Annotated in this window: 53 protein-coding genes, 1 tRNA gene and 1 pseudogene (2 of these 55 cut by a window edge); 36 read left to right on the forward strand and 19 right to left on the reverse strand. The window is 73.8% G+C overall.

Annotation, left to right across the window (positions count from 1 at the left end; genetic code table 11):
• From AC0VYN_RS06065 to AC0VYN_RS06075, 3 genes are all read right to left on the reverse strand, one after another.
• Positions 1–417 carry the beginning of a beta-ketoacyl-[acyl-carrier-protein] synthase family protein gene (locus AC0VYN_RS06065; RefSeq protein WP_475535091.1) on the reverse strand. The gene continues 873 nt to the left of window position 1, outside the view, so the window shows 417 of its 1290 coding nt (coding positions 1–417); its start codon is at positions 415–417; its stop codon lies off the left edge, out of view.
• Positions 414–881, reverse strand: coding sequence for a cupin domain-containing protein (locus AC0VYN_RS06070; RefSeq protein ID WP_475535092.1), 468 nt, complete (start codon positions 879–881; stop codon positions 414–416). Before AC0VYN_RS06070 ends, AC0VYN_RS06065 begins: the two co-directional genes overlap by 4 nt.
• An 83-nt stretch (positions 882–964) precedes the next feature.
• Complete coding sequence (locus AC0VYN_RS06075) at positions 965–2188, reverse strand: SchA/CurD-like domain-containing protein (RefSeq protein WP_475535093.1); 1224 nt, start codon at positions 2186–2188, stop codon at positions 965–967.
• A gap of 267 nt (positions 2189–2455) precedes the next feature.
• Between AC0VYN_RS06075 and AC0VYN_RS06080 the strand changes: the two genes are divergently transcribed.
• Complete coding sequence (locus tag AC0VYN_RS06080; protein ID WP_475535094.1) at positions 2456–4120, forward strand: FAD-dependent oxidoreductase; 1665 nt, start codon at positions 2456–2458, stop codon at positions 4118–4120.
• 107 nt (positions 4121–4227) lie between these two features.
• Here AC0VYN_RS06080 and AC0VYN_RS06085 read toward each other — a convergent pair whose 3' ends face one another.
• The 3 genes from AC0VYN_RS06085 to AC0VYN_RS06095 are packed head-to-tail and all read right to left on the reverse strand — an operon-like array spanning position 4228 to position 6990.
• Positions 4228–4812, reverse strand: coding sequence for a rhodanese-like domain-containing protein (locus tag AC0VYN_RS06085; protein WP_385459569.1), 585 nt, complete (start codon positions 4810–4812; stop codon positions 4228–4230).
• A 58-nt stretch (positions 4813–4870) separates the two neighbouring features.
• A complete protein-coding gene (locus AC0VYN_RS06090) occupies positions 4871–5620 on the reverse strand; it encodes a sulfite exporter TauE/SafE family protein (RefSeq protein ID WP_475535095.1) in 750 nt (249 codons plus the stop codon).
• Complete coding sequence (locus AC0VYN_RS06095; protein ID WP_475535096.1) at positions 5617–6990, reverse strand: rhodanese-like domain-containing protein; 1374 nt, start codon at positions 6988–6990, stop codon at positions 5617–5619. Before AC0VYN_RS06095 ends, AC0VYN_RS06090 begins: the two co-directional genes overlap by 4 nt.
• A gap of 207 nt (positions 6991–7197) precedes the next feature.
• Between AC0VYN_RS06095 and AC0VYN_RS06100 the strand changes: the two genes are divergently transcribed.
• The 3 genes from AC0VYN_RS06100 to AC0VYN_RS06110 are packed head-to-tail and all read left to right on the forward strand — an operon-like array spanning position 7198 to position 10564.
• The gene (locus AC0VYN_RS06100; protein WP_475535097.1) at positions 7198–7737 is read left to right on the forward strand and encodes a hypothetical protein; all 540 of its coding nucleotides are present in this window, start codon (positions 7198–7200) and stop codon (positions 7735–7737) included.
• 56 nt (positions 7738–7793) lie between these two features.
• A complete protein-coding gene (locus AC0VYN_RS06105) occupies positions 7794–10172 on the forward strand; it encodes a DUF4132 domain-containing protein (RefSeq protein WP_475535098.1) in 2379 nt (792 codons plus the stop codon).
• Positions 10172–10564: a hypothetical protein gene (locus AC0VYN_RS06110; RefSeq protein WP_475535099.1), complete on the forward strand. Its 393-nt coding sequence runs from the start codon at positions 10172–10174 to the stop codon at positions 10562–10564. The genes AC0VYN_RS06105 and AC0VYN_RS06110 overlap by 1 nt, the downstream gene beginning before the upstream one ends.
• Here AC0VYN_RS06110 and AC0VYN_RS06115 read toward each other — a convergent pair.
• Positions 10536–11009: a hypothetical protein gene (locus tag AC0VYN_RS06115; protein ID WP_475535100.1), complete on the reverse strand. Its 474-nt coding sequence runs from the start codon at positions 11007–11009 to the stop codon at positions 10536–10538. The two genes, AC0VYN_RS06110 and AC0VYN_RS06115, sit on opposite strands and share 29 nt — an antisense overlap.
• Positions 11010–11011: 2 nt before the next feature.
• Positions 11012–11359, reverse strand: coding sequence for a class F sortase (locus tag AC0VYN_RS06120; protein ID WP_475535101.1), 348 nt, complete (start codon positions 11357–11359; stop codon positions 11012–11014).
• Positions 11360–11408: 49 nt separating this feature from the next.
• On the opposite strand from AC0VYN_RS06120, the pseudogene AC0VYN_RS06125 reads away from it, so the two are divergent.
• From AC0VYN_RS06125 to AC0VYN_RS06140, 4 genes and pseudogenes are all read left to right on the forward strand, one after another.
• A pseudogene (locus AC0VYN_RS06125) lies at positions 11409–12080 on the forward strand (B12-binding domain-containing protein); the annotation flags it as partial.
• A 398-nt stretch (positions 12081–12478) separates the two neighbouring features.
• Positions 12479–13705 carry a lycopene cyclase family protein gene (locus tag AC0VYN_RS06130; RefSeq protein ID WP_475535102.1) on the forward strand — a complete coding sequence of 409 codons (1227 nt, stop codon included), beginning with the start codon at positions 12479–12481 and terminating at the stop codon, positions 13703–13705.
• Positions 13702–14445 (forward strand): methyltransferase domain-containing protein, encoded by a 744-nt coding sequence (locus AC0VYN_RS06135; RefSeq protein ID WP_475535103.1) that lies wholly within the window; start codon positions 13702–13704, stop codon positions 14443–14445. Before AC0VYN_RS06130 ends, AC0VYN_RS06135 begins: the two co-directional genes overlap by 4 nt.
• Complete coding sequence (locus AC0VYN_RS06140; protein ID WP_475535104.1) at positions 14442–15980, forward strand: FAD-dependent oxidoreductase; 1539 nt, start codon at positions 14442–14444, stop codon at positions 15978–15980. The genes AC0VYN_RS06135 and AC0VYN_RS06140 overlap by 4 nt, the downstream gene beginning before the upstream one ends.
• 16 nt (positions 15981–15996) lie before the next feature.
• On the opposite strand, the gene AC0VYN_RS06145 is transcribed toward AC0VYN_RS06140, so the two are convergent.
• The 8 genes from AC0VYN_RS06145 to AC0VYN_RS06180 form a co-directional block, all read right to left on the reverse strand.
• Entirely contained in the window at positions 15997–17001 is a 1005-nt protein-coding gene (locus tag AC0VYN_RS06145) for a Rieske (2Fe-2S) protein (protein ID WP_475535105.1), read from the reverse strand.
• Complete coding sequence (locus tag AC0VYN_RS06150) at positions 16998–17996, reverse strand: phytoene/squalene synthase family protein (RefSeq protein ID WP_475535106.1); 999 nt, start codon at positions 17994–17996, stop codon at positions 16998–17000. Before AC0VYN_RS06150 ends, AC0VYN_RS06145 begins: the two co-directional genes overlap by 4 nt.
• Positions 17983–19554, reverse strand: a complete 1572-nt coding sequence (locus tag AC0VYN_RS06155; protein ID WP_475535107.1) for a phytoene desaturase — start codon at positions 19552–19554, stop codon at positions 17983–17985. Before AC0VYN_RS06155 ends, AC0VYN_RS06150 begins: the two co-directional genes overlap by 14 nt.
• Complete coding sequence (locus AC0VYN_RS06160) at positions 19551–20693, reverse strand: polyprenyl synthetase family protein (RefSeq protein ID WP_475536819.1); 1143 nt, start codon at positions 20691–20693, stop codon at positions 19551–19553. The genes AC0VYN_RS06155 and AC0VYN_RS06160 overlap by 4 nt, the downstream gene beginning before the upstream one ends.
• 135 nt (positions 20694–20828) lie before the next feature.
• Positions 20829–22325 carry a cryptochrome/photolyase family protein gene (locus tag AC0VYN_RS06165; protein WP_475536820.1) on the reverse strand — a complete coding sequence of 499 codons (1497 nt, stop codon included), beginning with the start codon at positions 22323–22325 and terminating at the stop codon, positions 20829–20831.
• A 16-nt stretch (positions 22326–22341) separates the two neighbouring features.
• Positions 22342–23715 carry a cryptochrome/photolyase family protein gene (locus tag AC0VYN_RS06170; RefSeq protein WP_475535108.1) on the reverse strand — a complete coding sequence of 458 codons (1374 nt, stop codon included), beginning with the start codon at positions 23713–23715 and terminating at the stop codon, positions 22342–22344.
• Positions 23716–23755: 40 nt separating this feature from the next.
• Complete coding sequence (locus tag AC0VYN_RS06175; RefSeq protein ID WP_475535109.1) at positions 23756–25321, reverse strand: SDR family oxidoreductase; 1566 nt, start codon at positions 25319–25321, stop codon at positions 23756–23758.
• A 478-nt stretch (positions 25322–25799) separates the two neighbouring features.
• Positions 25800–26690, reverse strand: coding sequence for an SDR family oxidoreductase (locus tag AC0VYN_RS06180; protein WP_475535110.1), 891 nt, complete (start codon positions 26688–26690; stop codon positions 25800–25802).
• Between the two features lie 158 nt (positions 26691–26848).
• On the opposite strand from AC0VYN_RS06180, the gene AC0VYN_RS06185 reads away from it, so the two are divergent.
• The 7 genes from AC0VYN_RS06185 (at position 26849) to AC0VYN_RS06215 (ending at position 32826) form a co-directional block, all read left to right on the forward strand.
• Positions 26849–27415, forward strand: coding sequence for a DUF4383 domain-containing protein (locus AC0VYN_RS06185; protein ID WP_475535111.1), 567 nt, complete (start codon positions 26849–26851; stop codon positions 27413–27415).
• Between the two features lie 150 nt (positions 27416–27565).
• Positions 27566–28072 carry a hydrogenase maturation protease gene (locus AC0VYN_RS06190; RefSeq protein ID WP_475535112.1) on the forward strand — a complete coding sequence of 169 codons (507 nt, stop codon included), beginning with the start codon at positions 27566–27568 and terminating at the stop codon, positions 28070–28072.
• A 52-nt stretch (positions 28073–28124) separates the two neighbouring features.
• Positions 28125–29300: a 4Fe-4S dicluster domain-containing protein gene (locus AC0VYN_RS06195; RefSeq protein ID WP_475535113.1), complete on the forward strand. Its 1176-nt coding sequence runs from the start codon at positions 28125–28127 to the stop codon at positions 29298–29300.
• Positions 29297–29752 (forward strand): cyclic nucleotide-binding domain-containing protein, encoded by a 456-nt coding sequence (locus AC0VYN_RS06200; protein WP_475535114.1) that lies wholly within the window; start codon positions 29297–29299, stop codon positions 29750–29752. Before AC0VYN_RS06195 ends, AC0VYN_RS06200 begins: the two co-directional genes overlap by 4 nt.
• On the forward strand, positions 29749–30561 hold the full coding sequence (locus AC0VYN_RS06205) for an FAD/NAD(P)-binding protein (RefSeq protein WP_475535115.1): 813 nt from the start codon (positions 29749–29751) through the stop codon (positions 30559–30561). Before AC0VYN_RS06200 ends, AC0VYN_RS06205 begins: the two co-directional genes overlap by 4 nt.
• A gap of 4 nt (positions 30562–30565) precedes the next feature.
• Entirely contained in the window at positions 30566–31423 is an 858-nt protein-coding gene (locus tag AC0VYN_RS06210) for an NADH-quinone oxidoreductase subunit B family protein (protein WP_475535116.1), read from the forward strand.
• A complete protein-coding gene (locus AC0VYN_RS06215) occupies positions 31420–32826 on the forward strand; it encodes a Ni/Fe hydrogenase subunit alpha (protein WP_475535117.1) in 1407 nt (468 codons plus the stop codon). The genes AC0VYN_RS06210 and AC0VYN_RS06215 overlap by 4 nt, the downstream gene beginning before the upstream one ends.
• A gap of 177 nt (positions 32827–33003) precedes the next feature.
• Here the strand turns inward: AC0VYN_RS06215 and AC0VYN_RS06220 are convergent, their stop codons facing one another.
• The 3 genes from AC0VYN_RS06220 to AC0VYN_RS06230 form a co-directional block, all read right to left on the reverse strand.
• A complete protein-coding gene (locus AC0VYN_RS06220) occupies positions 33004–33417 on the reverse strand; it encodes a PIN domain-containing protein (protein ID WP_475535118.1) in 414 nt (137 codons plus the stop codon).
• A complete protein-coding gene (locus AC0VYN_RS06225; protein ID WP_385467278.1) occupies positions 33414–33677 on the reverse strand; it encodes a CopG family transcriptional regulator in 264 nt (87 codons plus the stop codon). The genes AC0VYN_RS06220 and AC0VYN_RS06225 overlap by 4 nt, the downstream gene beginning before the upstream one ends.
• 445 nt (positions 33678–34122) lie before the next feature.
• Positions 34123–34194: transfer RNA gene (locus tag AC0VYN_RS06230), tRNA-Arg, on the reverse strand.
• Positions 34195–34359: 165 nt separating this feature from the next.
• On the opposite strand from AC0VYN_RS06230, the gene AC0VYN_RS06235 reads away from it, so the two are divergent.
• From AC0VYN_RS06235 to atpA, 21 genes are all read left to right on the forward strand, one after another.
• Positions 34360–34851: a response regulator gene (locus AC0VYN_RS06235; protein WP_386922722.1), complete on the forward strand. Its 492-nt coding sequence runs from the start codon at positions 34360–34362 to the stop codon at positions 34849–34851.
• 98 nt (positions 34852–34949) lie between these two features.
• Positions 34950–36116 carry an ArgS-related anticodon-binding protein NrtL gene (gene nrtL, locus AC0VYN_RS06240; protein WP_475535119.1) on the forward strand — a complete coding sequence of 389 codons (1167 nt, stop codon included), beginning with the start codon at positions 34950–34952 and terminating at the stop codon, positions 36114–36116.
• An 18-nt stretch (positions 36117–36134) separates the two neighbouring features.
• On the forward strand, positions 36135–37526 hold the full coding sequence (lysA, locus tag AC0VYN_RS06245) for a diaminopimelate decarboxylase (protein ID WP_475535120.1): 1392 nt from the start codon (positions 36135–36137) through the stop codon (positions 37524–37526).
• Between the two features lie 153 nt (positions 37527–37679).
• Positions 37680–38972, forward strand: a complete 1293-nt coding sequence (locus AC0VYN_RS06250) for a homoserine dehydrogenase (RefSeq protein ID WP_385467313.1) — start codon at positions 37680–37682, stop codon at positions 38970–38972.
• A 6-nt stretch (positions 38973–38978) separates the two neighbouring features.
• Positions 38979–40037 (forward strand): threonine synthase, encoded by a 1059-nt coding sequence (thrC, locus tag AC0VYN_RS06255; RefSeq protein WP_475535121.1) that lies wholly within the window; start codon positions 38979–38981, stop codon positions 40035–40037.
• A gap of 386 nt (positions 40038–40423) precedes the next feature.
• Complete coding sequence (gene thrB, locus AC0VYN_RS06260; RefSeq protein WP_475535122.1) at positions 40424–41353, forward strand: homoserine kinase; 930 nt, start codon at positions 40424–40426, stop codon at positions 41351–41353.
• A gap of 411 nt (positions 41354–41764) precedes the next feature.
• Positions 41765–43804: a transcription termination factor Rho gene (gene rho / locus AC0VYN_RS06265; protein ID WP_475535123.1), complete on the forward strand. Its 2040-nt coding sequence runs from the start codon at positions 41765–41767 to the stop codon at positions 43802–43804.
• Positions 43805–44209: 405 nt separating this feature from the next.
• The gene (locus tag AC0VYN_RS06270) at positions 44210–45352 is read left to right on the forward strand and encodes an LCP family protein (RefSeq protein ID WP_475535124.1); all 1143 of its coding nucleotides are present in this window, start codon (positions 44210–44212) and stop codon (positions 45350–45352) included.
• A 163-nt stretch (positions 45353–45515) separates the two neighbouring features.
• Positions 45516–45740 carry a 50S ribosomal protein L31 gene (gene rpmE / locus AC0VYN_RS06275; RefSeq protein ID WP_018571447.1) on the forward strand — a complete coding sequence of 75 codons (225 nt, stop codon included), beginning with the start codon at positions 45516–45518 and terminating at the stop codon, positions 45738–45740.
• A 105-nt stretch (positions 45741–45845) separates the two neighbouring features.
• On the forward strand, positions 45846–46922 hold the full coding sequence (prfA, locus tag AC0VYN_RS06280) for a peptide chain release factor 1 (RefSeq protein WP_475535125.1): 1077 nt from the start codon (positions 45846–45848) through the stop codon (positions 46920–46922).
• A gap of 50 nt (positions 46923–46972) precedes the next feature.
• Positions 46973–47818, forward strand: coding sequence for a peptide chain release factor N(5)-glutamine methyltransferase (gene prmC / locus AC0VYN_RS06285; protein WP_385458278.1), 846 nt, complete (start codon positions 46973–46975; stop codon positions 47816–47818).
• A 50-nt stretch (positions 47819–47868) separates the two neighbouring features.
• Positions 47869–48516: an L-threonylcarbamoyladenylate synthase gene (locus AC0VYN_RS06290; RefSeq protein ID WP_385458277.1), complete on the forward strand. Its 648-nt coding sequence runs from the start codon at positions 47869–47871 to the stop codon at positions 48514–48516.
• Positions 48513–49190, forward strand: a complete 678-nt coding sequence (locus AC0VYN_RS06295; RefSeq protein ID WP_475535126.1) for an arsenate reductase/protein-tyrosine-phosphatase family protein — start codon at positions 48513–48515, stop codon at positions 49188–49190. Before AC0VYN_RS06290 ends, AC0VYN_RS06295 begins: the two co-directional genes overlap by 4 nt.
• A 168-nt stretch (positions 49191–49358) precedes the next feature.
• On the forward strand, positions 49359–50615 hold the full coding sequence (locus AC0VYN_RS06300; RefSeq protein WP_475535127.1) for a serine hydroxymethyltransferase: 1257 nt from the start codon (positions 49359–49361) through the stop codon (positions 50613–50615).
• A 129-nt stretch (positions 50616–50744) separates the two neighbouring features.
• On the forward strand, positions 50745–52028 hold the full coding sequence (locus tag AC0VYN_RS06305) for an MraY family glycosyltransferase (protein WP_475535128.1): 1284 nt from the start codon (positions 50745–50747) through the stop codon (positions 52026–52028).
• A 287-nt stretch (positions 52029–52315) separates the two neighbouring features.
• Complete coding sequence (locus AC0VYN_RS06310) at positions 52316–52750, forward strand: Cg1360 family ATP-synthase-associated protein (protein ID WP_385458273.1); 435 nt, start codon at positions 52316–52318, stop codon at positions 52748–52750.
• 210 nt (positions 52751–52960) lie between these two features.
• The gene (gene atpB, locus AC0VYN_RS06315; protein ID WP_003973630.1) at positions 52961–53797 is read left to right on the forward strand and encodes a F0F1 ATP synthase subunit A; all 837 of its coding nucleotides are present in this window, start codon (positions 52961–52963) and stop codon (positions 53795–53797) included.
• A 75-nt stretch (positions 53798–53872) separates the two neighbouring features.
• Entirely contained in the window at positions 53873–54103 is a 231-nt protein-coding gene (atpE, locus tag AC0VYN_RS06320; RefSeq protein ID WP_009321656.1) for an ATP synthase F0 subunit C, read from the forward strand.
• Positions 54104–54144: 41 nt separating this feature from the next.
• A complete protein-coding gene (locus AC0VYN_RS06325) occupies positions 54145–54699 on the forward strand; it encodes a F0F1 ATP synthase subunit B (RefSeq protein WP_385458272.1) in 555 nt (184 codons plus the stop codon).
• Positions 54700–54704: 5 nt separating this feature from the next.
• On the forward strand, positions 54705–55520 hold the full coding sequence (locus AC0VYN_RS06330) for a F0F1 ATP synthase subunit delta (RefSeq protein ID WP_475536821.1): 816 nt from the start codon (positions 54705–54707) through the stop codon (positions 55518–55520).
• A gap of 170 nt (positions 55521–55690) precedes the next feature.
• A protein-coding gene (gene atpA, locus AC0VYN_RS06335; RefSeq protein ID WP_475535129.1) for a F0F1 ATP synthase subunit alpha crosses the window boundary here: on the forward strand, positions 55691–56609 show its 5' portion. Its footprint extends 671 nt past the window's final position; only the first 919 of its 1590 coding nucleotides appear in the window; the start codon lies at positions 55691–55693; its stop codon lies beyond the right edge, outside the window.

The following is a 56609-nucleotide window of genomic DNA, read 5'->3' on the forward strand; positions in this document are numbered from 1 at the left end:
GTGCGGCTCGGCCCGCCGGTCGTCCACGTCCCACCGCGTGCCGCGCTCGCTGACCAGCACGTAGTCGTGCTCCAGCCGGGTCGTGCCGCCGACCGCCGTGCCCAGCGTGGCACCGGCCCGCCAGGGGTCGAGCCGGCCGAGGTCGAGCTCCGCGTCGCGCACCGCGTCGGCGGCGGCGACGAGCGCGAACTGCACGTACCGGTCGCACCGCTGCGCGGTGGCGAGGTCCAGCCCGAGCGCGGACGGTTCGAAGTCGCACTCGGCGGCGATCTGCGAGCGCAGACCGGCCGGGTCGAAGAGGGAGATGCGCCGCGTCGCCGTACGGCCGTCGGACAGCAGGCCCCAGAACTGCGGCACGCCGATCCCGCCCGGGGCGACGACGCCTATGCCCGTGACGGCGACCCGTCGCCGCGTCATGACACCGCCTCGGCCGCGGCGGCGGGACGCTCGTGCCCGGCGCACCCCGCGTGGCCCTCGTGCGGCAGGGCGTTGCCCTCCGCGTCCTCCGTGTCGACGTGGCCGAGCTCCGGCCGCGGGGCCAGCGGCCCCAGGTGGAAGACCATCCGAGCCTCGACGGCGCCGACGTTGCGGAAGCGGTGGCGCACGTTCTGCGGGATCAGCACCCCCTGCCCGACGGAGAGCGAGTGCGGCGCCCCGTCCAGGTCCACCTCGAGCGTGCCGTCGGTGACGTACACGAACTCCTCGGAATACGGGTGGTAGTGCTCGGCGATGCGGTCGCCGGGCTGCACGATGGCCACGCCCATGAAGCCGCTGGTCGACCCGGCGGTGGTGGGCGTGAGGAGGGCGCGGAGGTCACCGCCGCGTCGGGTGTTGGGCGCGATGTCGCCGAGGGAGACGATGCGTACCTGCTGGTCTGTCATGTCGGTCACTCCGGAAGGACGGAAGGCGGTGGGGAGGGACGGCGAGCACCGGCCGGCGGGCCGGTGCGCGCCGGCGGGGCGGGTCAGGAGGGGAGCGAACGCCGGTCGGTCAGCGGCGTCATACGGGCCCGCGCGAGCAGCCGCGACAGCGTGCCGGCGTCCGTCAGGGGTCCGTCGATGCCGACCGAGGCGGTGTCCAGCAGCCGTTCGGCCACCGCGACACCGGCCGCGGCGGAGGACCCGCCGCGGTCGTGCAGCCCCAGGACGAACGCGGGCTCCTCGTCCGGGTCACCGGCCACGTCGACGAGCCGTACCACGAGGTCGTCGCGGTGGAAGACGGTCGTGGCGAGGACCGGGCCGTCGGGGGTGTAGACGGCGGAGGCGTCCTGCCGGGCCAGCAGCCGGGCGAGTTCGGGACCCGCGCCGGGCCGCACCGGGTAGAGCAGCGCGCACCGCTGCGGGCGGGCCTCGGCCCCGGTCGCGGACGCCACGTGGTGGACGGCCGGCATCGCCGCCAGCGTGAAGAACCGGCGGGCGGAGTGCGGGTCGTTCAGGTCGCGGTCCTGCTCCAGGTAGGGGTTGAGGGCCTCCTCGACGGCCCGCACCCCGGGCTGCCGGGCGACGTGGCGCAGCGCGGACTGCAGGTCGCCCCGCACCTCCACGGCCCGCACGATCCGGTTGCCGTGCATGAACAGCGACGTGCGCAGCAGCCGGGTGGCCTCGTCGACCTGGGCCTCGGGTGAGGCGTAGTTGGACAGCAGCTCGGCGACCTTGGCCTCGCTGCCGGGCCGCACGGTGAAGGTCAGGGCGTGCCGGACGACGTTGCTCCCGACCCGGGGAGCGTCCCGCAGCTCCTCGCCGGCCGCGGCGGGTGCCTCGGTGCCGTCGGCCAGGGTCTCCCGCAGCACGCTGTAGCGCAGGGAGCGGGTGTCGCGGACGCAGGTCTGCAGCGGCTCGACCGCCGACAGGTGCTCGTCGCTGTTGACCCATGCCAGGAAGGGCGCCGCGCTCTCCCATTCGCTGGTGAGGAGCCACTGCGTGGGGTTCTCCAGGGACTGGCACAGCTGGTCGCTGACGTGTCCCGGCACGGCCGCGACCCGGTGACGGATGCGCTCGTAGGCGTTGAGGAACTCCTGCTGCATGCCGTCGTGGATGTCCAGCATCAGCACGACCCGCACGCGGGATCCGTCGAACGCCGATATCGAGACGCCGCCCGCGTCCGCGGACACGGCGGCCGTCGCCCCGGCACCCATGGCTGCGGCATCCGCCGATCCGGCATCCGACGACACGACGGGAGAGACCGTCATCCGGCCCACCTCTTCTCGGGGGAACTTCCTCGTGGACTGGGGGAGTACGACCGTCGCCGCGCGCGCCGCGTACGGCGGGGTGCGCCGGTCGCACAAACACGATCGTGGGCCGTGCCCGCGGGGACCGCGAACCAGGCGGGACAAGCGGGTGAAGCCTGAGCCGCCGCGGGCGTCACGGGGCATGCATGAAGCCCCGGCCCCTGCATGTCACGGGAGCTGCCACTCGACGACGGCCCGACCGCGGCCCGACGCAATGGAGGACGAGCGATGAACGAAAGAGCCGGTCGATCGGAATCCGGGGCCCACCGCGTCCCGGTATTGATCGTCGGAGGCAGCCTGGTGGGCCTGTCGACCTCGGTGTTCCTGGGTCGGCTCGGTGTCCGGCACACCCTGGTGGAGCGCCACGCCGGCACCTCCATCCATCCCCGGGGACGGGGCAACAACGTCCGCACGATGGAGCTCTTCCGGGTGTCGGGCACCGAGCCGGACATCCGGCGGGCCGCCGCCACGCTGGCCGACAACCACGGCATCCTCCAGACGCCGACCCTGGTCGGCGACGCGGGGGAGTGGCTGTTCAAGAAGATCGACCCCGGCAACGGCCTGGCCCGGTTCAGCCCCAGCGGGTGGTGCCTGTGCAGCCAGAACGACCTGGAGCCCGAACTCCTCACCCACGCCCGCCGGCTCGGCGGCGACCTGCGCTTCGGTACGCAGCTGCAGTCGTTCGAGGCGGACGCCGACGGGGTCACGGCGGTCGTCGAGAACCGCGAGAGCGGCGAGCGCACCACGATCCGCGCGGACTACCTGGTGGCGGCCGACGGCCCCCGCAGCCCCGTGCGCGAGAAGCTCGGCATCGGGCAGAGCGGACCCGGCGACCTGTTCCACAACATCAGCGTCACGTTCCGCTCCCGCCGGCTCGCCGACGTCGTGGGCGACCGCCGCTTCATCGTCTGCTACCTCACGGCCCCGGACGCGGACGGCGCCCTGCTCCCGGTGGACAACAGCGAGAACTGGGTCTTCCACGCCCCGTGGCACCCGGAGAACGGCGAGACGGTGGAGGACTTCACCGACGAGCGCTGCGCCGACCACATCCGCCGCGCGGTCGGCGACCCGGACCTCGACGTCGAGATCACCGGCCGGGCCCCGTGGCACGCCGCCCAGCGCGTCGCCCGCAGCTACCGCTCGGGCCGGGTGCTGCTGGCCGGCGACTCGGCCCACGAGATGTCCCCGACCGGCGCGTTCGGCTCCAACACCGGCATCCAGGACGCCCACAACCTCGCCTGGAAACTGGCCGCCGTCCTCGACGGCTGGGCCGGTGACGGCCTCCTCGACACCTACGACGCCGAACGGCGCCCGGTCGCGGAGGCCACCAGCGCCCGCGCCGCCGCCCGGTCGGCCGAGCACAGCCACCCCGGCTTCGCCCCGCCCCCGGCCGCGGGAGGCGGCGGCGGCCCGCAGCGCGGCATCCTCAACGTCGCCCTCGGCTACCGCTACCCGCAGGGCGCGGTCGTCGGCGCCGACCCGGCGACGCCGGTGGTCCCGGAGGAGCTCTCGCTGACCGGCGAACCCGGCAGCAGGGCCCCGCACCTGTGGCTGCTGCGCGGCGAGGAGCGCGTCTCCACGCTCGACCTCTACGAGCGTTCCCTCGTCCTGCTCAGCGACGCGACGGAGCCCAGCGGCTGGCACGAGGCGGCGACCCGGCTGGCCCACGAGATGAGCCTCCCGCTGACGCCGTACCGGGTGGGCAAGTCCCCGGACGCCGACCTGCTGCCCGAGAACGACGACACCGACTGGGCGAAGGCCCACGGCGTGACGCGCGGCGGGGCGGTCCTGGTGCGCCCGGACGGCTTCGTGGCGTGGCGGTCCCCGGGGCCCGCGCCGGACCCCGCGGCGACGCTGCGTCAGGTGGTGACGTCGGTCCTGTCCCTGGCCTGACCCGCGGGCCGGGGTCCACGCCGTGCCGCCGGGCGCGTCCCCGCACGGACGTCCCGGCGGCCGGTCCCGCGGCGCTCGCCGTCACCGGACCGGCCGCCGGGTCGCGGTCAGTGGCCGCGCAGCCGGGCGAGCGTGGCGTCGAGGTCGGCGCGGTGGGGCCGGTTGTGGGGGAGCCTGCCGAGCAGGGCCGCCATGCCGCAGGTGTCGGTGAGCGCCGAGAAGACCAGCCCGCCCGCGATGCCCGCGGACAGCAGCTGGAAGGCCGGGTGCACGAGCAGGCCGAGCAGGAGTCCGAGCAGGACCAGGGTCCCGGCGGTGAACCGGACCTGGCGCTCCATGCCCCAGCGGGCCTTCTGGCCGCCCGCCGGCCGGTCGAGCGGGTGCCCCTGCGCGGCCCAGGCCCCGGTGCCTCCGACGAGGGTCGCGGCCCGGACGCCGTGCTCGGCGAGGACGCGGCAGGCGTTCGCGGAGCGGTTGCCGGAGGCGCAGACGACGAGCACGTCCCCGCGCTCGGCGGCGGCCCGCAGCTCGGGCAGGGCCTGCCGGAGCCGGTCCAGCGGCACGTTGTGGGCGCCCGGCAGGTGACCGCCGCCGTACTCGCCGGGGGTGCGGACGTCGACGACGGTGAGTTCGTGCAGGCGGGAGTGGGCCTGGCGGGGGTCCAGGGTGTCGGGGGCGGCGGGGGTGGTCATGGGGAGGTCCTTCCTGTGGAGGTCGATGGTGCTGCGGGGGAGGTGCCGTCGTGGCCGCTCACGGGAGGAGCGCGTCGACGAGCATGAAGAGGGCCACCGCGAGGAGCGCGTAGGCGAAGACGGTCTGCAGGGTCCGGCCCTTGACCTTATCGGCCAGGCGTCTGCCGTCCCAGGCGCCGAGGACCGCCGCCGCGGTGAAGGGGCCGACGACGGCCCAGTCGAGGTGCGTCCCGGTGCCCGCCCGGGCGCCGAGGGCGGCCAGGGAGTTGACGGTGATGACCAGGAGGCTCGTGCCGACGGCCCGGCGCATGGCCAGACCCAGCACGCCCACCAGCGCCGGGACGGCGAGGAAGCCGCCGCCCACGCCCAGGAACCCGGTCACCGCACCCAGCCCGGCACCGACGGCACCGGCCTTCCCGGGGCGGACGGGACGGCCGGACGGCTCGGTGGCCGGGGACCGCAGCATCCGCCGGGCGGCCAGCGCGGCGACGGCCGAGAAGGCCACGACCAGCGCCGTCTCGGGCACCCGGCCGGCCAGTGCGCCGGCGAGCATCGCGGGCACGACACCCGCGGCGGCGAACAGCAGCCCGGTGCGCCAGGCGACGTTGCCGTCCCGGGCGTGCCCGGCCAGCGCGGTGACGGAGGTGAGGATGACGATCACGAGGGCGGCCGTCGTCGCGTCGGCCGGGTCGAAGTGGAGCAGGTAGATCAGGGCGGGCACGGCGAGGACGCTGCCGCCCCCGCCGAGGCCGCCCAGGGCCAGGCCGACGACGGCACCGGCGACGAGCGCGGCGATCAGGGCGGTCATGCCGTGCGGTCGGTCGGGTCGGTCACCGTCAGCCCGGCGGCGCCGGCCGCGTCGAAACCGTCGTCGACGGCCACGACGTCCCGTCCCGCGGCGTCCAGCAGCGACGCGGCGATCGCGGCCCGCATGCCGCCCGCGCAGTGCACCCACACGGTGCCGGCCGGCACCTCGTCCAGCCGCTCGCGCAGCTCGTGGACCGGGATGTGCACGGAGCCCGCGATGTGTCCGGCGGCCCGCTCGGAGTCCCGCCGTACGTCGAGGACGACCACGCCGTCCGTGCCGCGTCCGGCCAGTCCGGCGAACGTCGACCGCGGGAACGACACCGGCCGCCCGCCCTCGGGCACCCACTCCTCGGGCGTCCCGGTGGCGGCGCTCGCGGGGCGGTCGATGCCGACCCGGACCAGCTCGCGCTGGGCGGCGGCCACCTGTTCCGGCGACTCGGCGAGCAGCGTGACCGGCTTGCCCCAGGGGATCAGCCAGGCGAGGTAGGTGGCGAGCTTGCCGTCCGCCTCGAAGTTGTACGACCCGGCGACGTGGCCCTCGGCGAAGGCGACGCGGCTGCGCAGGTCCACCACCCACTCGCCCGCCGCCAGCCGGGCGGCGATCTCGTCGGCGTCGGCGACGGCCGGCGGGGTCAGGTCGACCGGGGCGGGACCGCCCGCGTTGGCCGGGCTCATGTGCGTGTAGTAGGCGGGCACGTCGTCCAGCTCCGCCAGGAGCCGGGCCACGAAGGCGTCGACGTCCTCGGTCAGCGCGGCGTTGACGGCCTTCTCCCGGCCGATCGTCGTGGCGTCCCCGTCGGCCTGCGCGGAGGAGCAGAAGCTCCCGAAACCGTGCGTCGGCAGGACGGACGTCTCGTCCGGCAGCTCCGCGGCCAGGCGGTGCGCGGAGGCGTGCTGGGCCCGGGCCAGCCGCTCGGTCAGCCGCGGCTCGACCAGGTCCGGACGCCCCACGGTGCCGATCAGCAGCGAGCCGCCGGTGAACGCCGCGACCGGCACGCCGTCCTCCCGCAGCACGTACGAGGTGTGATGCGGGGTGTGGCCCGGGGTGGCCACCGCCCGCAGCTCCAGCCCGGTGTCGACGCCGACCGTGTCACCGTCCGCCACCGGCACCCGCGAGAAGGAGACGCCGGCGCCGGCCGGCACCAGGTATACGGCACCCGTCACCCGGGCCAGCTCCAGACCGCCGCTGACGTAGTCGTTGTGGAGGTGGGTCTCCACCACGTGGGATATCCGCACCCCGCGCCGGGCGGCCACCGCCAGGACCTGGTCGATGTCGCGCGGCGGGTCGACCACGACCGCGTTCCGCGCGCCGCCGGCCAGGTAGGAACGGTTGCCGAGACCTTCCAGCTCGAGGGTGTCGACGAAGAACATCCGGAAACTCCTTCACAGGGAAGATTACCCCCCCGGGTATGTCGTCCACCGTAACACGGGTACCCCGGGGGGTATATTCCACGGTCTTCGGCCACGGGCGCCGGCCGTGCCGGGGCGGACGGCCGCCGCCCCGCGCCACCTGTCCCGCGGCCGCGAAGTGCGGCACTGTGTCCCCGACTGCCCGCGCCACTCCAGGGGGGAACCGCGTTGTGGGAGCAGCTGCCCGCGCTGACCGGTGTCGTCGTAGGAGCGGCCGGCTCCTACCTGGCCACCAGCCTCACGGAGCGGAGCCGCTGGCGGCGGGCCCGCGCGGAACGCTGGGACCAGCGCAGACTGGACACCTACGCCTCCTACGCCAGCGCCCTGAAGCACCAGATCAACATCGCGCAGCGCATGGGGGCGGCCCGGGGGTTCCGGCACGCCGTCGACCCCCTGGACCCGGAGCAGGGCCTCGCCCAGCTCGCCGAGGCCGAGACGCGGCGCGCGGCCGAGTGGGAGTCCGTGCTGCTCGTCGGCGACGCCGAGACCGTCGCGGCGGCCCGCGCGTGGCACGAGGCCGTGTGGAACGTCGAGCTCTACGCGCGCGGCGACCGGGACGACCCCGCCGGCTGGGAGGACGCCGTCCGGCGCATGAGCCGGGCGCGGGACGCCTTCTACGCCCTCGCCCGCCGCGACCTGGGCATCGCGGGCCCGCCCCCGCCGTCCGGGAACTGGCCCCGGGTCTGGCAGCGCGACGGGACGGCCTGACGCCCGCGGCCGACGGCGTGATCAGTGTTGTCAGTGCTTCCTGCCATCATCCGGCCATGCTGAACGACGCCTTGGGGACCCGGGACCGGGAAAGGGGCCCGACGAGCCCCGCCGACCTGCTGATGCGCGCGCTGACCGACCCGGACTTCGGCGAGGACGGCCACCCCGACCCGGCGGAGGTCTCCGACGAGGAGCTCGGCACCCTGCTCGTCGCGGCCCTGCGGACGGACCCCTCGGCCCCGCGTCCGATGCGCACGGCCGGCCACGCGATACGCGCCGAGGCCAGGGAACGGCAGCCGCGCTTCACACCCTCCGCCTGCCGCCGGCTGTTCGACCTGCTCGTCGAGGAGTGCGAGGAGCACGGCGGGGCCGACCTCACCCTGGGCCTGGACGCGCTCCAGCACTGCACCGGGCCGCTGCCCGACGTGTCCTGGCCGGCCCGCGCCCTGGTCGGGGCGCAGCTGGACAAGGACAGCGTGCGCCGGCCGTACGCGCTGCTCGCGGTCGCGACGCTCGCCGGCGACGAGACGCTCGACGCGGCCGTGGCACGGCTCTCCCGCGACGTCGGCCCCATCGTCGCCGACGAGACGGCCGTCATCGCCGGACTCACCCTGCCCGAACAGACGGCGCTGTCCGGGACGGACCGGGACAGCAGGTTCGTCCCGCCGCACGTCGACGCGTGGCGGCGGTCGGCCGAAAGCCCGGCGTACCTGGCGTTCGCCCGCCGCGCGCTGGAGGCGGCCGCCGACCGCACCGACGCGATCCGCGCGGGCGAGATCCCCTACCGGGCGGACAAGGCCTTCACCGACCGCGAGATCACCTCGCTCGGCCAGGCCCTGCGGGTCGCACTGCTGCGCGACGAACCCTGGCTGCCCGGCCTGTTCGACCGGCTCCTGCCCGGCCTCGCCCTCGCCCCGACGGCGGCGAGGACGCTCCCCTCCCAGGCCCTGCTGTACGAAGTGGTGCGCGCCGCCCAGGACTTCCCGACACCCGAGCTGGTCACCGCGATCCGCACCGTGCGCCGGACCGTCCGGCACGCCGGGGTGCCCAAGCAGCTGGACAGGATGCTCAAGAAGGTGGACGCCGCCCTGGCCGAACGCACCGACGTGGCACTGCGGCTGCCCCGGACGGACTTCACCGCCGCCGACGGGGGCTCCGCCGCGGGTGGCGTCCTGCGCCGGACGGCCGGGGACTACGAGGCGGTCGTCACGGTCACCGAGACCGCCGCGCTGACCTGGGAGAAGGACGGCCGCCCGCTGCGCTCCGTCCCGGCGCCGGTCCGCCGCGACCACGCCGCCCTGGTCAGGGAGCTGCGCGACCTGGTGAAGCGGCTGAACGCCCAGCTCGCCACCCTCCTGCGGGCGCTGGAGGGCGGCTTCACCGTCGACACCGTCCCCCCGTACGGCCGGTGGCGCGCCGAGCTGGCCGGCCACCCCCTCGCCCGGACCCTCGTGGGCCGGCTGATCTGGGAGATCCAGGTCGCGCCCGGCGAGTGGCGGGCCGTGCTGCCCGAGACGGGCGAGGCCCTCCCCGACGCGCCCGACGACGCCGCCGTACGGCTCTGGCATCCGCTGCGCTCCGAGCCGGACGCCGTACGGGCCTGGCGTGAGCTGCTCACCGAACGGCGCGTACGGCAGCCCTTCAAGCAGGCGTACCGCGAGATCTACCTCCTCACCCCGGCCGAGGAGCGCACCGGCACCTACTCGAACCGCTTCGCCGCCCATCTCGTCCACTACCGCAGGATGTTCGCCCTGTTCCGGGCCCGGGGCTGGACGAGCCGCCTGCTCGGTCCCTGGGACGACGGGGACGGCGACGAGGCCGAGCGCACCCTGGCGGCGGGGGAGTGGCGGGTCCGCTTCCGCCACACCTGGTCCGAATCCGTCGGCGACGACGAACTGGCCTCGACCGACCGGGTGTGCTTCGACCACCGCACGGAGGGTGCCTGGCGCGAGGCACGCCTCGCCGAGGTGCCCCCGCTGGTGTTCAGCGAGGCCATGCGCGACGTGGACCTCTTCGTCGGCGTGACCTCGATCGCCGCCGACCCCGACTGGACCGACGGGGGCGCCGGGCGCGCCTACTGGGAGCGGACCGCGTTCGGCGAGCTGACCGAGAGCGCCCTGGCACGCCGCGACGTGCTGGAGCGGCTCCTGCCCCGGCTGAAGATTGCCGACCGCTGCACGCTCGACGGCCGCTTCCTGCGGGTCCGGGGCGAGCTGCGCACGTACCGGATCCACCTCTTCTCGGCGAACATCCTGATGGAACCGGACGACAGCTACCTGTGCGTCGTCCCCGCCAGGCGCCCGGCGGACCGCGCGGTGTTCCTGCCCTTCGACGACGAACGGCTCGCCCTCATCCTCAGCAAGGCGTTCCTACTGGCCGCCGACAGCGCCATCACCGACGAGACCATCCTCCGCCAGATCCGGCGAGGTGCCTGATGGGCTCCGTGACCTTCCGGGACGAGACCGCGACGGGCAGGCTCGTCGCCGAGTGGACGATGACCGGACTGCCCGGACGGATGACGGTGCGGGAGCTGATCGGGCTCCGGGTCGGCGAGGAGGCCGCCCGGTACAACGCCCGCCCCGGCGACCGCTTCGACGGCCTGGTCCGCCCCGACGGCGCCGAACCGGGCCCCGGCGGCCACCGTCTCCGCGCGCCCCGCCGCGTCGACGCGCGCCGCCAGACCGAGGCGGCCGAACGGGCCTTCCTCACCAACGGCTTCTTCGTCCTGAACAGCGACCGGCAACTGGAGGACCTCGACGACACCGTGGACCTCACGACCGGCCCCGCCCTGGTCTTCGTCAAGCTGATGGCCCTCGCCGGCGGCTGAGCCGGCACGCGAACCGGTGCCCGCCCGGCGGGAGGGCGGGCACCGGTCCGGACGGCCGGGCCGCTCGCCTCCGCCACCAGGCGACCAGTACGCCGGTGAGCAGACAGCACACCAGGCCGGTCCGTGGCCCGGGTGCGCCCGGGAAGCGGCGCGGGGCGCGGGAGCCGGCCGGGGACTCCGGCCGCCCGCGGAGCGGACTCGCCGGGGCGGCCTCGGCGGTGCCGGCCAGTTCCCGCTCGATGCGCCGCCACACCCGGTCCGGAGGGGCCACGGGAAGATCCGCCTCCTCGACCGAGCGGACCGCGGTGACGATCCGGGTCATCATCCGCAGCTCGTCGCGGCAGCGCCGGCACCCGGCGACGTGCCGCAGGGCACGGACGTCGTCGGGCGAGACGCCGTTCCCCAGGGCCAGCTCCGCCAGATGCGCCGGGTCGACATGTGACACCGTCAGCCTCCCGCCGGCTCCGCGGTGACGATCAGGTTGGCCTGGTAGCCGCCGTCCTCGGGGACGAAGGGAGGCGCACAGGTGATGAGGGTCAGGACCGGCGGCCCGGCACGGCGGAAGGCCGAGGCGGGGATCGCGTCCCTGGGCACCGTCGAGCGGGCCACGATACGGTAGCGGACCGGTTCGGCTCCGGCCCGTAGGACCTCGACCCGGTCTCCGGGCCTCACGTTGTGGAGCGACGCGAACTCGCCGAGCTCTCCGCTGTCGCCGCGGATGTGCGCCCTGACGGCGACCGGCCTGCCCCCGGCCGAGGCCGCCCGCCTGGCCCTCGGCGGGACGGACGCGGTCACGCCCCCGCGTGCCGAGGGCGGCCCCCCTGCCCCGCCGCCGGCGGCCCGCGCGCGCAGCCGGGCCGGAGCGGGGCTGAGACTCGGCGACGCCCGCCAGGAGTGCCGGGGAGTCGCCCGCGCGGCCCTGCGCCTCGACGCCGCCGCCCTCGACGAGCTGCTGACCGGCGCGATCGAGAGGTACGGCCTGGTCACCGCCTGGACGGAGGTGATCATGCCGACCCTTCAGGCGGTCGGCCGCAAGTGGGAGAGCTCGGGGGAGCGGTACGTCGAGGTCGAGCACTTCCTGTCCTGGCACGTCTCCGGCGCGCTGCGCCGCCACGCGCCTCCCGTGCCGGCCGACCGCCCCGGCACCGTCACCGTGCTCGCCTGCGCGCCCGCCGAGAACCACACCCTGCCGCTCGAGGTGCTGGCCGCCGCCCTGACCGAACGGGGCCTGCCGATCCGCGTGTTCGGCGGCTCGCTGCCCGTGGAGTCCCTCGTGGCCGCGGTCCGCAGGACGGGCCCGGCCGCGGTGGGCCTGTGGGCGCAGTCCCGGACCACGGCCAGCCGCCCCCTGGCCCGGCACATCGCGGCGATGGAGTGGGGCGTGCGCGGCGCGCGCAGGAAGCCGGCCGTCCTCACGCTCGGACCCGGCTGGGCCGGGCAGACCGCGCCCGGGCTGCCGCACCCTCCCGGACTGGCCGAGGCCGTCGCGGTCGTCGAGTCCGTCGTACGCAGGTGAGACGACGCCCCTCGTCGGGTACGCGCATGCGGCGGCCGGGTATTCCGGCATCCGGGTGACAGCCGGCCGGATCACGCAAGCCGCATCCGGGGACGCCCGGCGCGGGGAACAGACGATGGAGCAAGAAGAGCCGGTGCCCTTGCCTGCGACTGGGAGCGGAGTGTGGACCTCGACGGCGCGCGCGTACGGGTGGCCCGTGCCACCGGTGTCCCGGGCGGTGCGTCCGCCCCGGTGGCGGCGCCCGGCGCCCCGTACCTGGCGGTGCCGACCAGCGGCCCCCGCGCCCGGCGGACCGGGCCCGGACGTGCGGTGCCGGCCCCCGCCGGCGCCGCGGACACGGACGCCGGAGCGCCGCGCACCGCCGCTGACGGCTCTGCCGCCGCCGAACGGCGCCCCGGGTGAGCCGGCCCCCCGAGGCCGCCGGAGAACGGTGCGACGTGGCGGTCCTCGGCGGCGGCGCCGCCGGACTCAGCCTCGCCCTCCGGCTGACCGCGTCCGCCTCCCCCCTCACCGTCACCCTCGTGGAGGCCCCCGACGGACCGCTGCGCCCTCCCGAACGGACCTGGTGCTACTGGGACCGCGGCACCGCCGATTTCGACGAGGCGGTCAGCGCGTCCTGGGCCACGCTGCGGGTGCACGGCGCCGACGGCCGCCCGGTCACCGTCCGGCCGTCGCCGCTGACCTACCGCATGCTCCGGTCCACGGACTTCGAGCGGCTGGTCCACACCCGGCTCACCCGCACCCCGGGCGTACGCGTCCTGCGCGCGACGGCCGGCCCGGTGCGCGACACGGCCGACGGCGCGGAGGTGCCCTGCACCGGCACCGACGGCCGGACGCTGTCCCTGCGGGCACGCCACGTCTTCGACTCCCGGCCGGACCCCACGCTTCCGCCCGCCCGCACACGTCTCCTCCAGCACTTCCGCGGCTGGTTCGTGCGCACCCGCACGGATCGCTTCGACCCCGGCGTCGCCGACCTGATGGACTTCCGGGTGCCGCAGCCGCGCCACGGGCTCGCCTTCGGCTACGTCCTCCCCACGGCGCCGGACCGGGCCCTCGTCGAGTACACCGAGTTCTCCCGCACGCCGCTGACCACCGAGGCGTACGAGGCGGCACTGGCGCACTACTGCCGCGACGTCCTGCGGCTCGGCGCGTTCACGGTCGAGTCGGCGGAGCAGGGCGTCATCCCCATGACCGACGCCCGCTTCGCCCGGCGGGTCGGGCCGGCCGTCTTCCGGATCGGCACCGCCGGCGGCGCCACCCGCCCGGCGACCGGCTACACCTTCGCCGCCGTGCAGCGGCAGAGCCGGGCCATCGCCGCCGCCCTGCACGCGGGACGCGCGGACGTCCCCCCTCCGCACGGGCGCCGGGCCCTCGCCATGGACGCCGTGCTGCTGCGGGCCCTGGACACCGGGCGCGTCGACGGCCCCCGCTTCTTCACGGACCTCTTCCGCCGTGTCCCGCCCGAACGCCTGCTGCGCTTCCTCGACGGCGACACGACCCCCTGGGAGGAGTGGGGCATCGGCCTGCGCACCCCCGTCGGGCCCATGCTCCGGACCGCCGTCGAACTGCCCTTCCTGCCACGCCGTCCGCCACCCGCCCCACGAACCGGAGAGAACCCCCGATGACACTGCTGCGCGACCACGAACTGGCACGCGCCTTCGACCACGCCTCCCACACCTACGACCGCCTGACGTCCCTCAACCCCGGCTACCGCACCGACCTGCTGCGCTCGGCACGCCGCCTGCGGCTGCCCCGGGCCGGGGCCGGGATGCACGTGCTGGACCTCGGCTGCGGCACCGGCGCCTCCACCGAGGCCCTGCTGCGGGCCGCGCCGCGCGCCCGGATCACGGCCGTCGACGCCTCCTCCGGGATGCTGCGGCGCGCACTGGCCAAGCCGTGGCCCGACCGCGTGCGGTTCCGGCACCTGACCGCCGAAGAGGCGACGGCCCAGGAGGGCCCGTACGACGCCGTGTTCGCCGCCTACCTGTTCCGCAACGTCACCGACCCGGACGGGGTCCTCGGGGCCGTCCGCTCGCTGTTGCGGCCGGGCGGCCGGCTCGCCGTCCACGAGTACAGCCTCAGCGGCTCCGCCGCCCACCGGGCCCTGTGGACCGCGGTGTGCCACGGCGTGATCATCCCCGCGGGCACGCTGAGCGGCGACCGCGCCCTCTACCGGCACCTGTGGCGCAGCGTCCTCGACTTCGACACCGCCCCCGCCTTCACCGCACGCCTGGCGGGCGCGGGCTTCACCGGCGTACGCGCCGCCCCCGTCGCCGGATGGCAGACCGGCATCGTGCACACTTTCGTGGCCCGCAACGGCAACGGCAACGGCACCGGCGCCCCGGCCGCGGAGGACGCCCGATGACCGCCCGCCGCGGACGCGACCGCAAGGCCGAGATCCTCCAGCCCCCGCCCGGCCGGGCCCGGTTCGCCCCCGGCGACGCGCCCCGCGTCGCCGTGGCGGGCGGGGGCATCGCCGGCCTCGCGGCGGCCACGCTGCTGGCCGAACGGGGCGCCCGCGTCACCCTCTACGAGCGCGAGGAGTCGCTGGGCGGCCGCCTCGCCGGCTGGCGCACCCGGCTCTCCGACGGGTCCCCGGTGACCATGAGCCGCGGTTTCCACGCCTTCTTCCGCCAGTACTACAACCTGCGCGGCCTGCTGCGGCGCACCGACCCCGGCCTCGACCGCCTCCGGCCCCTGCCCGACTACCCGCTGCGGCACAGCGGCGGACTGACCGACAGCTTCGCCCGCGTCCCGCGCACCCCGCCGTTCAGCGCGCTCGGCTTCGTCGCCCTCAGCCCCACCTTCGGCTGGCGCGACCTCGCCGGCATGGACGCCCGCGCGGCACTCCCGCTCCTCGACGTCCGCGTGCCGGAGGTCTACGAGCGCTTCGACGGCACGAGCGCCACGGCGTTCCTGGAACGCGTCCGCTTCCCCGAGGCCGCCCACCACCTGGCCTTCGAGGTGTTCTCCCGCAGCTTCTTCGCCGACCCGCGCGAACTGTCCGCCGCGGAACTGCTGCTGATGTTCCACATCTACTTCCTCGGCTCCGCGGAGGGCCTGCTCTTCGACGTCCCCGCCGAGCCCTTCCCGCAGGCCCTGTGGGAGCCGCTCGGCGACTACCTCCAGCGCCTCGGCGCCGATCTGCGCACCGGCACCCCCGTGCGCGGCGTCCACCCCGACGACGCCGGGGGAGTCCAGGTGCGGACGGACGGCACCCTGGACCGCTACGACGCCGCGGTCCTCGCCCTCGACCCCGGCGCGCTGCGCGGGGTGATCGCCGCGTCGCCCGACCTCGGCACCGAGCCCTGGCGCGACGACGTCGCCGCCCTGACGACCGCCCCGCCCTTCCTCGTCTCCCGGCTCTGGCTCGACCGGCCGGTCTCCGCCCACCGGCCCGGCTTCCTCGGCACCAGCGGCTACGACGGCCTCGACAACATCAGCGTCCTCGACCGCTACGAGGGGGAGGCCGCCCGCTGGGCCGCCCGCACCGGCGGCTCCGTGGTCGAACTGCACGCCTACGCCGTCGCCGCCGGAGCGGCGCCGGAGACCGTGCGGAACCGCCTGATCGCCGCCCTGCACCGGGTGTACCCGGAGACCCGGCGGGCGCGCATCGTGGACGCCCGGCACGAATGGCGCGCCGACTGCCCCTTCTTCCCGGTCGGCTCCCACACGCGGCGGCCCACCGTGGCGACGCCGCACCCGAGGGTGACCCTGGCCGGCGACGCGATCCGCAGCGACCTGCCCGTGGCCCTGATGGAACGCGCGGCCACCACGGGGTTCCTGGCGGCCGGACGGCTCCTCGCGGACTGGGGGGTACGCGGCCAGACGCTGTGGACGGTGCCCCGGGCCGGCCGGTCCGCGGCCCTGCGCGCCCTGAGCGGCATCGGGGGCGGCTGACCACCGCCCCCGGCCCTCACCCGGGGAAGCGGCCCGTACTGCGCAGCGCCCAGCGCCGCTCGGCGTACGCGAGGTCGTCGCGCCACAGCCGCCCGGCGGTCCGCCGCATCAGCGGGCGCAGTGCGGGCGCCGCGGCCCGCGCCAGGGCGAAGCCGCGCCGGTCCGAGGCGGCGACGACCGCCTCGACGACGGCGGTCCGCGGCCGGTCGGCGCCCGCGGCCGTCAGCGGCGTGGCGTGGGTCTCCACCACCGAGGTCCGGCCCTCCCCCTCGGTGATGCGCATGACGACCGTGCGGGGCTCGGGCGCGGTGAACTCCGCCCGCACCGGCACCACCAGGCGGTCCGTCACCCGGAAGGAGACGTCGACGACGAAAGCGTCGTCGTCCTCGCCCCGGGGCGGCCGGGCGACGGTCAGGTCGACGAACGAGTAGGGGTGGAACCACGATCCGTGCCAGGGGTCGAGCCGGTTGGCGACCACGTCCTCGGGCTCGCACCGCCCGACGGCCGTGAAAACGGCGTCCACCCCGCTGACCGCGGCCGGCCGCGCCGGGACCACGGGGCGTTCCGTCGGCTCCTCACCGCCGACCGCGTCCAGCCGGACCCACACCAGCACGCCGTCGTCGTGCACCGGGTAGGGGTCCCAGCCCGCGAACGGGCCGCCGTCCAGACCCAGTCCGTGCCAGTGGCACACCAGCGTCCCGCACACCACCCGGCCGTCCCGCAGCGGCGCACCCAGGTGCGGGCACACGCCCGGGCCCGCGCGCAGCTCCCCGGAGTCCGACCGCCACAGCACGACCTCGGTCCCGCCGACGGTCCTGCCGTACGGGCGGCCCGCGCGCACCTCGCGCGAGGCGCCGACGACGAACCAGTTGCCGGAGGGCCGGGCCGAGGCACGCCCGAGCGCGTCGGCGATCAGCGCCGGCCGGGCCTCCCGCCAGGTCGGCGTCTGCTTCGCCCAGTCCGCCCGGCGGCGTCGCCGCAGCGGCGGTGTCCAGCGGGCCCGGTCCGCCCGGTCACTCATCCCACAGTTCCCTTCGACTCGAGCGGGGCGGCGTCCGGGCCCGGTGCCCGGCGCCCGGTGCGGGCCGCACGCCGGCGCGCGGCGGCGATCTGTACGACGCCGGCCGCCGCCACGGCCGCGCGGCGCCGGCGCGACACCACCGCCCGGCGGTGCAGGACCGTGTACCCCTGGTCCGCGATGGCGTCGAGGATGCCGCCGTAGAGGGTGAACGCCGTGCGGATGCAGGGGCGGGTGCGCGGGTCGAGCATCGGGATGCCCGCCTCGGCGACCCGGTACTCCCGTCTCGTCAGGTCCTCCGCGGCGACGAGGGCCGCCCTGATGCGCGGGTCGGTGCGGCCCGTGCGCCGGCTCCACTCCAGCAGCGGCCGGTCCACGCCGTGGGCGCCGAGCAGGTCCGCCGGCAGGTAGACGCGGCCCCGGTCCAGGTCCTCGCCGACGTCCCGCAGGAAGTTGGTGAGCTGGAAGGCCACCCCGAGGGCGGCCGCGTGCGGGGCGGCCTCCTCGCGGGGGACGACCGTGCCCAGCACGGGCAGCATCTGCAGTCCGATCACCGCGGCCGAGCCGTGCATGTAGCTCCGCAGGTCGGCGTAGGCCGGGTAGTCCGTGACGTGCAGGTCGCTGCGCATCGAGGCAAGGAAGTCCGCGAACAGCGTGTGCTCGATCCCGTACCGCTCGGCGGTGTCGGCCACCGCCCGCACCACCGGTTCGTCGCCCGCACCGGTGCGCAGCCCGTGCGCGAGGTCCCCCTCCAGGGTTTTCAGCAGCCGGTCGCGTTCGGCGGGCGTCCGGTGCCGGTCGAGGTCGTCCACGATGTCGTCCGCCCAGCGGGCGAAGCCGTACAGCGCGTGCACGGCGGGCCGGCGCTCCACCGGCAGCAGGCGCGTGGCCAGGAAGTAGCTCCTGCCGTGGCGGGCGTTGAGCCGCCGGCACTCGGCGTATGCGGCCCGCAGAGCGGGGTCGGTGATGCCTGCGGCGTCCAGTTCACGACGGGTCATGCGTGCCTTCCGCGGTCAGGGACACGGCCCGGGCGCCGCGCGGTGCCGGACGGGTGGGGGCGCGACGGCCGGCGGGAGCCCCGCCGGTCACGCGGGCGGCGGCGAGCTTGCCGCTGATCAGCACCGTCGGCACACCGACACCGGGGGTGGTGCCGCAGCCCGCCAGCACGACGTTCTCCAGGCCGCGCACCAGGTTGCGCGGGCGGAACGGGCCGGTCTGGGCGAAGGTGTGGGACACGGAGAAGGGGCTGCCCGCCGCGTGCCCCTGCGCCGCCCAGTCCAGGGGCGTCACCAGCAGCTCCTCCTGGACACTCGCCGCGAACCCGTCGAGCCCCCGGCGCTCCAGCTCGGCGACCAGGCTGTCGCGGTAGCGCGGACCCAGGTCGCGCCACTCGGCGCCGGAGGGGCCCACGTCGGTGTTCGGGCACGGCGCCAGCACGTAGTGCAGGTGCCTGCCGGGCGGCGCCAGGCCGGGGTCGTGCGTGGTCGGCCGGGTGATCAGCAGGGAGGGGTCGCTCATCAGCCGCCCCGAGCGGGTGAGTTCGTCGAAGGTGCGCTCCCAGGCGGCGCCGAAGGACAGGGTGTGGTGGGCGAGGCCGGGCCAGGTGCGGTCGGTCCCGGCGTGCAGGACGACGGCGGACGGCGAGTGCCGCAGCCGCACCGGGCGCCTGGGGGCGCGCCCCAGCAGGGCGTGCGCGGCGGGCAGCTCGCACGTCAGCACCACGGCGTCGCAGGCGACGCGTTCGCCCGACGCCAGCCGCACCGCACGGACCCGGCCCCCCGACCGCTCCAGCGAGGTCGCCTCCGCCGACCAGCGGAACTCGGCGCCCGCCCCCGCCGCCGCGTCCGCCATCCCGCGGGGCAGCGCGTGCATGCCGCCCTTGGGGAACCAGACGCCGGCCACGGTGTCCATGTAGGCGATCACCGCGTACGCCGCGAGGGCCCTGGCCGGCGCCACCCCGGCGTACAGGGCCTGGAAGGAGAAGACCCGGCGCAGCCGCGGGTCGGAGAGGAAGCGGCCGATGCGCCGGTCCAGCCGTCCGAAACCGCCCAGCGCCGCCAGCCGGGCCAGGTCCGGGTGCAGCAGCTGGAAGGGGGAGTCGAAGTTGGTGTCGATGAACCGCCGCATCTGGGCCCGGTACAGCCGCTCCAGCCAGTCCCGCAGCCCCCGGTAACCGGCCGCCTCCGCCGGTCCCGCGAACCGCTCGACCTCGGCCTCCATCGCCGCGCCGTCGGTGTGGACGTCCAGCGAGCTGCCGTCCGCGAAACCCGCCCGGTAAGCCGGGTGCAGCGGCGTCAGCTCGACGTGGCGGGCGAGGCTGTCGCCCACGGCGGCGAACGCCTCGTCGGCCAGGTCCGGCATGGTCAGGACCGTGGGCCCGGTGTCCACCTCGTAGCCGCCCAGCCGCACCCGGCCCGCCCGGCCGCCCGGCCCGGCGTCCCGTTCGACGACCGTCACGCGGCGGCCGGCACCCAGCAGATGCAGGGCGCAGGCGAGCCCGGAGAGCCCGGCACCCACCACGACGACGTGGTCCGTGGCACCCGGGACGGTCCTCACGCCGCCTCCCCGGTGCGCCGCGGCGCGGTCCCGGCCGCCCGCTCGACCAGGGCCGCGAACTCCCGCCGCACCGACGGCGCGGCACCGGACCGGTCGAAGTGCCGCAGGCTCGCCGCGGCCAGCTCCGTGATCCTCGCCTCGACGACGGCCCGCGCGCCCGTGCGTTCGAGCGCCGCTCGCATCCGGCGCACCGTGTCGTCGGACGCGGCGCGCGCACCGGGGGCGAGCGCGTCCGCGGCCTCCCGGTCGCCGGAGTCCCCGGCGAGCCGGGAGCCGACGGCGAGCAGGCAGGTGAGCTTGCGGGTGCGGAGGTCGTCGTCGGCCGGCTTGCCCGTCTCGGCCGGGTCGCCGAACGCACCCAGGAGGTCGTCGCGGAGCTGGAAGGCGAGGCCGGCACACCGTCCGGCGGAGCGCAGGGCGTCCAGGGCGGCGGTCTCGGCACCGGCCAGGGCCGCGCCCAGGGCCAGCGGCCGCTCGACCGTGTACAGGGCGCTCTTGAGGGTGGCGATGGTCACCGCCTCGTCGACACCGGAGGCGCCCGTGGCCTGCGCGTGGATGTCCCGGTACTGCCCGGCGACCATCTCGGTCCGCATGGCCTGCCACTCGCGGTGCAGCCGCGGGCCGTGCGGCGAGCCGAGGGCCGTCTCCGTCATCAGGTCGTCCGCCCAGGCCAGGGCGAGGTCACCGGCGAGCACGGCCGCGGAGGTCGCGAATGCCTCGGGCGGGCCCGTCATGCGCGCGTCCTCGTGCATGCGGGCGAGGTCCACGTGCACCGCCGGTCCGCCGCGGCGCAGCGGGGACCCGTCCATCACGTCGTCGTGGATGAGCGCGCACGCCTGGACGAGTTCCAGGGCCGCGCCCGTGCGCAGCACCGCCGTGGCGTCCCCCGATCCGCCGGCCGCACGCCACCCGCACCACGCGAACGCCGTGCGCAGCCGCTTCCCGCCCCGCAGCACCAGTGAGGCGACGCGTCCGGCGACATCACGGGCGAACACCGGATCGGTGTCGCGGGCCCGCCCCAGCGCCTCGTCGAGGAGGCGCCCGAGCTCCGCCTCGACGGCCCGGGCCGCGTCGCGGGCCGTGAGCGGACCGTCGACCCTCCCGACCTGTTCGGCCACCGTGGGCCGCAGTCCCAGCATGGACAACCCCTTGTCGCTCTCGATCACCCGCACACCAGTGCTTCGGCTGAGTGCCCCGCTATGGATGCGGCGACTCCTGATCGGCGGGCGGGCCGCCCGGATGACGGTCACTCCACCGGCCCAGCAGCGATTGCCTCATGGCGGTGCGTCACCGCGGGCGCCCTCCTGGCGGCGCACCTCGTCGAGGTCGGCCAGCTGCTCCAGCTGGCGCACCGGCCGGGCGGTGCGGTGGTTGTGGACCAGCCGCTCCCGGTGCCGGTCCAGGAAGGTCCAGTACCCGGCCGTGTAGGGGCAGGCGCGCTCGCCGGTCCGGTCGCCCGGCCGGTAGCGGCACGGCCCGCACAGGTCGCTCATGCGGTGCAGGTAGGCGCCGCCCGACGTGTACGGCTTGGTCGTCGTCCGGCCGCCGTCGGCGTACTGGGACATGCCGACCACGTTGGGCACCATGACCCAGTCGTAGCCGTCCACGAAGCAGCGGTGGAACCAGTCCGTGACCGCGGCGGGGTCCCAGCCCCGCTGGAGCGCGTGGCTGCCGAGGACCATCAGCCGGGGGATGTGGTGGGTCCACCCCGTGTCCCGCACCTGGGCCAGCACCGTGCGCAGGCAGTTCGCCCGCACCGCGTCCGCGTCCAGCTCGTCCCACCAGGCGGGCAGCGGGGCGGTGTGCCCGAGGGCGTTGGAGCGGCGGTAGTCCTCGCCGAAGTACCAGTAGAGCTGCCACACGTACTCGCGCCAGCCGGCGATCTGCCGGACGAACCCCTCCACGCTGTTCAGGGGCGCCCGGCCGGCGCGCCACTCCGCCTCCGCCCGCCCGACGCACTCCGCGGGGTCGAGCAGGCCGAGGTTGAGCGAGGACGACAGCAGGCTGTGGCTCGTCACCGGGTCGGCGGCGAGCACGGCGTCCTCGTAGGGGCCGAAGGTCGCCAGCCGGCGGGTGAGGAACCTCTTGAGCGCCGCCCGCGCCTCGGCGCGGCTCGCGGGGAAGGCGCGCGGCCCGTCCCGGCCCACGAAGGACACGTCGCCGTCGCGCTCCCAGCGGTCCAGGTCGTGGCGCACCTCGTCGTCGATCCCGTCCTCGCGCGGCCGGTAGGGCGGCGGGACGTCGAGGACGGGGGCGTCGCGCGGCGGGGGCTGCCGGTTGTCGTGGTCCAGGTTCCACCGGCCCCCGGCCGGGGCGTCGCCGTCCATCAGCAGGTCGTGGCCCCGGCGCACCCACCGGTAGAAGTCCTCCTGCCGCAGCCGCCCGCCGCCGTGCCCGCCCGCCCAGGCCGCGAAGTCCCCCATCGGCACCAGGAACCCCCGCGCGGGTCCCACCCGCACCCCGGGCAGCGAGCGCACCAGCCGCGCCGCGGCGTACGAGGTCGGGTGGTGGACGGTGACCGTCCGGCCGCCCGCGGCCCGCTCCAGCCCCTCCCGGTAGGTGCCGGCGCGGACGTAGCTCACCCGGTCGCCCAGCTCGGCCGCCCGGTGCCGCATGGCCGACAGCACCAGGTGCGCCTTGGCCCGGTGGAAGCGGCGGCGCCGGAACACCGACCGCGCCTCGATCATCAGCAGCGGCGTGTCCCGTCCCGGCCCCGCCTCGCCGGGGGTGAGGAAGTGGGGACCGAGCTGGTCGCCGAAGAGCCAGTGCACGGCGCGTCCGCCCTTCTCAGTCACGGCCGCGGGCGTGCCTGAAGCGCGCCAGCCCCTCGGCCAGGTCGATCAGCGGCCCGGGGTAGTCGAGGCCGGCGCGCCGGTCCTCGGGCAGCCGCCAGGGTTCGTGGACGAACCGGTCCTCCACGTCGCGCAGTTCCGGCACCCAGCGGCGCACGTAGGTCCCGCGCGGGTCGAACCGCCTGCCCTGCACGACCGGGTTGAGGACGCGGTGCGGCCGGGTGTCCGTGCCGGTGCCGGCCGCCCACTGCCAGTTGAGCTGGTTGTTGACGATGTCGCCGTCGACCAGCAGGTCGAGGAAGTGCCGGGCGCCGATCCGCCAGTCCACGTACAGCGTCTTGGTCAGGAAGCTCGCGACCAGCAGCCGCGCCCGGTTGTGCATCCAGCCCTCGTGCAGCAGCTGACGCATCGCCGCGTCGACGACCGGATAGCCCGTACGGCCCTCCCGCCAGGCGGCGACGTCCTCGGCCGCCTGCTCCTCGCTCCGCCACCGGTCGCCGCGGGTGCGGTAGTCCCGGACGGACGCGTCGGGCCGTGCCGCCAGCACCTGGTGGTGGAAGTCCCGCCAGCACAGCTGCCGCACGAACGCCTCCGCCCCGGGGCCGCCGTCCGCGCGGGCGCGCCGCACGAGTTCCACCGGGGACAGGGCGCCGAAGTGCAGGTACGGCGACAGGCGCGAGGTCCCGTCGGCGGCGAGCTCGTCGTGTCGCTCCTCGTACCGGGACATCCCCGACCGGGCCCACCGGGAGAACGCCTGCCGGCCCGCCTCCTCGCCTCCCGCGGGAAGCCCAGGGGACAGCCCGGAGAGCGCCTCGCGGGACGGCAGCGGCTCACCCCGCACCTCCTCGGGCACGCGCACGGTGCGCGGCGCCGGGCACGTGTCCCGCAGCCGCTCGGCGGACCAGCGGCGGAAGTAGGGGCTGAACACCGCGTAGTGGTCGGAGCCGGAGGGCGTGACCCGCCCGGGCGGGAGGGCGGTGGTCACCGCGTCGTGCACGTGCAGGTCCACCCCGCGGGCACCGAGGTGCTCGCGCAGCCGCTCCTCCCGGCGCTGCCCGTAGCCCGTCGCCGAGGCGGCCACGTGGACCTGCGCGGCCCCGCACTCGGCCGCCACCGCGGCGGCCTCCCGGGCGACCGGGCCGCTGCGCACGACCAGCCGGCCGCCCCGGCGCCGCAGCGAGGCGTCCAGATCCGCCAGGCAGTCGGCCAGGAAGGCGCTGCGGTTGGGCGCGTCGAACCCGGCGGCGTGCACGCCCGGGTCCCGGACGAAGAGCGGCACCACCTCGTCGGCCGCCGCCAGCGCGGCGCGCAGCGGCGGATGGTCGTGCAGGCGCAGATCGGAGGTGAACAGGACGACCGCGCGGGTCATGACGTCGCTCCTCGGGGAGATTGGGGCGGCTGCGTGCGCATCAGTGACGGGCGTTCCTCACCAGCCGGTGGCGCCCGGCGCGCGGTGCCCGGCCGCGGGCGCTCATGCCCTTGGCGGCGGCGTGCGCGATGTTGCGCGCCATCCCGCCGAACACGACGGCGTGGAACGGTGAGACGCTCCACCAGTACGCGTGCCCGAACAGTCCCCGGGGATGGAACAGCGCCCGCTGGCGGTACCGGGTGCGGCCGTCGGCGTCCGTCTCGGCGTACATCTCCAGCCAGGCGAGTCCGGGCAGCCGCATCTCGGCCCGCAGCCGCAGCAGACGGCCCGGCTCGATCTCCTCGACGCGCCAGAAGTCCAGCGAGTCACCGACCCGCAGCCGCTCGGCGTCACGTCGTCCGCGGCGCAGGCCGACCCCGCCGACGAACCGGTCCAGCCAGCCCCGGACCGCCCAGGCCAGCGGGAAGGAGTACCAGCCGTTGTCGCCGCCGATGCCCTCGATGACCTTCCAAAGCGCGGCGCGGGACGCGTCGACGGGCAGTTCCCGGTCGTCCTGGTAGAGGCTGCCGCCGGCCCAGTCCGGGTCGGTGGGCAGCGGGTCGCTGGGCGCGCCGGGCACGGACGCGGACGACCAGCGGGTGTCCACCTGGGCGTCCCGGACCTTGCGCAGCGCCAGGGCCAGGGCCTCGTCGAAGGGCAGCGGCCGGCCCGGCGGGTCGGGGACGTACCGGGCGATGTCGTGCTCGTAACAGACCACCTCGTGGCGCAGCGACTCGGTCAGCGGCCGGGCGATGGAGGCGGGCACCGGGGTGACGAGACCGACCCAGTGGCTCGACAGCCGCGGGGTGAGGACCGGCACCGGCACGATGATCCGCCGCTTCAGCCCGGCGACGACGGCGTAGCGGCGCATCATCTCCCGGTACGTCAGGACGTCCGGCCCGCCGATGTCGAAGGCCCGGTCGACGTCGGCCGGCATGGCCGCCGAGCCGACGAGGTAGCGCAGCACGTCGCGGACGCCGATCGGCTGGGTCCGCGTGTGCACCCAGCTCGGGGTCACCATCACGGGCAGGCGCTCGGTCAGGTAGCGCAGCATCTCGAACGAGGCCGACCCCGAGCCGATGACGACCGCCGCCCGCAGCACCGTGGCGGGCACCGGACCGTCGAGGAAGATGCGCCCCACCTCCGCCCTGGAGCGCAGGTGCGGGGAGAGGGAGTGCTCGGGCACCCCCCGCGGGGTGAGTCCGCCGAGGTAGACGATCCGCCGTACGCCGGCGGCGTGCGCCTGCTCGGCGAAGATCCGGGCGGCGCGGCGGTCCGTGTCCTCGAAGTCGGAGCCGGTGCCGAGCGCGTGCACCAGGTAGTAGGCGACGTCCACGCCGCGCATGGCCTCGGCGACGGAGTCGGCGTCCGTGACGTCTCCGCGCACCGTCTCGGCGTCCGGCGCCCAGGCGTGGTCGCGGAGCTTGCCGGGGGAGCGGGCCAGGCAGCGGACCCGGTGGCCGGCCCGCAGCAGTTCCGGCACCAGCCGCCCGCCGATGTAGCCGGAGGCTCCGGTGACCAGGCAGCGCAGCCGTTCGCCGGGCTGCTGTCCGTCAGTGGCTGCCACGGGTGCTCCTCTCGCGGGTGCGGTGCGATCCGCCCGTCGGTCCGATCATGGCCGCGCGCGGGCGGCCCCGCCTGTCGCGCTCACGCGCCCGGCGGCGCCTGGCGGCGGGCGAAGGCCGTCCGGCCGGGCCGCCGGCCGCCGCGGGTGCGGGCGGGCCGGCCCGGTGGCCGCCGGTTCCGTCCGACTGCTCCGCACGGGCGAACCCGACCGGGCACCACCCGGAAGGCGCCCGGCCCGCTCCCGGTCCGGGCATCCCCGCCGCGGGCGCGTACGGCCCGCCCCGCCGCGACCGCCGGACGGCCGCGGGGACCGCGGGCCCTGCGGGAGCGGTCCTTCTCGCCGTGGCGTGCATGCGGTTCTCCTGCCGAAGGCGTCGGACGGCGCCGGCCGTCCACACCACCACTTCGCCGCCGCCCGCCCCGGCGGATGCACCCTCCGTCCCCTGCGGCGCGTTCCGGGCGACGGGGGCCTCGGGGTCCTAGTCCCGCCCGGAGCGGGAGGCCGCACGGCCGTTCCGGGCGCCGGTGCCGAGCATCCCCGTCGCCCGGAACGGCTCGGCGGCGTCCAGGCGGGGCAGTTCGTGCCGCGACAGCATCGTCACCACCGAGGGCATCGCGGCGCGCACGAGCTGGCCCGCCCGCAGCCAGCGGGGTACGTACACCGACGGGCGGCGCCGTTCGGCCGCGGTGACCAGCCGGCCCGCCACGTACTCGACGGGGTACACCCTGCGCGCCGGCGGCGGCATGTGCCCGCGCAGCTCGCGCAGCACCGGATGCGCGTCGGCATCCCGGACCATGTCGGTGTCGGTCCAGTTGATGTAGGCGATGCCGACGCCCACGCGCCGGTGGGCCACCTCGGCCCGCAGCGACTGGGCGAACGACTCGGCACCGGCCTTCGAGGCGCAGTACGCGCTCATCATCGGGGCGGCGCCGATGGAGGCGAGCGAGGCGACCTGGAGGAAGTACCCGCACGTGTCGAACAGGTCCCCCATGAAGGAGCGGGCGGTCGCGGCACTGCCCACCAGGTTCACCTCGACGACCCGGCGCCACACCGCGGGATCGGACTCGGCGAACGGACCGCCCTCGGCCACCCCCGCGTTGGCGACCACCACGGACGCGGGCCCGAGCCGCGCCCGGATGTCCGCGGCCGCCAGGGCCATGCCCCGGTCGTCCGTGACGTCGACCTCCCAGCACCCGCCGGCCCCCGGCAGCGACTCCTGGACCGGCCGCAGCGTCCGCTCCTCACGCCCGAGCAGCGCGACCCTCGCCCCGCGCGCGGACAGCTCCCGCGCCATCGCGGCCCCCAGACCGCGCGCCGCCCCGGTCACGACGGCGGTCCTCCCGCGCAACGGACTCCCGCTGACCGGCATCACGACGGCTCCTCTCCAGGGGCGGCGTCCGTCCCGCTCAGCGTAAGCAGAGGTACGCCCGAGGGCATGCGGGGGCGACACCACCCCAGAAAAACGACACATCACTCCGTACAGCCGCAATCCGCATCCACCGGGACGGCGGCGGACGAAAGACGGTCATGAAGCTGCGAGACGAACTCCCGGTCGACCACCACCTGGCGACCGTCCACCGCTACGGAGCCGCCTTCTGCGGCCTGGTCCTGCTGACCTTCGCCGCCCTCGGCCTCGCCGACGCCCTCAGCCCCTTCGACACGTCCGGCGACACGATCGCCGGCATGACCACCAACGTGGCTCTCAGCGTCATCTCGGCGGTCGTGGGCCTCGCCCTCCTCGTCGGCGCCGCCGTCGGCGGCAACTTCGCCTCCACCCTGAACATGACGGTGGGCGGACTGTTCGTGCTGAGCGGTTTCGCCCACCTCCTCGTCCTGGACCGCGACGCCAACATCCTGGACTTCGGCATGACCAACGTGATCTTCAGCTTCGTCATGGGGCTGCTCATCGCGACCTTCGGCATGTACGGCCGGGTGTCCGGCAGGCTTCCCGACGACAACCCCTACCGTCGCCGCCGGTACGCGCGGCGAGCGGCCCGGGAGACGGACCCCGCCGCACCGCCGCCCGTACGGCCCGCCCTGCTCGCCCCCGGTGAGCAGCCGGAAGCCTCCGATGGAGGCAGGGCACTGCGCTGACGGACCGGCCCGACGGCGACCCGTGCGCATCGGCCCGGGGGTACCGGCCGTGCCCGCGGGCACGAGGGGCGGACCCGGCCGAGTCCGAACGGGTGGCGGCGGGGCGAGTCGCCTCCGCGGTAGGCGGCACGCCTGGCAAGACTGACCGGCATGGACGGTGCAGGGCGGACGGTGGTCATCGGCGTGGGCAACGAGTTCCGCCGCGACGACGGGGTGGGGTGGGCGGTGGTGGACCGCCTCGCCGAGCCGGGACCCGGCGGGCCCCCTCCGACCGGGGTGGAACTCGCCGTCTCCGACGGTGACCCGGCGCGGCTGCTCGGTCTCTGGCAGGGCGCCACGCTCGGCATCGTCGTCGACGCCGCCCACGCCCACCCCGGGTGCCCCGGCCGCGTCCACCGGCTGGAGGTGACCCGGGGGATGCCGGCCGCGACGGCGGCGGCCAGCTCCCACGGCATGGGCCTGGGCGAGGCCGTCGAACTGGCCCGCGTCCTGGGACGGCTGCCGGAGCGGCTGGTCGTCTTCGCGGTCGAGGGCGAGGACGTCTCGGTGGGCCGGGGCCTGTCCGCCCCGGTCCGGACCGCCGTCGCGGTGGTGGCCGAGCGCGTACGGCAGGAGATCCAGCGCCACCGCCGTACCCCGACGGGGCTCCCGGCATGAGCGGGACGAGGCAGGCGCGGCACGTCGGAGCCGACGCCAGGGGACCCCTGTCATGACGCCCGACACCGCGGTCATCGACACCGACGGACTGGACGGGCTGGTGACCGCCCTCGTCCGGCGCGGACGCACCGTCGTCGGCCCCACCGTGCGCGACGACGCCATCGTGCTGGCCGAACTCGCCTCCGCCGGTGAACTGCCCTACGGATGGGGCGTGGAGCTGGAGGCCGGCACCTACCGGCTGCGGCGCCGCGACGACCGGATGGCCTTCTCCCACAGCGCCGGCCCGCAGTCGTGGAAGCAGTACCTGCACCCGCAGCGGGTACGGCAGTGGAGCGCCGACCGCGGCCCGGACGGCACCGTCACGGTGACCGAGGAGACGGACCGGCCGCCGGCCTACGCGTTCCTGGGCGTGCGCCCCTGCGACCTGGCCGCCATCGCCACCCAGGACCGCGTACTGATGGGCGGCCCGCACACCGACGACGTCTACCGCCGGCGCCGCACCGGCGCGTTCCTGGTCGTGGTCGAGTGCGTCGAACCGGGCGCCACCTGCTTCTGCGTCTCCATGGGCACCGGCCCCGCCGCGCACGGCTCCTACGACCTGGCCCTGACGGAGGTGCACGACGAGCGCGGGCACCGCTTCTGGGCGCGCGCCGGCAGCGAGGCGGGCGCCGAGGTGCTCGCGGAACTGCCCCGCCTGCCCGCCGACGCGGCCACCGCCGACACGGCCCGGGACGCGGTCGCCCGGGCCGCCGGGCGCATGGGGCGGACCATGCCCGAAGTGGACCTGCGGGACCTGATGCGCGACACGCGCGAGGCCGACCGCTGGAACGACGTGGCGGCCCGATGCCTGACCTGCGGCAACTGCACCATGGTCTGCCCGACCTGCTACTGCACCACCACCGAGGACGTCACCGACCTCACCGGTGACCACGCCGAGCGCTGGCGGCGCTGGGACGTCTGCTACGACCTCGACTTCACCCATCTGCCCGGCGGATCCGTCCGGCAGACCGGGCGCAGCCGCTACCGGCAGTGGCTCACCCACAAGATCGGCACCTGGCACGACCAGTTCGACATGTCCGGCTGCGTGGGCTGCGGCCGGTGCATCGTGTGGTGCCCGGTCGCCATCGACATCACCGAGGAGGCGCACGCCCTGAACGCCGAACGCGCCGCCGGCCCGCGGACCGGGGCGAACGGCACGGAGACGCCGGAGGGGGAGGGGCGCCCGTGACGACCACGACAGGCTTCACGGCCGGCCTGACCACCGAGCAGCGGGCGCGGCTGCACCCCCTGGCCCGCCCGGTGTCCTTCCCGCCCGGGCACCGCGTGTTCGACGAGGGCGAGCGCGCCGACCGGTTCTGGATCGTCTCCGAGGGCCCGGTGGCACTCGACGTCCAGATCCCCGGCCGCCCCGCGCCCGTCGTCGAGACGCTCGGTCCGGGCGACCTGCTGGGCTGGTCCTGGCTCTTCGAGCCCTACCGCTGGCACCTGGGCGCCCGCACCCTCGGCGCCGTGACCGCCGAGGAGTTCGACGCCGCCGCGGTGCGCGCCGCCTGCGAGCAGGACACCGGCTTCGGCTACGCCGTGGCGCGCGCCGTCGCCGCCGTGGTCGGCCAGCGCCTGAAGGCCACCCGGATCCGGCTCCTCGACCTCTACGCACCGCCCCTGGGAGGCGGCCGGTGACTCTGCCCCGGATCTACGAGATCGCGCACCGCGAGCGGGAGACGGCCGACACCGCGACCCTCACCCTGACGCCGCGCGACACGGCGCTGCCGCCGTTCCGCCCCGGCCAGTTCGCGATGGTCTACGCGTTCCCCCGCGGCGAGGCCCCCCTCTCCCTGGCCGGCGCCCACCCCGCGGACACCGGCCTGACGCACACCGTGCGGGCCGTCGGGCCCGTCACCCGGGCCCTGCACGACCTGCGGCCCGGACAGCAGGTGGGTGTACGCGGCCCCTACGGCACCCCCTGGGACCTGACCGCCGGCCACGGCCGGGACCTGCTGCTGATCGCGGGCGGCCTCGGACTGGCCCCGCTGCGCCCCCTGCTCCAGACCGCCCTCGCCGCCCCCGACCGCCACACCGGCATCACCCTCCTCATCGGCGCCCGCACCCCCGCCGACCTGGTCTACCGCCACCAGTACTCCAGCTGGAGCGAGCAGGGGGCCCGGGTCGCCGTCACCGTGGACCGCCCGGACGAGCACTGGACCGGAGAGGTGGGCGTCGTCACCACCCTCCTGGACCGGGTGCCGTTCCGCCCCGAACGCACCACCGCCTACCTGTGCGGCCCGGAGGTCATGATGCGCGCCACCGCCCGGGACCTCGCCCACCGCGGCGTCCCCGCAGCGCACACCTTCCTGTCCCTGGAACGCACCATGCGCTGCGGCACCGGACACTGCGGCCAGTGCCAGCTCGGCCCGCTGCTGCTGTGCCGGGACGGCCCCACCGCACCCTGGGACCGGGCCGAACCCCTTCTCGCCGTCCGGGAGCTGTGACGCCGTGACCACCGACGACCACGCACCCGACCCCGGAGCCCCGCACCGGGACGACCGCAGACCGACCCTCGCCGTATGGAAGTTCGCCTCCTGCGACGGCTGCCAGCTCACCCTCCTGGACTGCGAGGACGAGCTGCTGCCACTCGCCGACCGCCTGGAGATCTCCTACTTCCGCGAAGCCACCAGCACCGCCGCACCCGGCCCGTACGACCTCTCGCTGGTCGACGGCTCCATCACCACCCCGGAGGACGCCGCGCGCATCCAGCACGTCAGGGCCGTCTCCCGCCACCTGGTCACCATCGGCGCCTGCGCCACCGCCGGGGGCATCCAGGCGCTGCGCAACTTCGCCGACGTCGCCGAGTTCCGTGCGGCCGTCTACGCCAACCCCGAGTACATCGACACCCTCGACGAGTCCACCGCCGTCTCCCTCAACGTGCCGGTCGACTTCGAACTGCGCGGCTGCCCCATCGACCGCGGCCAACTGCTGGAGGTGATCACCGCCTTCCTGACCGGCCGCCGCCCCGACATCCCCGACCACTCCGTGTGCTTCCCCTGCAAACGCCGCGGCACCGTCTGCCTGCCCGTCGCGAAAGGCGTCCCCTGCCTCGGACCGGTCACCCACGACGGCTGCGGCGCCCTGTGCCCGTCCTACGGGCGCGGATGCTACGGCTGCTTCGGCCCCTCCGGATCCACCAACCTCCCCGCCCTCATCCCGCTGCTGCGCCGCGACGGCATGACGGACACCGACGTGGTCCGGGTGCTCCGCACCTTCAACGCCGCCGCGCCCGAGTTCGCCGAGGCCTCCACCGCCCTGGAGCACACCGTCCGGGACACCGCCGAGCCCCCCGGGAGGGAACGGTGACCCACCGAGGCTCCCGGGTGGTCCACGTCGGCGGCATCTCCCGCGTCGAGGGCGAGGGCGCGCTCCACCTCCGGGTGGACGGGGGCCGCGTCACCGAGGCCCGGCTGCGCATCTACGAACCCCCGCGCTTCTTCGAGGCGTTCCTGCGGGGCCGCGCCCACACCGAACCCCCGGACATCACCTCCCGCGTCTGCGGCATCTGCCCGGTGGCCTACCAGCTGAGCGCCTGCCGAGCCGTGGAGGACGCCTGCGGGGTGACGGTCACCGGCCCCCTCGCCGACCTGCGCAGGCTGCTGTACTGCGGGGAGTGGATCGAGAGCCAGACCCTGCACATCTACCTCCTGCACGCCCCCGACTTCCTCGGCCACCCCGACGCCATCACCATGGCCCGGCGCCACCGCGCCGACGTCGAACGAGGCCTCCGCATCAAGCAGGCCGGCAACGCCGTCGTCGAACTGCTCGGCGGACGTGCCATCCACCCGGTCAACGTCCGCCTCGGCGGCTTCCACCGCACCCCCACCCGCGCTGAGCTGAAGCCCCTCGCCGAACGCCTGCGCAAGGCCCGGGAGGACGCCCTGCACACCGTGGAATGGGTGGCCGGCTTCGACTTCCCCGACGCCGGCTGCGACGCACAGCTGCTGGCCCTGGCCGAGCCCGGCCGCTACGCCATCGAGGGCGGCACGCCCACGGTCATGCAGGCCCCGGTCTCCGCCGGCCTCCCCCCGGACAGCACCCGCGCCCTGCCCACCCGGACCTTCCCCCTCCGCGACTTCGAACACCACGTGGCCGAACGCCCCGAAACGCACTCCACCGCCCTGTACTCGTCCCTCGACGGGCACCTGCACCTGACCGGCTCCCTGGCCCGGTACGCCGTCAGCGGACGCTGGCTGTCCCCCCTCGCCCTCCAGGCCGCACACGCCGCCGGACTGGGCGACCCCCGCACGGGCGACGTCTGCCGCAACCCCTTCCGCAGCATCCTGGTACGCGCCGTGGAGGTGGTCTACGCCCTGGACGAGGCACTGCGCCTGATCGACGCCTACGAACCACCACCCGCCCCCGCCGTCCCCGTACCCCCGCGCGCCGGGACCGGCCGGGGCGCCACCGAGGCCCCGCGCGGCCTCCTTTACCACCGCTACACCCTGACCGCCGACGGCACCATCACCGACGCAGCCCTGGTCCCGCCCACGGCCCAGAACCAGGACGCCATCGAGGACCACCTCCGCACGGTCGTACAGTCCCGCCTCGACTCCACCCGCGGCCTAACCGACCTGGACGACGCCCAGCTCCGCGCCCTGTGCGAACGAGCCATCCGCAACCACGACCCCTGCATCTCCTGCTCGGCCCACTTCCTCGACCTCACAGTGGAACGCCCGGGGGGCGAGGACCCCGTCCGTCACCGCTGACAGCGACCAGGCGGCGGCCGCACCGTGCGCCGCGCCATGCTCGTCAGCCCGGCCCCGGCAAGCCGTGCCGGCCCCTTCGGTCACGATCGGGCCGGTAGCCCTCGGCGGGGAGCGACCTGGCCCAGTCACGTTGCCCGACGGACACCCGCTCCGGACTCGGACGCTCGAGGCACGCCGTCAGACCTTGATCACCGTGATGCGTCCGCCGCACAGTGCTGTGACGTCCTCGGTATCGGAGGTCAGGATCGTGACGGGACCGGGCGCGGTCAGGGCGGTGGCGGCGAGCATGGCGTCGATGGCGTACTTGTGGCCGTGGAGACCCGCGTCGGCGAGGAGCGCGGCAGCGTGCCGGGCGATCGACTCGGTGACCGGTTCGACGACGAGGCGGGAAAGGGTCCACTCCAGCGCCGGGCGGTTGATGCCGGGATGAACCACTTCGACGAGGGTGGCTGCCGAAGTGATCACGCGCAGGTCATCGGCGCGGGCCAGAGCAAGCCAGCCGGTCACCGTTCGGTCTCGCAGGACAGCCTTGGCCAGCCCTTCGCTGTCGAGGACCAGGGTGCCGCCGGGGACAGCGGGGGAACGGGTCACGCCGCGTTCGCTCCGTCCCGCGCCTGCTGCTCACGTGCCTCGTGGAGCCGGTCCCGCAGGGACTGGACTTCCTCGTCCGTGATGGGTCCGTGTTCGGCCTCGGCCACCTGGATCAGCTCATTGAGGTTGTCCCGTTCGATCTGACGGGCGACAGCCGCGGCCACGTAGGCGGACAGGCCGGAGGGGCCGCTGCGGGCTTTGGCGGCTTCGGCGATATCACGGGGCATGGTGATCGAGTACTTGCCAGTAGGCTCACTCATGCTACCCATCCTACCTATGATCCTCTCGGCTTGGCCCTGTTTCGACCACGTGCCGTCGGCTGTCGGGCGCCGACCGCACCTGCCGCGTCGCGTGCTGTCCCGCCGGCGGATTGCCGCGCCGGAGGCCCCGACCGGTTCCCGCCCTGCGCGTGGACCGGGGCGGGATGGGCGACAGCTTCGACGACCCTACGAGGGAGAAACGCACGGCGAGCGCAACGGCAGAAGGACCCGGAGCAGCCTCCGCTTCTTGAGGAGTGGCCGAACCCGGCCGACGGACGTCCCGGAAAACTCCGGGCTGAGCAGGGAGTGCCCCTGATCTTGTCCACGGAACAGTCCACAGCTCCCGCGCTGGGGCGACTCGGCGTCGCATCCGCCCTCACATACGCGAAGACCCCGGCCTCAGCGTTTCCGCTGGTGACGGGGTCTTTGGGCACCTAATCCAAGGTGCCCCCGGCAGGATTCGAACCTGCGCACACGGCTCCGGAGGCCGTTGCTCTATCCCCTGAGCTACGGGGGCGTGTCGGCCGGGGAGCTGTTGCTCGCGGCGACGGGTAGAACACTACCAGCTCGCCCGGGGTGGTCATGAACGGGTTTTCGCTGCCGACGTCCCTGATGGTGCCGGGGTGGAAGCGGAGCGGGGGCGTCAGGTGAGGGGGGTGGGTGTCCGTCGCGTGGGGTGGAAGTGGGGAAAACCCGGACGCGGTGGCCGGTCCGGACCTACTCTCGAGTTGTGCCTAGGGCGTCTGGCCGAGTCCTTGTTGTGGACGACAACAAGGTCATCCGGCAGCTGATCAGGGTCAATCTCGAGCTGGAGGGCTTCGAGGTCGTGACCGCGGCCGATGGTGTCGAGTGTCTGGAAGTGATCCATCAGGTGCGGCCCGACGCCGTCACGCTGGACGTGGTCATGCCGCGGCTGGACGGACTCCGGACCGCCGCGCGGCTGCGCGCGGATCCCCGCACCCGGGATCTCCCTCTCGCCATCGTCAGCGCCACCTCCCAGTACGAGGTCGGTGCGGGGGACGAGGCCGGGGCCGGGGTCGACGCCTTCCTGGCCAAGCCCTTCGAGCCCGCCGAGCTCGTCGCCCTCGTACGGCAATTGGTGGAAGGGCGGAGCGATGTCTTCCGGGCCGTCGGGGAGAGTGAGGCGTCCGCTCAGGCCGAGTCGGCCGGGTAGCCGTTCCGCGCCGCTCCGCGGGGGCGTCCGTCCACATCCCGGGATTGCCGCCAAACCGGTTCGCTTACCCACCCCCCTCCTCCCCTACGCTTGACCCCGTGACTCCCGTAGAGCTCTCCCGCACCGTGCTGCGCGCGGTGCGTCGCGCTGTCGACGCGGGCGAGCTCCAGGTGACCGTTCCCGACCGGGCCGTGGTCGCTCCGCCGGGGCCCGGGGGCTGTGGTGACTACGCCACCAACATCGCCCTCCAGCTCGCCCGCCCTGCGGGGCAGACCCCCCGCAGGGTCGCCGAGCTGCTGACGCCGTACCTCGTCGACGTCGAGGGCATCACGGACGTCGTCCTCACCGGGCCCGGGTTCATCAACATCAGCCTCTACGGCACCGCTCCCGCCGCCCTCGTCGAGGAGATCCTGCGGCGCGGCACCCGCTACGGGTACGCCGACGGACCCGACGGCCGGGTGGTGCAGCTGCACTGCACCCACGACCTCCGTGCCGTCGTCGTCGCCGAAGCCGCCGCCCGCATCCTCCGCTCCCAGGGCGCCCTCGTCCGTACGAGCTGCGCCGCCCCCCTCGCCCCCGAGTGGACAGCCACCCTCGGCGTACGCGTCGACGCCGCCGGACCGGCGCCCGCGAAGCTCGCCGTCACCACCCGGCCCGTCCCCGCCCCCGGCGATCCCGACCCCCTCCGCCTCGGGCGCGACGCAGGCCGCTGGGCGCTCCTCCACCCGGCTCCCCACGACCGGCCCCGGACCGGCGACGAGCACCTCGTCCAGCGCGAGAGCAACCCGCTCTTCCGCGTCCGGTACGCCCACGCCCGCACCCGCGCCCTCACCCGGAACGCCGCCGACCTGGGCTTCACCGCCGAGCCCGGCCCTCTCACCGAGCCCAGTCCCCTCACCGAGGCCCCGGCCGAGCGCGCTCACCACGCGGCGCCCTCCGCCGACCCCGGCCCCCCCACCGGGACAGGCCACCTCACCGAGCCCGCCCCCCGTACCGAGCCCACCCCCCACCCCCTCCTCGCCGCCCTGGCCGACCACCCCCGCGTCCTCGCCGCCGCCGCGGAGCACCGGGCCCCCGACCGGCTCGCCCGGCATCTCGTCGCCGTCGCCGACGCCGCGCTGCCCTTCCTGCCGGCCGTGCTCCCGCGCGGGGCGGAGAAACCCTCGGCCGCCCACCGCGCCCGGCTCGCGCTCGCCGAAGCCACCGGGGCGGTGCTGGCCGGCGGCCTGACCCTGCTCGGTATCGACGCACCCGACCATCTCTGAGAGAGCTCCGAAGACGCCATGAGCCGTTCCGCACACCCCGCCGGGCCCCGTCACGCCGACGTCCTCACCGACGGGCACTACTCCGCGCCGCCCGCCGACCTCAACGCCCTCGACCCCAAGGTCTGGGCCCAGACCGTCGCCCGTGACGAGGACGGTGCCGTCACCGTCGGCGGGATCACCGTGACGCGGCTCGCCGAGGAGTACGGCACCCCCGCCTACATCCTCGACGAGACCGACTTCCGGGCCCGGGCACGGGCCTGGCGGACCGCCTTCGGCGCGGACGCCGACGTCTTCTACGCGGGGAAGGCCTTCCTGTCCCGGGCCGTCGTGCGCTGGCTGGACGAGGAGGGACTGAACCTCGACGTGTGCTCCGGCGGCGAACTCGCCACCGCGCTGTCCGCCGGGATGCCCCCCGAGCGCATCGCCTTCCACGGCAACAACAAGACCGGGCCGGAGATCCGGCGGGCCGTCGAGGCCGGCGTCGGGCGGATCGTGCTCGACTCCTTCCAGGAGATCGTCCGCGTCGCCCACATCGCGCAGGAGCTCGGCCGGCGGCAGCGCGTGCAGATCCGCATCACGGTCGGCGTCGAGGCCCACACGCACGAGTTCATCGCCACCGCCCACGAGGACCAGAAGTTCGGCATCCCGCTGGCCGGCGGGCAGGCCGCCGAGGCCGTGCGGCGGGCGCTGCGGCTCGACGGGCTCGAGGTCATCGGCATCCACTCCCACATCGGGTCGCAGATCTTCGACATGTCCGGCTTCGAGGTCGCCGCGCACCGCGTCGTCGGACTGCTCAAGGACATCCGTGACGAGCACGGCGTCGAGCTGCCCGAGATCGACCTCGGCGGCGGCCTCGGCATCGCCTACACCAGCGACGACGACCCCCGCGAGCCGCACGAGATCGCCAAGGCGCTGACCGAGATCGTGACGAGGGAGTGCGAGGCCGCCCGGCTCTCCACCCCGCGCATCTCCGTCGAGCCGGGCCGCGCCATCGTCGGGCCGACCGCCTTCACGCTCTACGAGGTCGGCACCATCAAGCCCCTGGAGGGGCTGCGGACGTACGTCTCCGTCGACGGCGGCATGTCGGACAACATCCGCACCGCCCTGTACGACGCCGAGTACAGCGTCGCCCTCGTCTCCCGCACCTCCGACGCGGAGCCCATGCTCGTCCGGGTCGTCGGCAAGCACTGCGAGAGCGGCGACATCGTGGTCAAGGACGCCTTCCTGCCCGGCGACCTGGCCCCCGGCGACCTCATCGCCGTACCCGCCACCGGGGCGTACTGCCGGTCCATGGCCAGCAACTACAACCACGCGCTGCGGCCGCCCGTCGTCGCCGTGCGGGACGGCGAGGCACGCGTCGTCGTCCGCCGCGAGACGGAGGAGGACCTGCTGCGTCTCGACGTCGGGTGAGCCGACGGCACCGCGGACCCGGGTGGAAGATCTTCCGTCCTCCACCCCCGCGGAAATGAAATAAATGTCTCACGATCCGGACGAAACGCAGAAAAGCCCGTCCGGTGCGTGAGACTGGTCCCACCGTAGAAGGTATGAAGGAAACGAGGTCGGATGATGCGTACGCGTCCGCTGAAGGTGGCGCTGCTGGGCTGTGGAGTGGTCGGCTCAGAGGTGGCGCGCATCATGACGACGCACGCCGACGACCTCGCCGCCCGCATCGGGGCCCCGGTGGAGCTCGCCGGCGTCGCCGTGCGCCGGCCCGACAAGGTGCGTGAGGGCATCGACCCCGCCCTGGTCACCACCGACGCCACCGCCCTCGTCAAACGCGGGGACATCGACGTGGTCGTGGAGGTCATCGGCGGCATCGAGCCCGCCCGGACCCTCATCACCACCGCCTTCGAGCACGGCGCCTCCGTCGTCTCCGCCAACAAGGCCCTCCTCGCCCAGGACGGCGCCGCCCTGCACGCCGCGGCCGGCGCGAACGGCAAGGACCTCTACTACGAGGCCGCCGTCGCCGGCGCCATCCCGCTGATCCGGCCGCTGCGCGAGTCCCTCGCCGGCGACAAGGTCAACCGGGTGCTCGGCATCGTCAACGGCACGACCAACTTCATCCTCGACGCCATGGACACCACCGGCGCCGGGTACCAGGAGGCCCTCGACGAGGCCACCGCCCTCGGGTACGCCGAGGCCGACCCGACCGCCGACGTCGAGGGCTTCGACGCCGCCGCCAAGGCCGCCATCCTCGCCGGGATCGCCTTCCACACGCGCGTGCGCCTCGACGACGTCCACCGCGAGGGCATGACCGAGGTCACCGCCGCCGACTTCGCCTCCGCCAAGGAGATGGGCTGCACCATCAAGCTGCTCGCCATCTGCGAGCGGGCCGCGGACGGGGCGTCGGTCACCGCGCGCGTGCATCCCGCGATGATCCCGCTCAGCCACCCGCTGGCCAGCGTGCGCGGCGCCTACAACGCCGTCTTCGTGGAGTCCGATGCGGCCGGGCAGCTGATGTTCTACGGACCCGGCGCCGGCGGTTCGCCGACCGCGTCCGCCGTGCTCGGCGACCTCGTCGCCGTCTGCCGCAACCGGATCGGCGGCGCCACCGGCCCCGGCGAGTCCGCCTATGCCGCACTGCCCGTCTCGCCGATGGGCGACGTCGTCACGCGCTACCACATCAGCCTCGACGTCGCCGACAAACCGGGCGTCCTCGCCCAGGTGGCGACCGTGTTCGCCGAGCACGGTGTCTCCATCGACACCGTCCGGCAGTCGGGCAAGGACGGCGAGGCCTCCCTCGTCGTCGTCACCCACCGAGCGTCCGACGCCGCCCTCGGCGGTACGGTCGAGGCGCTGCGACAGCTCGACACCGTGCGGGGTGTCGCCAGCATCATGCGGGTTGAAGGAGAGTAACCAGCAATGACCCACCAGTGGCGCGGAATCATCGAGGAGTACCGGGACAGGCTGCCGGTCTCCGACAGCACGCCCGTCGTGACGCTCCGTGAGGGCGGCACGCCGCTCGTGCCCGCGCAGGTGCTCTCCGAGCGCACGGGCTGCGAGGTCCACCTCAAGGTGGAGGGCGCGAACCCGACCGGGTCCTTCAAGGACCGCGGCATGACCATGGCCATCAGCAAGGCCAAGGAGGAGGGCGCGCAGGCCGTCATCTGCGCCTCCACGGGCAACACGTCCGCCTCCGCCGCCGCGTACGGCGTGCGCGCGGGCATGGTCTCCGCCGTGCTCGTGCCGCAGGGCAAGATCGCGCTCGGCAAGATGGGCCAGGCCCTCGTGCACGGCGCGAAGATCCTCCAGGTCGACGGCAACTTCGACGACTGCCTCACGCTGGCCCGCGCGCTCAGCGACAACTACCCGGTGGCGCTGGTCAATTCGGTCAACCCGGTCCGTATCGAGGGACAGAAGACGGCCGCCTTCGAGATCGTGGACATGCTCGGCGACGCGCCCGACATCCACGTCCTGCCGGTGGGCAACGCGGGCAACATCACCGCGTACTGGAAGGGCTACAAGGAGTACGCCGCCGACGGGATCAGCGCGAGGAGGCCGCGCATGTGGGGCTTCCAGGCCTCCGGCAGCGCCCCGATCGTGCGCGGCGAGGTCGTCAAGGACCCGTCGACGATCGCCACCGCCATCCGCATCGGCAACCCCGCCTCCTGGGACTTCGCGCTCGCCGCGCGGGACGAGTCCGGCGGCGCCATCGACGAGGTGACGGACCGTGAGATCCTGCGCGCGTACCGGCTGTTGGCCTCCCAGGAGGGCGTCTTCGTCGAGCCCGCGTCCGCCGCGTCGGTGGCCGGTCTGCTGAAGGCCGCCGAGCAGGGCAAGGTCGACCCGGGACAGCGCATCGTCTGCACCGTCACCGGCAACGGGCTGAAGGACCCCGACTGGGCCGTCGCCGGCGCCCCCCAGCCGGTCACCGTCCCCGTCGACGCGGCCACCGCGGCCGAGCGCCTCGGCCTCGTCTGAGACCCCGCCCGGAGCTCCGCGGCCGGGCACCCGGCGGGACGGCCCGGCCGTCCCGCCGGCGGGAAACGCGCCACTTCCACCGGCGCGAACGGGCGTAAGAGACGCCCAGCCGGGAAAGCCCTTGACGGGGGGTGCACAGGGGGCTTGCGACACGCATCGTGCGCCTCCCGTGCGCCCTATGTCGCCGCGGAACCATCCTTGGATAGGCTGTACCGAACCCGCCCGCCGCATATGCCGCGGTACCGCGCTGTCTCCGCGGTCGGCAAGCGGCAGCGGTGCGGTCGCCCGTTCGGCAGGAAGCGGCGACCCCGGGGGAATCTGTTCGTCACCGAATGCCGATCGAACGTCATTCGACCACCACGCAGCTCAAGGAGAGTCATCGAGCGATGGCCGGTCCAGCGTTCCGCGCCGCCGCCGTCCGGGTGCGCGTCCCCGCCACCAGCGCCAACCTCGGCCCGGGCTTCGACGCCCTCGGCCTCGCGCTGGGCTTGTACGACGACGTGGTCGTCCGGGTGGCCGACTCCGGGCTGCACATCGACATCGCGGGTGAGGGCAGCGAGACGCTGCCGCGCGACGAGAAACACCTCCTCGTCCGGTCCCTGCGCACCGCCTTCGACCTCCTCGGCGGCCAGCCGCGCGGCCTGGAGATCGTCTGCGCCAACCGCATCCCGCACGGACGCGGCCTCGGCTCCTCCTCCGCCGCCATCTGCGCCGGCATCGTCGCCGCGCGCGCGGTGACCATAGGCGGCGAGGCCCGCCTCGACGACGCCGCGCTGCTCGACCTCGCCACCGAGATCGAGGGCCATCCCGACAACGTGGCGGCCTGCCTGCTGGGCGGCTTCACCCTCTCCTGGATGGAGTCCGGGGCCGCCCGGGCGATCAGGATGGAGCCGTCCGATTCCATCGTTCCGGTGGTTTTCGTGCCCGGGAAGCCGGTCCTGACGGAGACCGCGCGCGGTCTGCTCCCGCGTACCGTGCCGCACGTCGACGCCGCCGCCAACGCGGGCCGTGCCGCCCTGCTCGTCGAGGCCCTGACCAGGCGCCCCGAGCTGCTGCTGCCGGCCACCGAGGACCGCCTCCACCAGGAGTACCGCGCGCCGGCGATGTCGGAGAGCGCCGCACTGGTGGAGCGGCTGCGCGGCGACGGCATCCCCGCGGTCATCTCCGGCGCCGGCCCCACGGTGATGGCGCTGGCCGACGCCGGCACGGCCGACAAGGTCGAGGCACTGGCGGGCACGGACTGGGCGGCCAACCGGCTGAGCCTGGACCAGCAGGGCGCATGCGTCCTGCCACTGGCGACCTCCGGTGACCTGTAGACGCGGACGGTTGCCGGATTTCGAGAGGGGGAATGTTTGTTGGATCCGGTAGTGTTAATCTCAAGTCTGCACCCGACCCCACCATGGCGAGGTGCCTCGTGTCCCCGTCCGGGACAGACATTCTTCCGGGAGCTCCCCAAGCCGCATTGTGTGCTCGACGCCGTACATCACTGGTACGGCCGACACGGACACTGAGCGGCCCGCCGGGCACGCTCCGGAACCGGTGCGACCACACCGCGTGACACTGAGACTGGGTGCCACGGCCAGGGGGAGCGCCATCACCAGATATCTCTTCCGCCGAATGGGCGGACCACCGCCCCGGCACGGTTCACACAGCAAGGACCGTAGCCGGACAGCACAACCGGTCGCCGAGCCAGACAGGCCGACGTCCGCTCCAGGGAAGGACCCTTCGTGAGCGACACCACCGATCTGATGGGCGCACGTGTCGAGGAGACCGTTGCCGCGCCCGCCACGGACGCCTCCGCGCCTGCCACCGGTGCGGGCTCCCGGCGGCGCCGCGGTACCGGCCTCGAGGGCATGGTGCTGGCCGAGTTGCAGCAGGTCGCATCCGGCCTCGGCATCAGGGGCACCGCGCGGATGCGCAAGAGCCAGCTGATCGAGGTCATCAAGGAGGCGCAGGCCGCGGGCGGCGCCCCCGCCAAGGCCGCGCCCGCCGCGGACGCCGCCGGCGAGACCAAGCCGAAGCGCCGCGCCACCTCCCGGACCCGTACGGGCGACGAGGGAGCCGCCGCCGAGAAGGCGGCGAAGGCCGGCAAGGCCGAGAAGAAGGCGGACCGGACGGCCGCCGACAAGGCCGTGGCCCAGCAGCAGATCGAGATCCCCGGCCAGCCGTCCCCGAAGGTCCCCGCCGACCAGTCGGGTGCCCCCGCCGACGACGCCCCCGCCGAGCGCCGCCGTCGCCGGGCCACCGCCGACGCCGGCAGCCCGGCCGGCACCGACACGGCCGTCGCCGAGGTCAAGGGCGAGCAGCGCAACGACTCCGGCCAGCAGTCCCAGGGCCAGCAGCAGGGCGACGACGGCGCCGAGGGCCGCCGCCGCGACCGCCGCGACCGGGACCGCGACCGCGGCCGTGACCGCGACCGCCGCAACAAGGGCGACGACCAGCAGAACCAGGGCGGCGGGCAGCGCCAGCAGCAGGGCGGGGGCCGTCAGGACCGCCAGCAGCAGCGGGCCGACGAGGACGGGGACGACTTCGATGGCGGCCGCCGCGGCCGTCGCGGCCGCTACCGGGACCGCCGGGGCCGCCGCGGGCGCGACGAGATCGCCGCCGAGCCGCAGATCAACGAGGACGACGTCCTGATCCCGGTCGCGGGCATCCTCGACATCCTCGACAACTACGCGTTCATCCGGACCTCCGGCTACCTGCCCGGTCCCAACGACGTGTACGTCTCCCTCGCCCAGGTCCGCAAGAACGGCCTGCGCAAGGGCGACCACCTCACCGGTGCGGTGCGGCAGCCGAAGGAGGGCGAGCGGCGCGAGAAGTTCAACGCGCTGGTCCGCCTGGACTCCGTCAACGGCATGGCGCCCGAACACGGCCGCGGACGGCCGGAGTTCAACAAGCTGACGCCGCTGTACCCGCAGGACCGCCTCCGCCTGGAGACGGACCCCGGCGTCCTGACCACCCGCATCATCGACCTCGTCTCGCCCATCGGCAAGGGCCAGCGCGGTCTGATCGTGGCCCCGCCGAAGACCGGCAAGACCATGATCATGCAGGCGGTCGCCAACGCGATCACCCACAACAACCCCGAGTGCCACCTGATGGTCGTCCTCGTCGACGAGCGTCCGGAAGAGGTCACCGACATGCAGCGGTCGGTGAAGGGCGAGGTCATCTCCTCGACCTTCGACCGCCCCGCCGAGGACCACACCACGGTCGCCGAGCTCGCCATCGAGCGCGCCAAGCGGCTGGTGGAGCTGGGCCACGACGTCGTCGTGCTGCTCGACTCGATCACCCGTCTGGGCCGTGCGTACAACCTCGCCGCCCCGGCCTCCGGCCGCATCCTGTCCGGTGGTGTCGACTCGACCGCCCTCTACCCGCCGAAGCGCTTCTTCGGTGCGGCCCGCAACATCGAGGACGGCGGCTCGCTGACCATCCTCGCCACCGCCCTGGTGGACACCGGGTCCCGCATGGACGAGGTGATCTTCGAGGAGTTCAAGGGCACCGGCAACATGGAGCTCAAGCTCGACCGGAAGCTCGCCGACAAGCGCATCTTCCCGGCGGTGGACGTCGACGCGTCCGGCACCCGCAAGGAGGAGATCCTGCTCGGCAGCGACGAGCTGGCCATCACCTGGAAGCTGCGCCGGGTGCTGCACGCGCTCGACTCGCAGCAGGCGATCGAGCTGCTCCTCGACAAGATGAAGCAGACCAAGTCGAACGCCGAGTTCCTGCTGCAGATCCAGAAGACGACCCCGGCGCCGGGCAACGGCGACTGACGTCTTCGCACCACCCCGGGGCCGCCCCCGTCACACCCGTGACGGGGGCGGCCCTGTGCGTTGTCTTTTACGGGCGCCCCGCCGTGCCGCTCGGTACTTCTACGCCGGCACCGGCAAGGCCGGTACCGCGATCTTCGCCACAGCCGTGCAAACCGGCAGCGGCTACGGCGGCTTCGACATCCTCGGCTGAAACCGCAGGTGACCGCGGAACTCGCGGTCGAACCGGCGACTCTCTGTGCCCGGCGCGCCACGCGCCGGGCACAGCGCGTTGTGCAACCCTGTCCCGAGTTCCGCCGTCCGACGTACGGGGGGACGATGGTGAGGTACCGGTGGAAAACCGCCGGAGCCGCACCGACCCGACCCTGAGCGCAGGGGGTAGCCGACCGGACGAGAACCGAGGAGCACATGTCCGCCGAGAGCACGCCGGATCCCATACCCGGCCCCGGAGAGTCCCGCACCGACGGGCACCGCCCAGGGGGCAGGGGTCGCCGCCGCAAGCCCCGTGACAGACGCCGCAGGGCGCTGCTCGCCACGGCCTGGACCGCCGCGGGCATCGTGGTCCTGGGCGGCACCGGAGCCGGCGTCCTGTACTTCAAGCTCAACGGCAACCTCACGAGCGTGAACATCGACCAGCTCCTCGGCGCCGACCGGCCCCGGAAGGCCGACGACGGCTCCGAGAACATCCTCGTCCTCGGCTCCGACACCCGTGCCGGCGGCAACAAGCAGCTCGGCGGCGGCACCGACGACGGCACCGCCCGCTCCGACACGGCGATGGTCGTGCACGTCCACAAGGGCCACAAGAAGGCCAGCGTGGTCTCCATCCCGCGCGACACCCTCATCGACCGGCCCGAGTGCACCGACGCGGACGGCGGCGAGCACCCCGCCGCGACGGACGTGATGTTCAACTCCGCCTACTCCACAGGCGGCGCCGCCTGCGCCGTGAAGACCGTCGAGTCGGTCAGCGGACTGCGCATGGACCACTACCTCGAGGTCGACTTCAACGGCTTCCAGCAGCTCGTCGACGACCTCGGCGGCGTCCAGGTCACCACCACCGAGGACATCAAGGACCCCGACAGCCACCTCGACCTCCGGGCCGGCACCCACCGGCTCGACGGGGAGCAGTCCCTCGGCCTGGTCCGCACCCGGCACGGCGTCGGCGACGGCTCCGACCTGGGCCGCATCCAGCTCCAGCAGGCCTTCGTCAAGGCCCTGGTCCACCAGGTGAAGGACATCGGCCTGCTCGGCAACCCCAAGAAGCTGTACGACGTCGCCGACACCGCCACCAAGACCGTCACCACCGACTCCGACCTGGGCTCGGTGAACTCCCTGATGTCCTTCGCGAGCGGCCTGAAGGGCATCGACCCCGCCCGGATGCACATGGTCACCATGCCGGTGGTCTACGACCCCGCCGACGGCAACCGCGTCCTCGTCGAGAAGGCCAAGGCCCGGCAGGTGTGGGACGCGCTGCGGAACGACCGGCCGATCCCGGCGGGCGCGACCGCCGACACGGCCACCGGCGAGGCCAAGGACGTCGTGTCGGCGTCCTGATCCGCCCGGCACCCCCGAAGGCGCGGCCGCACCGGGAATAGATCCCTCCCGCCCCCCGTTTTGGACGATGCGGCCGGTCCTGGCAGACTGGTACGTCGGCCCCGGTTCACGCTCCCGCATCCCGCGGCGGCGACCCGGCGCCCTCCCGAACCTAGGAGACACCTTGAAGCGCGACATCCACCCCGAGTACGTCGAGACGCAGGTCAGCTGCACCTGTGGCGCGTCGTTCACCACCCGCAGCACCATCGACTCCGGCACCATCCGCGCCGAGGTCTGCTCCGAGTGCCACCCGTTCTACACGGGCAAGCAGAAGATCCTCGACACCGGTGGCCGCGTGGCCCGCTTCGAGGCCCGCTTCGGCAAGGCTGCCGCCGGCTCCAAGAAGTAGCGAGCCGCCGATCGCCGGTCCACGGCCGCACCCCGGACGGGGGGCGCCGGGACCGGCGTTTTTGGTCGCCCGCCTTCCCCTTCACCGCAGTAGCAGGAGCCCAAGATGTTCGAGGCCGTCGAGGAACTCGTCGCCGAGCACGCCGACCTGGAGAAGAAGCTCGCCGACCCGTCGGTCCACTCCGACCAGGCCAACGCGCGCAAGCTGAACAAGCGTTACGCCGAGCTCACCCCGATCGTCGCCACGTACCGCTCCTGGAAGCAGACCGGCGACGACATCGAGACCGCACGTGAATTCGCCGTCGACGATCCGGACTTCGCCGCCGAGGTCAAGGAGCTGGACAAGCAGCGCGAGGAGCTCACTGAGAAGCTCCGCCTGCTCCTCGTCCCGCGCGACCCCAGCGACGACAAGGACGTCATCCTCGAGATCAAGGCCGGCGCGGGCGGCGACGAGTCGGCGCTGTTCGCCGGCGACCTGCTGCGCATGTACCTGCGCTACGCCGAGCGGGTCGGCTGGAAGACCGAGATCATCGACTCCACCGAGTCCGAGCTGGGCGGCTACAAGGACGTCCAGGTCGCCGTGAAGACCAAGGGCGGCCAGGGCGCCACCGAGCCCGGCCAGGGCGTCTGGGCCCGGCTGAAGTACGAGGGCGGCGTGCACCGCGTGCAGCGCGTGCCCGCCACCGAGTCCCAGGGGCGCATCCACACCTCCGCGGCCGGCGTGCTCGTCACGCCCGAGGCCGAGGAGATCGACGTCGAGATCAACGCCAACGACCTGCGCATCGACGTCTACCGGTCGTCCGGCCCCGGCGGCCAGTCCGTCAACACCACCGACTCCGCCGTGCGCATCACGCACCTGCCGACCGGAGTCGTCGCCTCCTGCCAGAACGAGAAGAGCCAGCTGCAGAACAAGGAGCAGGCGATGCGTATCCTGCGCTCCAGGCTGCTCGCGGCGGCACAGGAGGAGGCGGAGAAGGAGGCCGCGGACGCCCGCCGCAGCCAGGTCCGCACCGTCGACCGCTCCGAGAAGATCCGCACGTACAACTTCCCGGAGAACCGCATCTCGGACCACCGCGTCGGCTTCAAGGCGTACAACCTGGACCAGGTCCTGGACGGCGACCTCGACTCGGTGATCCAGGCCTGCGTCGACGCGGATTCGGCGGCCAAGCTCGCCGCCGCGTAAGCACCACGCGCACCACCCGCACCGGACCACAGCTCCCCCGGAGGACCAGCGTGAACCTGCTGCTCATGGAGGTGGCCCAGGCCACCCAGCGGCTGGCCGACGCCGGCGTGCCCTCGCCGCGCACCGACGCGGAGGAGCTCGCCGCGTACCTGCACGGCGTCAAGCGGGGCGAGCTGCACACCGTGCCGGACGCGGACTTCGACGCCCGGTACTGGGAGGTCGTCGCCCGCCGCGAGGCCCGCGAGCCGCTCCAGCACATCACCGGCCGCGCCTACTTCCGCTACCTGGAGCTCCAGGTGGGCCCCGGCGTCTTCGTGCCCCGCCCCGAGACCGAGTCCGTCGTCGGCTGGGCCATAGACGCCGTGCGCGCCATGGACGTCGTCGAACCGTGCATCGTCGACCTGTGCACCGGCTCGGGCGCCATCGCGCTCGCGCTCGCCCAGGAGGTGCCGCGCTCGCGCGTGCACGCCGTGGAGCTGTCCGAGGACGCCCTGGTGTGGACCCGCAAGAACATGGAGGGGTCCAGGGTCGAGCTGCGCCAGGGAGACGCCCTGACCGCCTTCCCGGACCTCGACGGCCAGGTCGACCTGGTCGTCTCCAACCCGCCGTACATCCCGCTCACCGAGTGGGAGTACGTCGCCCCCGAGGCCCGCGACCACGATCCCCAGATGGCCCTGTTCTCCGGCGAGGACGGCCTCGACCTGATCCGCGGCCTGGAACGCACCGCGCACCGCCTGCTGCGCCCCGGCGGGGTCGTCGTCGTGGAGCACGCCGACACCCAGGGCGGCCAGGTGCCGTGGATCTTCACCGAGGAGCGGGGCTGGGCCGACGCGGCCGACCACCCCGACCTCAACAACCGCCCCCGCTTCGCGACCGCCCGCAAGGCGATGCCGTGAACAGCCCGATGACTTCGACCCCGCAGTACGTGTACGAGGAGGCCCGCTAAATGGCTCGGCGATACGACACCAACGACGCGACCGACCGTGTGACCGGTCTGCGTGAGGCCGCGTCCGCCGTCCGCCGTGGCGAGCTCGTGGTGCTGCCCACGGACACGGTGTACGGCATCGGCGCCGACGCGTTCTCGTCGGAGGCCGTCGGTGACCTGCTGGAGGCCAAGGGCCGGGGCCGCAACATGCCCAGCCCCGTCCTGATCGGCTCGCCGAACACCCTGCACGGCCTGGTCACCGACTTCTCCGAGAAGGCCTGGGAGCTGGTCGACGCCTTCTGGCCGGGCGCCCTGACCCTCGTCGCCAAGCACCAGCCGTCCCTCCAGTGGGACCTCGGCGAGACCCGCGGCACGGTCGCCGTGCGGATGCCGCTGCACCCGGTCGCGATCGAGCTGCTCACCGAGTTCGGCCCCATGGCCGTCTCGTCGGCCAACCTGACCGGCCACCCGGCGCCGGAGGACTGCGACGCCGCCCAGCAGATGCTCGGCGACTCCGTCTCCGTCTACCTCGACGGCGGCCCCACCCCCGGCAACGTCCCCTCGTCCATCGTCGACGTCACCCGCGAGGTGCCGGTGCTGCTGCGCGCGGGCGCGCTGTCGGCGGAGGAGCTGCGCAAGGTGGTACCCGACCTCGAGGTGGCGAATTGACGGCCCCTGGGACGGGGCGTGGCATAGGCATCGGGGAACGCGCCGCGGAGGTGACGACGACCTTCGGCTTCCCGCGCGACAGCTTCCGCATCCTCCACGTCAGCACCGGCAACGTCTGCCGCTCGCCGATCACCGAGCGGCTGACCCGGCATTTCGTGACGGAGCGGCTGGGCGTCCTGGGCGGCGGCCTCATCGTGGAGAGCGCGGGCACCTGGGGCCACGAGGGCGCGCCCATGGAGGCGAACGCGGAGACCGTCCTGGCCGAGTTCGGCGCGGACGCCGCGGGCTTCACCGGACGCGAGCTGCTCGACGAGCACGTCATCCGCGCCGACCTGGTGCTGACGGCCACCCGGGACCACCGGGCGCAGGTCATCTCCATGGGGCACTCGGCGGGACTGCGCACCTTCACGCTCAAGGAGTTCACCCGGCTGGTGAACGCCATCGACCCCGCGACCCTGCCGTCCCTGGACGAGGGCGTGGTCGCGCGTGCGCGGGCGCTGGTGCGCGCGGCGGCGGCTCTACGCGGATGGCTCCTCGCGCCGACGGCGGAGGCGGACGAGGTCTACGACCCGTACGGGGCGCCGCTGCCGTTCTTCCGGTCGATCGGGGACGAGATACACCAGGCGCTGGACCCGGTGGTCACGGCGCTGACCGGCGTCGCCGCCCGCACGTGAGCGCCGGACCCGCACGGGGGAGGGGACGGCGCCCTGCGGGGCGGCCGGCCCGGCTGTGGGGCCCGTGTGAGCCCTCCCGGGTGACCGCCTCGGGAAAACTCGGGCGTTCCCGGCATTCCGGGCCTACATTGGTCGTACGTCACCGTCGACGCACGCCCGGAGCGCACCATGTCGGTCACCCGCGACATCCTCGAGGCCGATGACGGCATGCTCGGCGTGCTGCCGCGGCAGGACCCCGAACTGGCCGAGATCCTGCTCGCCGAACGCCGCCGGCAGTCGACGACGCTCCAGCTCATCGCCGCCGAGAACTTCACGTCCCCCGCCGTCCTGGCCGCCCTCGGCTCGCCGCTCGCCAACAAGTACGCCGAGGGCTACCCCGGCGCCCGGCACCACGGCGGGTGCGAGATCGTCGACGTGGCCGAGCGGCTCGCGGTCGACCGGGCCCGGGACCTGTTCGGCGCCGACCACGCCAACGTGCAGCCCCACTCCGGCTCCTCGGCCGTGCTCGCCGCCTACGCCGCGCTGCTGCGCCCCGGCGACACCGTCCTCGCGCTCGGCCTGCCGTACGGCGGCCACCTCACGCACGGCTCGCCCCTGAACTTCTCCGGCCGCTGGTTCGACTTCGTCGGCTACGGCGTCGACGCGGAGACCGGGCTCGTCGACCACGACCAGGTGCGCACCCTGGCCCGCACGCACCGGCCCAAGGCGATCGTGTGCGGCTCGATCGCCTACCCCCGCCACATCGACCACGCCTTCTTCCGCGACGTCGCCGACGAGGTCGGCGCCTATCTGATCGCGGACGCAGCGCATCCGATCGGCCTGGTGGCCGGGGGAGCGGCGCCCAGCCCGGTGCCGTACGCCGACATCGTCTGCGCCACCACGCACAAGGTGCTGCGCGGCCCGCGCGGCGGCATGATCCTCTGCGGGAGCGAACTGGCCGAGCGGGTCGACCGGGCCGTCTTCCCGTTCACGCAGGGCGGCGCGCAGATGCATGCCGTCGCCGCGAAGGCCGTCGCCTTCGGCGAGGCGGCCACCCCGGCCTTCGCCGCCTACGCCCACCAGGTCGTCGCCAACGCCCGCGCCCTCGCCGCCCACCTGGCCGCGGAGGGCTTCGTCGTCACCACCGGCGGCACCGACACCCACCTGCTCACCGTCGACCCGGCCCCGCTCGGCGTCGACGGCCGAGCGGCGCGGGGGCGGCTGGCGGCGGCCGGGATCGTGCTGGACTGCTGCGCGCTGCCGCACGCGGACGTCCGGGGCCTGCGCCTGGGCACGGCGGCGCTGACCACGCAGGGCATGGGGGAGCGGGAGATGGAGACGGTGGCCACACTGCTCACCGGCGTGCTGCGGGGCACCACCGACCCCGTCGCGGCGCGGGGGGACGTAGAGGCCCTGACCACCGGATTCCCTCCCTATCCGGGCTGAGGCGGGGTAGGCGCGCACCTGTGCACAGCCGCTCGTGCAACCATCGTCGTTACCCGGAAGTCCTCACACATATGCGCGCATCGCTAGGGTGTGGGGCTGGGAATGCCAGCGAGACCTGTGGGGAAGCCCGTGCGTGAATACCTGCTGACGCTCTGCGTCACGGCCGCGGTGACGTATCTGCTGACAGGGCCGGTACGCAAGTTCGCGATCGTGGCCGGAGCGATGCCGGAGATCCGGGCGCGCGACGTCCACCGGGAACCCACGCCGCGGCTCGGCGGGATCGCGATGTTCTTCGGGCTGTGCGCCGGCCTGCTGGTCGCCGACCACCTCACGAACCTCACCGAGGTCTTCGAGAAGTCCAACGAACCGCGGGCCCTGCTCTCCGGCGCCGCCCTGATCTGGCTGATCGGCGTCCTGGACGACAAGTTCGAGATCGACGCCCTGATCAAGCTGGGCGGCCAGATGATCGCCGCCGGTGTGATGGTGGTGCAGGGTCTGACCATCCTGTGGATCCCGGTGCCGGGCGTGGGCACGGTGGCCCTGACCCAGTGGCAGGGCACGTTGCTCACCGTCGCGCTGGTGGTCATCACCATCAACGCGGTCAACTTCGTGGACGGCCTCGACGGGCTCGCCTCCGGCATGGTGTGCATCGCGGCGGCCGCGTTCTTCATGTACGCCTACCGCATCTGGTACTCCTACGGCATCGAGGCCGCCGCTCCCGCGACGCTGTTCGCGGCCATCCTGATGGGCATGTGCCTGGGCTTCCTGCCGCACAACATGCACCCCGCGCGGATCTTCATGGGCGACTCGGGCTCGATGCTGATCGGCCTGGTGCTCGCGGCGGGCGCGATCTCCATCACGGGACAGGTGGACCCGGACAGCCTGTTCGGCGGGTCCGAGCGCAGCACGGTGCACCAGATGGTGCCGGTCTACATCCCGCTGGTGATGCCGCTGACCATCATCGCGATCCCGGCCGCCGACCTGATCCTCGCGATCGTGCGGCGCACCTGGCGCGGCCAGTCGCCGTTCGCCGCGGACCGGGGGCACCTGCACCACCGGCTGCTGGAGGTCGGGCACTCCCACAGCCGCGCGGTGCTGATCATGTACTTCTGGTCGGCGCTGATCGCCTTCGGCACGCTGGCCTACTCCGTCAACTCGGCGTCGATGTGGATCGTGCTGGGCGTCGTCTTCCTCAGCGCGGTCGGCCTGGTCCTGCTCCTGCTGCCGCGCTTCACCCCGCGCGCCCCGCGCTGGGCCGAGCGCTTCGTGCCGCCGCGCTACCGGCGCCGCCGGAGGACGGCCGCCGAGGCGCCGGCCGCCGCGGAAGAGGCGGAGGAACTCGTCCCGGTCGCCGTCGGCGTCTCGGGCGTCAACGGCGCGACGGCCGTGGGACCCCGCTCGGGCACAAGGTAAGAATCTGACTAGAGCATTGCCAACTCGTGGGGGAGCAAATCTCCGCAATACCAGACAAGTCGGTGCGGTAATTGCACAAACGCGCACTGTCACTCTCATGTGTGACAGTAAGCACACCCACAGGTAAAGACCTCATCAAATAGTTTGTGATACGGTTCACGAGAACCCCCGGGTAGAGCCTAAGGACCGTAGTGCGACGGTCTCTTGGCCGTCAGGACTCCGTTCGGCCCGGGACTACGCTCGTCCATGACGACACACTGCCCCCTGTGAAATGCGGAGTTGCCGCCATGCCGTCCAATGACGTCCGGATCTTGCTTCAGGCTGCCGTGCCCACGGCTGCCGTCGGCGCGGTAGCCGCCGTCGTCAGCGCCGTGGTCGCCGGCGGCAAGGGGGCGGTCGGAGCCGTGGTGGGAACGCTCGTGGTGATTCTCTTCATGGGGCTCGGCCTCTACATCCTGCAGCGCACCGCCAAATCGCTTCCGCACCTCTTCCAGGCGATGGGCCTGATGCTCTACGCGGCACAGATTCTTCTGCTGTTCGTCTTCGTCGCCGCGTTCAAGAACACGACGCTGTTCAACCCCCGGGCCTTCGCGCTCACTCTGGTCGCCGGCACCCTCGCGTGGATCGCCGCCCAGACGCGCGCCCACATGAAGTCCAAGATTCTCTACGTCGAACCCGAGCCGTCGGGCAAAAAGCCCGAAAAGACGGGCCACTCGTCGTGAGGGGTAGGGCCGGGATAAAGAGGCATGTGAAGTCCTGCTATCGTCCGGTGCCAACTGCGGCATCGCGGGCACGGGCATCCCAGCTGACGCCTGTCGATTCGCGAGGCGAGATGCCCCACAGCCGCCCCCACATCCGAAACACCAGTCCCGTGCCGAACCGCGGCCCCGCGTCGCGCCGACACAACGAGGTTGCCGTACCCATGCGCCACGATGAAGGAGCCCGCGGTGAGTGCTGACCCGACGCAGGTGCTCGCCTTCGAGACCGACTGCCACATCTTTGACGGCTGTGGCTTCCCTTCTCCCGGCCTGCACTCGTTCCTGTTCGAGCCCCTGTGGGGCGACCACGACAGCAACTTGTACTTCAACAAGCCGATGCTGCTGGCGCTGCTCGGTTCGATCGTCATCGTCGGGTTCTTCTGGGCGGCCTTCCGTAAGCCGAAGGTCGTCCCCGGCAAGCTCCAGATGGTCGCCGAGGCGGGTTACGACTTCATCCGGCGCGGGGTCGTGTACGAGACCATCGGCAAGAAGGAAGGCGAGAAGTACGTCCCGCTCGTCGTCTCGCTCTTCTTCTTCGTCTGGATGATGAACCTCTGGTCGATCATCCCGGTCGCCCAGTTCCCGGTCACCTCGATCATCGCCTACCCGGCCGTGCTCGCCGCGATCGTCTACGTCACCTGGATCACGCTCACCTTCAAGCGCCAGGGATTCGTCGGCTTCTTCAAGAACGTCACCGGCTACGACAAGTCGCTCGGCCCGGTGCTGCCGCTGGCCATGCTGATCGAGTTCTTCTCGAACATCCTGATCCGGCCGTTCACGCACGCGGTGCGACTCTTCGCCAACATGTTCGCGGGCCACACCCTGCTGCTGCTCTTCACGATCGCCAGCTGGTACCTGCTGAACGGCGTCGGCATCGCCTACGCGGGCGTCTCGTTCATCATGACCGTGGTGATGACCGCCTTCGAGCTCTTCATCCAGGCTCTGCAGGCGTACGTGTTCGTCCTTCTGACGTGCACCTACATCCAGGGCGCCATGGCCGAGCACCACTGAGCAAGCGCGCCTAAGACCTCACTAGTCGTCCGGTGGCCAACCCCCACCGGTCCGTAAAGAAAAGGAAGAACTGGCATGTCCCAGACCCTTGCTGCCGTCGAAGGTTCCCTCGGTTCCATCGGTTACGGCCTCGCTGCCATCGGCCCCGGCGTCGGCGTCGGCATCATCTTCGGCAACGGCACCCAGGCCCTGGCCCGTCAGCCCGAGGCGGCCGGCCTGATCCGCGCCAACCAGATTCTGGGCTTCGCCTTCTGTGAGGCGCTCGCCCTGATCGGTCTGGTCATGCCGTTCGTCTACGGCTACTGATCGCTGATCCCAGACCAGCCGACTAGACGAAAGGCAAACCCATGAGCCCGATGCTCCAGATCGCGGCCGAGGAGATGGAGAATCCCCTCGTCCCGCCGATCCCCGAGCTCGTCATCGGCCTGATCGCCTTCGTCATCGTCTTCGGCTTCCTCGCCAAGAAGCTCCTCCCGAACATCAACAAGGTTCTGGAAGAGCGTCGCGAGGCCATCGAGGGCGGTATCGAGAAGGCCGAGGCCGCGCAGACCGAGGCCCAGAGCGTCCTTGAGCAGTACAAGGCCCAGCTCGCCGAGGCCCGGCACGAGGCCGCGCGCCTGCGCCAGGAGGCGCAGGAGCAGGGCGCCACGCTCATCGCCGAGATGCGCGCGGAAGGCCAGCGGCAGCGTGAGGAGATCATCGCCGCCGGTCACGCCCAGATCCAGGCCGACCGCAAGGCCGCCGCGTCCGCGCTGCGCCAGGACGTCGGCAAGCTGGCCACCGAGCTGGCCGGCAAGCTCGTCGGCGAGTCCCTCGAGGACCACGCCCGCCAGAGCCGCGTCATCGACCGCTTCCTGGACGAGCTGGACGACAAGGCGACGACGGCAGAGGCAACCCGATGAGTGGGATGCACGGAGCGAGCCGCGAGGCCCTGGCCGCCGCGCGTGAGCGTCTCGACGCGCTGACGGACTCCACGTCCGTGGACGCCGGGTCGCTCGCCGACGAGCTGGCCGCCGTCACCGCGCTGCTCCACCGCGAGGTGTCGCTGCGTCGGGTCCTCACCGACCCGGCGCAGGCCGGCGAGGCCAAGGCCGAGCTCGCCCAGCGTCTCCTGGGCACCCAGATCAGCGGCCCCGCCGCCGACCTGGTGTCCGGCATGGTGCGCTCCCGCTGGTCGCAGTCCCGCGACCTGGTGGACGCGCTGGAGGAGCTGGCGAGCACCGCCGACCTCACCGCCGCGCAGAAGCGGGGCCGGCTCGACGACGTCGAGGACGAGCTGTTCCGGTTCGGCCGGATCATCTCCTCGAACACCGAGCTGCGCGCCGCGCTGACCAACAAGTCGGCCACCACCGCGGCCAAGAGCGAGCTGCTGAGCAGCCTGCTCGGCGGCCGGGCGGAGCGGACCACCGAGCGTCTGGTCACGCGTCTCGTGACCGTGCCGCGGGGACGTAGCCTGGAGTCGGGACTCGAGTCCCTGTCCAAGCTCGCCGCCGACCGGCGGGACCGGATGGTCGCCGTCGTCACCTCGGCGGTGCCGCTGAGCGACACGCAGAAGCAGCGCCTCGGCGCCGCCCTCGCGAAGGTCTACGGCCGATCGATGCACCTCAACCTCGACGTGGACCCCGAGGTCCTCGGCGGGATCCGGGTGCAGGTCGGTGACGAGGTCATCAACGGCTCCATCGCGGACCGTCTGGAGGACGCCGGCCGCCGGCTGGCGAGCTAGCGACCACGGCGGCCGTGCACGGCCGCCGGCACAGCACAACAAGCAGTACGTACTTACGACGGCCCTGGTTGGGCCGTGCAGAGGATTCACCTCTCATTGGGGGGAGTCCCGACTCGTGGAATACCCCCCAAGTGAAACTTCGGGCCCAACAAGGAGAGCAGGGAACTCAGATGGCGGAGCTCACGATCCGGCCGGAGGAGATCCGGGACGCACTGGAGAACTTCGTCCAGTCGTACAAGCCGGACGCGGCCTCGCGCGAGGAGGTCGGTACGGTCACCCTTGCCGGCGACGGCATCGCGAAGGTCGAGGGTCTTCCCTCGGCCATGGCCAACGAACTGCTGAAGTTCGAGGACGGCACCCTCGGCCTCGCCCTCAACCTCGAGGAGCGCGAGATCGGTTGCGTCGTCCTCGGTGAGTTCAGCGGCATCGAGGAGGGCCAGCCGGTCACCCGCACCGGCGAGGTCCTGTCGGTCGCCGTGGGCGAGGGCTACCTCGGCCGCGTCGTCGACCCGCTCGGCAACCCGATCGACGGCCTCGGCGAGATCGAGACGTCCGGCCGCCGCGCCCTCGAGCTGCAGGCCCCCACGGTCATGCAGCGCAAGTCGGTGCACGAGCCGATGGAGACCGGCTACAAGGCCGTCGACGCGATGACCCCGATCGGCCGCGGTCAGCGTCAGCTGATCATCGGCGACCGCCAGACCGGCAAGACCGCCCTGGCCGTCGACACGATCATCAACCAGCGCGACAACTGGCGCACCGGCGACCCGAACAAGCAGGTCCGCTGCATCTACGTCGCCATCGGCCAGAAGGGCTCCACCATCGCGTCGGTCCGCCGCGCGCTGGAGGAGAACGGCGCGCTGGAGTACACGACCATCGTGGCCGCCCCGGCGTCCGACCCGGCCGGCTTCAAGTACCTGGCGCCGTACACCGGCTCGGCCATCGGCCAGCAGTGGATGTACGAGGGCAAGCACGTCCTGATCATCTTCGACGACCTGTCGAAGCAGGCCGACGCCTACCGCGCCGTGTCGCTGCTGCTGCGCCGCCCGCCGGGCCGCGAGGCCTACCCGGGTGACGTCTTCTACCTGCACT

This window comes from Streptomyces sp. 63XJN7_1_ISO-PGPR-S23-121, assembly GCF_056173025.1.

What these genes read in the sequence shown, in the direction of transcription:
- lysA (WP_475535120.1), top strand. Translation starts at nt 36,135, where the DNA reads ATGAGCCGTTCCGCACACCCCGCCGGGCCCCGTCACGCCGACGTCCTC.
- AC0VYN_RS06145 (WP_475535105.1), bottom strand. Translation starts at nt 17,001, where the DNA reads ATGAGTGACCGGGCGGACCGGGCCCGCTGGACACCGCCGCTGCGGCGA.
- AC0VYN_RS06110 (WP_475535099.1), top strand. Translation starts at nt 10,172, where the DNA reads ATGGGCTCCGTGACCTTCCGGGACGAGACCGCGACGGGCAGGCTCGTC.
- thrC (WP_475535121.1), top strand. Translation starts at nt 38,979, where the DNA reads ATGACCCACCAGTGGCGCGGAATCATCGAGGAGTACCGGGACAGGCTG.
- AC0VYN_RS06270 (WP_475535124.1), top strand. Translation starts at nt 44,210, where the DNA reads ATGTCCGCCGAGAGCACGCCGGATCCCATACCCGGCCCCGGAGAGTCC.
- AC0VYN_RS06290 (WP_385458277.1), top strand. Translation starts at nt 47,869, where the DNA reads ATGGCTCGGCGATACGACACCAACGACGCGACCGACCGTGTGACCGGT.
- AC0VYN_RS06075 (WP_475535093.1), bottom strand. Translation starts at nt 2,188, where the DNA reads ATGACGGTCTCTCCCGTCGTGTCGTCGGATGCCGGATCGGCGGATGCC.
- AC0VYN_RS06095 (WP_475535096.1), bottom strand. Translation starts at nt 6,990, where the DNA reads ATGTTCTTCGTCGACACCCTCGAGCTGGAAGGTCTCGGCAACCGTTCC.
- AC0VYN_RS06300 (WP_475535127.1), top strand. Translation starts at nt 49,359, where the DNA reads ATGTCGGTCACCCGCGACATCCTCGAGGCCGATGACGGCATGCTCGGC.
- AC0VYN_RS06190 (WP_475535112.1), top strand. Translation starts at nt 27,566, where the DNA reads ATGGACGGTGCAGGGCGGACGGTGGTCATCGGCGTGGGCAACGAGTTC.
- prfA (WP_475535125.1), top strand. Translation starts at nt 45,846, where the DNA reads ATGTTCGAGGCCGTCGAGGAACTCGTCGCCGAGCACGCCGACCTGGAG.
- AC0VYN_RS06310 (WP_385458273.1), top strand. Translation starts at nt 52,316, where the DNA reads ATGCCGTCCAATGACGTCCGGATCTTGCTTCAGGCTGCCGTGCCCACG.
- atpB (WP_003973630.1), top strand. Translation starts at nt 52,961, where the DNA reads ATGAAGGAGCCCGCGGTGAGTGCTGACCCGACGCAGGTGCTCGCCTTC.
- AC0VYN_RS06080 (WP_475535094.1), top strand. Translation starts at nt 2,456, where the DNA reads ATGAACGAAAGAGCCGGTCGATCGGAATCCGGGGCCCACCGCGTCCCG.
- AC0VYN_RS06070 (WP_475535092.1), bottom strand. Translation starts at nt 881, where the DNA reads ATGACAGACCAGCAGGTACGCATCGTCTCCCTCGGCGACATCGCGCCC.
- AC0VYN_RS06195 (WP_475535113.1), top strand. Translation starts at nt 28,125, where the DNA reads ATGACGCCCGACACCGCGGTCATCGACACCGACGGACTGGACGGGCTG.
- AC0VYN_RS06085 (WP_385459569.1), bottom strand. Translation starts at nt 4,812, where the DNA reads ATGACCACCCCCGCCGCCCCCGACACCCTGGACCCCCGCCAGGCCCAC.
- AC0VYN_RS06105 (WP_475535098.1), top strand. Translation starts at nt 7,794, where the DNA reads ATGCTGAACGACGCCTTGGGGACCCGGGACCGGGAAAGGGGCCCGACG.
- AC0VYN_RS06330 (WP_475536821.1), top strand. Translation starts at nt 54,705, where the DNA reads ATGCACGGAGCGAGCCGCGAGGCCCTGGCCGCCGCGCGTGAGCGTCTC.
- AC0VYN_RS06150 (WP_475535106.1), bottom strand. Translation starts at nt 17,996, where the DNA reads ATGACCCGTCGTGAACTGGACGCCGCAGGCATCACCGACCCCGCTCTG.
- AC0VYN_RS06160 (WP_475536819.1), bottom strand. Translation starts at nt 20,693, where the DNA reads ATGCTGGGACTGCGGCCCACGGTGGCCGAACAGGTCGGGAGGGTCGAC.
- AC0VYN_RS06325 (WP_385458272.1), top strand. Translation starts at nt 54,145, where the DNA reads ATGAGCCCGATGCTCCAGATCGCGGCCGAGGAGATGGAGAATCCCCTC.
- AC0VYN_RS06225 (WP_385467278.1), bottom strand. Translation starts at nt 33,677, where the DNA reads ATGAGTGAGCCTACTGGCAAGTACTCGATCACCATGCCCCGTGATATC.
- AC0VYN_RS06170 (WP_475535108.1), bottom strand. Translation starts at nt 23,715, where the DNA reads ATGACCCGCGCGGTCGTCCTGTTCACCTCCGATCTGCGCCTGCACGAC.
- AC0VYN_RS06180 (WP_475535110.1), bottom strand. Translation starts at nt 26,690, where the DNA reads ATGCCGGTCAGCGGGAGTCCGTTGCGCGGGAGGACCGCCGTCGTGACC.
- atpE (WP_009321656.1), top strand. Translation starts at nt 53,873, where the DNA reads ATGTCCCAGACCCTTGCTGCCGTCGAAGGTTCCCTCGGTTCCATCGGT.
- AC0VYN_RS06090 (WP_475535095.1), bottom strand. Translation starts at nt 5,620, where the DNA reads ATGACCGCCCTGATCGCCGCGCTCGTCGCCGGTGCCGTCGTCGGCCTG.
- AC0VYN_RS06135 (WP_475535103.1), top strand. Translation starts at nt 13,702, where the DNA reads ATGACACTGCTGCGCGACCACGAACTGGCACGCGCCTTCGACCACGCC.
- AC0VYN_RS06185 (WP_475535111.1), top strand. Translation starts at nt 26,849, where the DNA reads ATGAAGCTGCGAGACGAACTCCCGGTCGACCACCACCTGGCGACCGTC.
- AC0VYN_RS06140 (WP_475535104.1), top strand. Translation starts at nt 14,442, where the DNA reads ATGACCGCCCGCCGCGGACGCGACCGCAAGGCCGAGATCCTCCAGCCC.
- AC0VYN_RS06250 (WP_385467313.1), top strand. Translation starts at nt 37,680, where the DNA reads ATGATGCGTACGCGTCCGCTGAAGGTGGCGCTGCTGGGCTGTGGAGTG.
- thrB (WP_475535122.1), top strand. Translation starts at nt 40,424, where the DNA reads ATGGCCGGTCCAGCGTTCCGCGCCGCCGCCGTCCGGGTGCGCGTCCCC.